Raw genomic sequence first — 57,671 nt, 5'->3', positions numbered from 1 at the left:
GCCGGCAATGGCAATGATTTTGTCTACGGCGGCACTGGAAATGACACTATTTTTGGCGGCTCTGGTAACGACACGATCTATGGAGGCGCAGGGAACGATTCGATCAGCGGCGGCGACGGAAACGACGTGCTCTATGGCCGTATGGGCAATGACAACATTGATGCCGGTGCGGGCAACGACACTGTCTACGGCGGCTCTGGCACCGACACGATTGCCTTGGGTGAAGGCAACAACATAGGCTACGGCGGCGCGGGCGGCGATACGATCACGGCCGGCAGCGGAGCGGACACCATCTATGGCGGTTCAGGGCGTGACAGCATCAGCGCTGGCGCTGGCAACGACAGGATATATGGTGGCGACAGTAACGACACGATCGACGGCGGCGCGGGTGACGACACCATCTACGGCGAGGCAGGCAACGACAGCATTTTAGGTGGCGACGGCAACGATGCAATCTATGGCGACGATGTCGCCACGGCGACCGCCACGACAGAAACGCTGAGCTGGATTGGCCAAGGCGCGGCCGGCACCAATGTGCTGAACGGCTTTACGCAGGACACCGGCAATATTCACGTCTCTGTCTCGTTTCAGAACGACGGCGGTAATACCGCGATCGAGACATCAAGCACGACAACTTATGCAGGCACGACCGGCCTTGCCACCAACTCTTCGCTGTATCTGACGGGCGACGCTGGTCCCAACGTGACGGCCACAATCGACTTTTCCGCAGACCCCGCCAGTGGTGTGTCCGACTCTGTGTCGAACGTGCAGTTTGTGATCAACGACATCGACACAGGCGGCTGGCAAGACGTTGTAACCGTGCTGGCCTTTGACGCCAACGGCAACGCTGTCCCGGTCACATTTACCCCCTACGGCAACGATACGGTGTCTGGCAGCACGATCACCGCAGGGTCCACCAGCGACAGCGCAAATACAGCGGATGGCGCAGTTGGCGTCACGATTGCAGGCCCCGTTGCCAGCATTCAGATCGTCTATTCCAACGCCGGCACTGTTGGGCAAGCGCTGTGGATCAGCGACATGCGCTACACCTCGATCGTGCCGACGGCGGGCGACGATACCATCGACGGCGGCACCGGCGACGACCTGATCTTTGGCGGCGGCGGCAATGACAGCATCTCTGGCGGCTTGGGCGTCGACACGCTTTATGGCGACGATGGCAACGACATCCTGAACGGCGCTGACGGCAACGATTTTCTGTATGGCGGCAACGGCAACGACACCCTGAACGGCGGTGAAGGCAACGACGCGCTTGATGGCGGCGCTGGCAACGACACACTGAACGGTGGCAACGGCGCGGACACACTGACGGGCGGTCTTGGCAATGATGTGCTGAACGGCGATGCGGGCAACGACACGCTTTATGGCGGTGACGGCACCGACAGCCTGTATGGCGGCGACGCAGAGGACATCTTGTTCGGCGGCCTTGGCAATGATTACCTAGACGGCGGCCTTGGCGAAGACAGCCTCAGCGGCGACGCAGGCGACGACACGTTGTTTGGCGGCGCTGGCAATGACACCCTGTCCGGCGGCCTTGGTAACGATGTGCTGAACGGCGATCCGGGCAACGATACGCTGTTCGGCGATGATGGCACAGACCGCCTGTTTGGCGGCGACGGCAATGACACGCTTTATGGCGGCGAAGGTAACGATTACCTCGACGGCGGTGCGGGCAACGATATCCTGAACGGCGACGCAGGCGACGACTCCCTGCTGGGCGGCGCGGGCAACGATACCCTGTCCGGCGGCATCGGCAACGACGTGATGAACGGCGACGACGGCAACGACACGCTCTACGGCGGTGAAGGCAACGACAGCCTGTATGGCGGCGTTGGCACCGATACGTTGTTCGGCGGCGCGGGCAATGATTACATCGAAGGCGGCGTTGAAAGCGACGTCCTGTTCGGCGACGCGGGCAACGACACGCTGCTGGGCGGCGCTGGCGATGACACGCTGTCCGGGGGCGCAGGCTCTGACACACTGGACGGCGGCACCGGCAGCGACGTGTTTAACGTGGCCGACGATCACAACCAGAACATCGTCATCGGCGGCGAAGACGTCGGCAACGGCGATATCGACACGCTGAACCTGACCAACGCAACCGCTACCAGTGGCGTCAATGTCACCTACACCGGGGCAGAGGCTGGCACCGCCACCTTTGGCACCACGGGCGCCACCGCGACCTTTTCCCAGATCGAGCGTGTGGTGACGACCGCCAACGCCGACACAGTGAACGCCAGCGCGGCCACCACCGGCATCAACGTCGACACCGGCGCGGGCAACGACAGCATCATCGGCGGCAGCGGCAACGACACGATCACCGCGGGCACCGGCGCTGACCGGGTCGAGGGCGGCGCAGGCAATGACACGATCAGCCTTGGCAACGACGGCGCAGCCGACGTGCTGGTGCTGCGCGACGGCTCTGGCCGCGACACCATCACTGCGATGGATACCGTCGTCGCCAATCCAGACGGCACCTACACGTCGATCGACAAGCTGGACGTCACCAACCTGCACGACGCCATCGGCGATCCGGTCAACACCCGCGACGTTATCGTCAGCGATGACGGCAACGGCAACGCGGTCCTGACCTTCCCCAATGGCGAAGCAGTCGTGCTGCAAGGCGTGTCCCCAACGGTTGCCGCGAACGAGCAGTTCTTGACCGCTATCGGTATCCCCATGTCCGACGGCACTGTCAGCGGCACCGCTGGCGATGACGTCATCGCCCCCGGCTACACAGACCGCGACGGCGACCGCGTGGATGGCAACGATGCGATCCTTGCAGGCGATGCAGCCAACGACGACCTGATCGAGGCTGGCGCAGGCAACGACTCGGTGCTGGCTGGCGAAGGGAATGACCGCGTCTATGGCGGCACCGGGAACGACACCCTGTCGGGCGGCGCGGGCAACGATACAATTTACGGCGAGGCCGGCAATGACACCCTGAACGGCGGCAGCGGCAATGACGTGCTGTATGGCGGCGCGGGCGACGACAGCTTTGTCATCAGCACGGGCGATGACGAAGTCACCGGCGGCGAAACCGGCGAGTCCGCAGGCGATCTGCTGGATGGATCGGGCCTGACCGCGAATACCACCGTGACCTTCACCGGGACCGAGGCAGGCGTTCTGAACAACGCCGATGGCACCACGAAATTCACCCAGATCGAACGTATTGCGACCGGCAGCGGCGATGACACCATCACCGCAGGCGCGGGCGATCAAACCATCGCCAGCGGCGCAGGCGCAGACGTCATCAACGCAGGCGCTGGCAACGACACCATCGACGTGGGCGCTGGCGACAACGCCGTCGATACGCTGATCCTGCAGGACGGCTTTGGCGACGACCTTGTGTCCGGCTTCGAAGCGCCGACCTCTGACGGGTTTGGCGGCTTTGTCGGCCACGACCAACTCGACGTCACCGCCCTGTTTGATGCAGGCGGCGATCCGGTCAACACGCGCGACGTCATCATCAGCGACGACGGCGCAGGGAATGCGGTCCTTAGCTTTCCAAACGGCGAAAGCCTGACCCTGCAAGGCATCAGCCCCGCAGATGCAAGTAACGAATTCTTTTTGAACGCGATGGGGATCCCGATGCCAGATGGTACAGTAAGCGGCACCGCTGGCGACGATATTATCGGCGCAGGCTATACAGATGGCGACGGCGATACAGTCGATAACAACGACGCGATTCTGCCAGATACCGCAGGCAATGACGACCTGATCGTCGCAGGCGCGGGCAATGACACTGTCTATGCAGGCGACGGCAACGACACCGTATCCGGCGACGCAGGCACCGACACGATCTATGGCGGCGCGGGCGACGACTTCATCGGGGGCGGCTCTGTCCTGGATAACGAGGTCTACACCGAAGGCGACGAGCTGTATGGCGGCGACGGCGACGACACCATCGAAACCGCCAATGGATCGACCACCGGCAGCACCGTTTATGGCGGCGACGGCTACGATAAGATTTACGATCTTGGCGGCGCAGGTTCGAACGACACCTTTGTCGGCGGCGGCGGCTGGGATGACATCTTTGGCGGATCGGGCGATGACACCTTTGTCGTGGCCGACGGGTGGAGCGATGACTTCATCTACGGCGGCGAAGACGGCGAAGTCACCGGCGACGTGCTGGACGCCAGCGCTGTCACGGCTGATCTGGTCCTTGACCTGTCCGGACCAGAGCGGGGCACGCTGACCGATACCGCCAGCTTTGCGGATGCCGATCCCGACAACAATAACATCGTCACCTTCGATCAGATCGAGAACTTCTTCCTCGGCTCTGGCAACGACACGGTCTTTGGCGGCGAAGGCGACGACGTTGTCGACCTTGGCGCGGGCGACGACGTGTTCAAACTGTTCGGCGGTTTCGGCAACGACACCGTCACCGGCGGCGAAGCGGGCGAGACGTCAGGCGACGTGCTGGATGCCAGCGCGCTGACCGAAAACCTGACCGTCACCCTGTCCGGCCCAGAGGCTGGCACCCTGACCGACGGCGTAAACTCCGCGACCTTTAGCGAAATTGAAACCGTCATCACCGGCAGCGGTGCGGACACCATCACCGGCAGCACCGGCGACGACACGATCCTAAGCGGCGCTGGCGCGGACCGTATTAACGCGGGCGCAGGCAACGACACGCTTGATCTGGGCCTTGATGATGGCGCGATCGACACCGTCGTCCTGCAAGACGGCAGCGGCAACGATATCGTCTCGGCGTTCGAAGCACCGATCACCAACCCTGACGGCAGTTTCACAGGCCGCGACCAGTTGGATGTCAGCGACCTGCACGACGCAGGCGGTGATCCGGTCAATGTCAACGACGTCGTCGTCAGCGATGACGGCAATGGCAATGCGCTGCTAAGCTTTCCGAACGGCGAAACCGTCCTGCTGTCAGGCGTGTCCCCCACTGACGCCGCCAACCCGTTCTACCTGAACGCTATTGGCATCCCGATGTCCGACGGCACCGTCACCGGCACCGCTGGCGACGACCTGATCGACAACACCTATATCGGCGACACCGACGGTGACCGCGTTGACGCCAACGACGCCATCCTGTCCGGCGACACCGGCAACGACGACCTGATCATCGCAGGCGACGGCAATGACACTGTCATCGCAGGCAATGGCGACGACGAAGTCTATGGCGGCAACGGCAATGACACGCTGGACGGCGGCGCTGGCAATGACACGCTGTATGGCGAGGTTGGTCACGACGTGCTGGCTGGCGGCGCGGGCGACGATACGCTGTATGGCGGCGACGATGATGACATCATCGACGGCGGCTCGGGTGCTGACACCATCTATGGCGGCGCTGGCAATGACACGGTCACCTTTGGCCGCGGCGACGTCGCTTACGGTGACGAACCCGCTGCCAGCACGGGGGGCGACGACACCTTTGTCCTGACCACCGATCCCGACGGCGATCCGGCTAACATCTATATCGACGGCGGCGCGAACGGCACCGTGGGCGATACGTTGCAGCTGGGTACGGGCGCGGATCTGTCCACGCTGATCTATTCGAACGAGGCGAAAACATCTGGCACAGTGCAGCTTGACGACGGCAGCCTGCTGACCTTCGACAATATCGAAAACATCATCTGCTTCACCCCCGGCACGCTGATCGCCACCCCAATGGGCGCGCGCGATATCGCGACCCTGCAGGTTGGTGATCTGGTGATGACCCGCGACCACGGGCTTCAGCCGATCCGCTGGATCCAGTCGCGCACCGTGTCTGCGCAGGGCCGCTTTGCCCCCGTGCGCATCCGCCCCGGTGTCATCATCGGGCAAGAGCGTGACTTGATCGTGTCGCCTCAACACCGGATGCTGTTCCAAGGCTACCGCGCAGAGCTGCTGTTTGGCGAAACCGAAGTCTTGGTCCCCGCCAAGCATCTGGTGGACAACTTGGCCGTCACCCGCGACGAGGGCCACGAGGTCACCTATATTCACATGATGTTTGACCAGCACGAAATCGTCTTTGCAGAGGGTGCGGCCACCGAAAGCTTCCACCCTGGATCGCTGGGCATGGACGCCATCCATGACGCCGCCCGTGAAGAGCTGTTTGCAATTTTCCCGCAATTACGCTCTGACGTGACACAGTATGGCGATACTGCCCGGCGCTGCCTGAAACGGCACGAGGCAGAGCTGCTGCGGGTGTAACGCCCGCAGGCAAATGTGCGCCCCGTCAGTCTGCTTGATGACGGTGCGGCGCGTATCCCGCCCGGTGTGCCTGCCAGCACACCGGGCGTTTGGATTCTGTAGCCAAGTAAGCGTTTGGAATCAGGCGGATTTGCGCATTGGCGCGCGCTTGCCAGCGGCATGCGCGGCAGCGGCTTGGCCGAACGCCTCGAACAGGGGACGCGACACCATATCAAGGCCAGCCTGATATTCGGGATGCCACTGCACGCCCAGCGCAAAGCCGGGCGCGTCGGCAATATGGATCGCCTCTGGTGTCGAATCAGGGGCGGTGCCATCGATCACGACACGGGGTCCCGCGACCTTGATCCCCTGCCCGTGCAGCGAATTTGTCATCACCTCGCGCTTGCCCATCAGGCGGTGAAACACGCCGCCATCGGTAAAGGTGATGGTGTGACGCATGGCAAACTTTTCCTCGATCGTTCCGTCAGGCGGCATGCGGTGATTATCCCGCCCCGGCAGATCGCGAATTTCGGGATACAAAGAACCGCCAAAGGCGACGTTGATTTCCTGAAAGCCCCGGCAGATGCCAAGGATCGGCACAGCCGCCGCGACGCAAGCGCGGATCAGCGGCAGGGCTACGCGGTCGCGGCCTCTGTCGAAATCACCATGGGCTGGGGTTGCGTCTTCGCCGTACTCTTCGGGATGCACATTGGGCCGCCCGCCCGGAAAGATGAAACCATCGCAGGCACATAGCAGATCGTTAATATCAACCATGTCGGGGTCAGCAGGCACAATCAGCGGCAGCGCATCGCAAACCTCGCGCACGGCTTGCATGTTCATATCACCTGCCGCCTGGACCAAATAGCTGTCGTTGATCAGGTGAGAGTTGCCAATGATACCAATAACGGGACGGGACAAGATGTAGGCTCCTGTAAGGAATACACGGCTTACCTAGCCGCTTGCCCCCAGATTGCATAGGTCAGTGTCTGCACAGCAACCCCTGCGTCAGGGCACCGGCAGCAAAAACGCTGCCGATACCGATTTTATGCGCCCAAAGCGTAAGCGCCTGCTTAATTCAGCAGCAGTTTACGCCTCACCGGTCAGGCCAGCGGCCTCTAGCCCAGCCAAAGCGGCCACGACGTCGTTGTCAGAGGTGTCGCCGGTCACGCCAACAGCGCCGATCACAACGCCGTCTGCCTTGACCAACACGCCGCCTGGCACTGGCACGACCTGCCCGCCATACACGCCGTTCACTGCGGCCATGAAATACGGCTGCGCCTCGGCGCGGGCCATCTGTGCGCTGCCGGGCATGCCCAGCATGACTGCGCCGTAGGCTTTGCCATGCGCGATACCATAGCGGCCTGGTGCAGCGCCATCGGCACGCTCGAACGCTTTGACGTGGCCGCCAGCGTCCAGAATGACGACGGACAACGGCTTAAATCCTTTGTCTGCGCCGGTTTTCATCGCGACTTCGATAATCGTGCGGGCCTGTGCGGCGGTGATCTGTGTCATAGTCAATTCCTTTTATGCGTTAGCTTTGGCGACAAGACGCCAGTCGTGAAGCATGGGTTCGGTATAGCCAGATGGCTGCGTGCGGCCTTCAAACACCAGATCGCAAGCGGCCTTGAATGCGGGGCCAGAAAACGCGGGTGCCATTGGCGTATACGCGGCGTCGCCCTTGTTCTGATCGTCCACGACAGCGGCCATTTTCTTCATGACCTCCATCATGCGGCCCTCGGTCATCACACCGTGCAGCAGCCAGTTCGCCAGCGCCTGCGCGGAAATCCGGCAGGTGGCGCGGTCTTCCATCAGCTGGACGTTGTGGATGTCTGGCACCTTGGAACAGCCAACGCCCTGATCGACCCAGCGCACAACATAGCCCAGAATACCCTGCGCGTTGTTTTCCAGTTCTGCGGTGATCTGGTCCTCGGACCAGTTCTGACCATTGGCAACGGGGATCGTCAGCAAGTCTTCCAGCGTGCCGCGGGGCCCGCCTGCTTTCAGCTCTTCTTGGCGCGCGAGCACGTCAATCTGGTGATAGTGGCTGGCATGCAGCGTGGCCGCGGTCGGCGATGGCACCCAAGCACAGTTCGCGCCGGCGTTCGGGTGGTTGGTCTTTTCGACCAGCATCCGTTCCATCAGGTCCGGCATGGCCCACATGCCTTTGCCGATCTGCGCGCGGCCCTGCAATCCGCAGGCCAGACCGATATCGACGTTGCGATCCTCGTAGGACTTGATCCAAGGCGCGTTCTTCATCTCGCCTTTGGGGATCATCGGGCCCGCTTCGATGCTGGTGTGAATCTCGTCGCCGGTCCGGTCAAGGAAGCCTGTGTTGATAAAGGCCACGCGGTGCTTGGCCGCGCGGATACATTCTTTCAGGTTCACCGATGTGCGGCGTTCCTCGTCCATGATGCCCAGCTTGACGGTGTTTTCCGGCAGGTTCAGCACCCGTTCGACAGCGGTAAAGATGTCGTCGGCAAAGGCGACTTCTTCGGGGCCGTGCATCTTGGGCTTCACCACATAGACCGACCCGGCCACGGAATTGCGGATGCCAGAGGTCTTCTGCAAATCGTGCATCGCGATCATCACGGTGAACATCGCATCCATCAAGCCTTCGCCGACCTCACGCCCGTCGCTGTCCAGAACGGCGGGGTTCGTCATCAAGTGACCCACGTTGCGAATCAACATCAGCGACCGGCCCTTGACCGTCAGGTCATGGCCTTCGGACGTGGTAAAGGTACGGTCGCCGTGCAGGGCGCGGGTAAATGTCTTGTCACCCTTGCTGACCTCTTCGGTCAGGTCGCCGCGCATCAGGCCGAGCCAGTTGGCATAGGCCAGCACCTTATCGTCCGCGTCGACGGCGGCGACGGAATCTTCGCAATCCATGATCGCGGACAGCGCGGATTCAAAGCGGATATCGCTGATCCCGGCCTTGTCCTGCGCACCGATTTGCGACTTCGGATCTACTTCAATTTCGATCAGCAAACCATTGACGCGCAACAAAACTGTCAGCGCATCGCCGTGCCCGATCGAGCCTGCGAACTGGCCCTGATCCTCTAGCTGCGGCGACAACATGCCGTCGGTCACGTTCAGGCTGTCGATATCGGCCCAAGAGCCATCGGCCAGCGGCGCGACCTTATCCAGATGCGCACGGCCCCAAGCAATCGCGCGGGCACCGCGCTCTGCATTGTAACCCTTGCCCTGTGGCAGATCGCCCAGCGCATCGGTGCCATACAGCGCGTCATACAGGCTGCCCCAGCGGGCGTTCGCCGCGTTCAGCGCAAAACGGGCGTTCATGATCGGCACAACCAACTGCGGGCCGGGCAGATCGGCGATCTCGGGATCGACCGACGTTGTCTCAATCGCGAAATCGGGGCCTTCGGGCACCAGATAGCCGATGTCTGACAGGAAGGCGCGGTAAGCTGCGGCATCAAACGTCTGGCCGCGGTGTTCAACATGCCAGGCATCAATCTTGGCCTGAAGCTCTTCACGCTGGGCCAGCAGATCGCGGCCGCGCGGGCCCATCGTGTTCACCAAATCGGCAAACCCAGTCCAAAACGCATCGGCGTCCACACCCGTACCGGGCAGCGCTTGCGTTTCGATGAAATCCACCAGTACCGGCGCGACTTGCAGCCCAGCTTTATTGATCCGTCCAGTCATCACACGATCCTCCGTTCGATTTGCATATTTGCTAGAGGATTGCGGACGCTCTGTCCAGATGTGGTAAAAAATCCTGACCAATTTAGCATGTCGCTACGCTAAGCGGTCGAGGATTTCCCCCGCGCCGCCCGGCATTTGTCAGAGCAATAGCGCACCTCGTCCCAGACCTTGGCCCAAGATTTGCGCCAAGTGAAGGGTCTGCCGCAGACCGCGCAGGTCTTAACCGGCAGATCTGCCTTTTTGCGCATCCGCGCCATGATTGCCGTCCTTGCCGTTTAGTTGCTTGCCGGCGCGGTTTCGACCTGCGGCTCGGCTGGCACTTCTGCGCCCGTGCGGCCGTCGATCTGCGTGTCCGCGCCTTCGGGCGACGTGCCGTTGCTGATCGTCCAGATCATCAAGCCCACCAGCAGCAGCAATGCAAAGACGACGACGCCCGCCATGCCGCGCATCGGGCCGCGATGTTTCTTTTCCTGCTTATCCAGATCAGTATTCGGTGCCGACATCGTAATCTCCATTCGTTAACGCAAGGCCAGTGGTTGCAGCCGCTTTGCCAACTTCATAACGTCCCGCCAAAGCGGACAGTTCCGCCTCCGAAAAGGTCACCATTATGAACACCGCAGCGCCGCAAACGATTTTTCTATCCAATTACATGGCGCCCGGTTGGCATGTGGAAAGTGTGAATCTGACATTTAAGCTCGCGCCAGAGGCCACGCGCGTGATCTCGCGCATCGCGTTTACGCCGAACCCGGATGCGCCTGCCCAACCCTTTATGCTGCATGGCGAAGAGCTGACATTGATCAGCGCCGCCATCGACGGCGTGGCCGTGTCCCCCGATCTGACCGCCGCAGGTCTGACCTGCGACGTGCCAGACGGTGCGTTCATATGGGAGGCAGAGGTCGAGATCGCGCCGGTGAAAAACACAGCCCTCGAAGGGCTCTATATGTCGAACGGCATGTATTGCACCCAATGCGAGGCCGAAGGCTTTCGCAAGATCACCTACTACCCCGACCGCCCCGACGTGATGGGCGTCTTTACCGTGCGCATCGAAAGCGACCTGCCGGTGCTGCTGTCCAACGGAAACGCCACCGCCTCTGGCGCAGGCTGGGCGGAATGGCACGATCCGTGGCCGAAACCGGCCTATTTGTTCGCGCTGGTGGCGGGCGATCTGGTCGCACACAACGACAGCTTTACCACGATGGAAGGCCGCGACGTTGAATTGAACATCTGGGTCCGCGCCGCCGATCTGGACAAATGCGCCTTTGGTATGGGCGCGCTCAAGCGGTCGATGGTCTGGGATGAACAGGTCTATGGCCGCGCTTATGACTTGGACATTTTCAACATTGTGGCCGTCGACGACTTCAATATGGGCGCGATGGAGAACAAAGGGTTGAACATTTTCAACTCTAGCGCGGTGTTGGCAAAGCAAAGCACATCAACCGACGCCGACTTTCAGCGGGTCGAGGCGATCATCGCCCACGAGTATTTTCACAACTGGACCGGCAACCGGATCACCTGCCGCGACTGGTTCCAGCTGTGTCTGAAAGAGGGGCTGACCGTGTTCCGCGATCAGTCCTTTACCGGCGACTTGCACGGCCACGCCGTGAAGCGGATCGAGGATGCGCTGGTCATGCGCAACCGCCAGTTCCAAGAGGACGCAGGCCCATTGGCGCATCCCGTGCGTCCCGAAAGTTTTGTCGAGATCAACAACTTCTACACCGTCACCGTCTATGAAAAGGGCGCAGAGCTGGTGGGGATGCTGAAACGCCTTGTGGGCGACGATGGCTACCGCGCCGCGCTGGATTTGTACTTCACCCGCCACGATGGCCAGGCCGCCACGATAGAGGATTGGTTGGCCGCGTTCACAGATGCCACGGGCCGCGACCTGACGCAGTTCAAACGTTGGTATGCGCAGGCAGGCACACCGCGCCTGACGGTAACAGATGACTTTAAGAACGGCACATACAGCCTTCATATCGCACAACAAACCCCTGACACGCCCGGCCAGACGAACAAGCTGCCGCTGCACATTCCCGTCGCTGTCGGCCTGCTGGACGACACCGGCGCAGAGGTGGTGGCGACCACCTTGCTAGAGCTGACCGAGGCGCAGCAGACCTTTACCTTTGACGGGCTGGCCAGCAAACCTGTGCCATCGATCCTGCGCGACTTCTCGGCCCCCGTGATCATTGAACGGCACGTCACGCAGGCAGAGCAAGCCTTTCTGCTGACCCACGACACCGACCCGTTCAACCGCTGGGACGCGGGCCGATCTTTAGCGCGGGCAGTTCTGCTCGATATGATCGCAAACGGCGGTGATCTTGATGCGGGCTATATCAACGGCTTGCGGGCTGCCCTGACGGATAGCACCCTTGATCCAGCGATGCGCGCCCTGCTGCTGGCGATGCCGTCAGAGGCGGATTTGGCCATTGCCTTGGCGGGCCAAGGCCAAACACCCGACCCAGATGCAATCCACCAGACCCGCCGCAAGGCGCAGCGCCAACTGGCCGAAGCGCTGGCCACCGACATCCCCGCCGTCCTCTCCTCCGTGCGCATCGACGCGCCCTTTGCCCCTGACGCGGATCAAGGCGGGCGGCGCGCGCTGTCGAACAGCCTGCTGTCGCTGCTGACATGGGCTGACAAAGGCACCTCCGCGCAGGCGCAGTTCGACAGTGCCGACAATATGACCCAGCAGTTGTCTGCCCTGTCGATCCTGCTGGCGCATGGCGCTGGCGACGCCGCCGCGCAGGCGTTTTATGATCAGTGGCATCATGACCGCTTGGTCCTGAATAAATGGTTTGCCGTGCAGGTCAGCGCTGCGCAACCGCAGGACGCAGTCGCTGTGGCCACCCGCCTGACGCAGCATCCTGACTTCGAGTGGAAAAACCCGAACCGCTTCCGCTCTGTCATTGGGGCGCTCACGGGGAATCAGGCGGGCTTTCACCGGGCGGACGGCGCGGGATACGACTTTGTTGCCGACTGGCTGATCAAGCTAGATCCGGTCAATCCGCAAACGACAGCGCGGATGGTCGCGGGCTTTGACAGCATGCGCCGCTGGGATGACGCGCGCCGTGCAAAAATGCGCAGCGCATTGACACGGATCAAGGACACGCCGGGCCTGTCGCGCGACACGTCAGAGATGGTAACACGCCTTTTGTCATAGGCGACTTGGCGAAACGGTGAAAAAACCGTAAATGTCATGGAACCGTTACCGCTGCCGGGGCATTTAGTGCGTATGAAGGACCGTATTGATCCATTGATCGTCGAACGTGCGCCGTGGATGTACAAATCCTGGCCCGGGATGCGCTATGTGCGCGGGCTGATGCATTTGGCCCTCGCTTACGACAAAACCGTCGATATTGCGCAGGGTCTGCGTGATGCCCCGTCCAACCAGATCATGGGGCACATGGGCGAATTGCTGGCCAAGCATGTTGAAGTGTCGGGCCTGTCGAACCTGCCGCTGCACGGGCCGGCGATTGTCGTGGCGAACCATCCCACTGGGATCGCCGACGGCATCATCTTGCACCACCTGATCGCCCGCACGCGGCCCGACGTCTACTTTTTCGCAAACTCCGACATCCTGCGCGTCATGCCACAGATGGAGGATATGATCTGCCCGGTCGAGTGGCGCATGGACAAACGGACGCGGGAAAAGACCCGCAACACGCTGGATTATGTGCGGACTGCAACCGAAGCAGGCCGCCTTGGCGTGATCTTCCCCTCTGGCCGGTTGGCCAAGCGGCGCGGGTTCAAGCTGCACGAGCGGCCTTGGATGGCGTCCGCTGCGATGCTGGCGCGCAAGTTTGATCTGCCGGTGATCCCGATCAACGTGCAGGCGCGTAATTCGGCGTTGTTTTACATGTTCGACATGATCCACCCGACCCTGCGCGACGTGACCCTGTTTCACGAAACGCTGAACAAGGATCGCCAGCCGTACCGCGTGACGGTGGGCGAGCCTATTCAGGCCTCTGCCCTGCCAAAATCGTCGGAAGAGGGAATCGAGATGCTGAAAAAGGCAACGCTGGCGCTTGGCGGGATTGATGCGCCGACGGTAAACCTTATTCGGATGACCCGTCGCCCATTGTTGAAACTGTAGCGCTCTCGCGTCCTGCGATTAAGGTGGCAGGGCGCAGGACCGGGCGCTGGCGTTCGCGAACGACACAATAGTCTTGTTTGCGCGTCCATGCCGACATTTCTGCCACTTTTGCACGATTGCTCATCGGGCCCCAGTCGGCTGCGACGCCGCGCCAGCGGCCATCGTGCAGAGCGACGGCGCGGTCGCGTTTGACCGTGCGGCCCATGATGCGGGCGGCGCAGGACAGGTTGTCGATCGGGTTTTGCAGCCCTGCCCCTGTGGTCGCCCGGCAGCCATAGCCGCGGGCCGTCGCGGGCAAAATCTGCAGCAACCCATACCAAAGCCCACCGCCGCCGACGGCCTGCGGATTATAAGTGCTTTCGTGCTTGGAGAGCGCCGACATCATGCCGACCCAGAACGCGCGGCGCAGGGTCGGGCTGTTTTCGGCATAGGCGGGGCACCATGTTTCGATATCGCGGGGCACGACCGAATCGAGTCCCTGCGCCGCAACCGCCGACATCGTGGCCCGCGCCCAAGCGTTTGCTTGCGCACCTTTGCCCCATCTGGTGCGCGGCACAAAGTTGGGCCGCGCCTGCGGACGCACGGAGGGTGCACCCTGAATGACAGTCACCGGATACCGGATCATGTGGGCTGGCCTGGCTATAGGGCGAAATGATGTGCGCCGCACTATTTCAGCCTCGGCGCGCGCGGCAGCGGCATCTAGGCGAGATTGGGGACGGATCGGCAGTTCGGCAGCCACAGATGTGGCGCTCAGAACTGCAATCACTCCCCCCAGAATGATGGCTTTCAGGCGCATGGCGGCGAACTTGCCCTGCGCGGGGGATCAGGGGCAAGGGTTTTTTAACCCGCGCCTTCCCATGCAGCAAAGGGGCGCCGACACCAGCGCCCCTTTGCCTATGTCCGATCAGGCGGCTTTGCGCTTGTGATCGCCTTCTTTCACTTCCTCGATGATCTTGGCGACAAAGGCGTCCAGATCGTCCGGGTTGCGGCTGGTGATGATGCCGTTGGAAATCGCAACCTCTTTGTCCACGACGGTCGCGCCAGCGTTTTTCAGGTCGGTGCGGATGGATTTAAAGGACGTCATCTCGCGCCCTTCGACCACGCCTGCCTCGATCAGCAGCCACGGGGCGTGGCAGATGGCAGCGACGATTTTACCGTGGCTCACGAAGCCCTTGATGACGTTGATCGCATCGTCTTCGACGCGCAGCAGGTCAGGGTTAATCTGGCCGCCCGGCAGGACGATCGCATCGTAGTCTTCGACTTTTACATCAGCGATTTTCAGATCGCCGGGCACGTCGATGGACCAGTGGTCTTGGTCCCAACCTTTGATCTTGTCGCCGTCCAGCGTGGCGACATGGACGGTGGCACCGGCCTCGCGCAGCTTTTCCAGCGGGGTGGTCAATTCGACCTCTTCAAAGCCGTCGGTGGCCATGATCAGGATCTTGGATTCGGTAATCGCAGTCATTGTTGCTCTCCTTTAAGGGGTTCGCTTCGTTCTGCGGGCATAACGGGTGTCCCCCGCCTCTTGTTCCGCCCTTTTGGCTGGCCTAGAAGGACGCAACAACAGATGAGGACCGCCATGCTCGATCTTGAATACGCCGCCCCTGCCCCCAAAGTCATTGCCGGGGCAAAGCACGACTGGGAACTGGTGATCGGTCTGGAAGTCCACGCGCAGGTCGCCACGAAGGCCAAGCTGTTTTCCGGCGCATCGACCCTGTTCGGGGCCGAGCCAAACAGCAACGTCGCCTTTGTGGATGCCGGCATGCCCGGCATGCTGCCCGTGATTAACGAGGCTTGCGTCGCGCAAGCTGTGCGCACCGGTTTGGGCCTGAAGGCCGAGATCAACCTGTTCTCTGCCTTTGATCGCAAGAACTACTTTTATCCTGACCTGCCGCAGGGCTATCAGATCAGCCAGCTGTACCACCCCATCGTGGGCGAAGGCGAAGTGCTGGTTGAACTGGGCGATGGCACCGCGCGTCTGGTGCGGATTGAACGCATTCACCTAGAGCAGGATGCCGGCAAGTCGATCCACGACATGGACCCGACGATGTCCTTTGTGGACCTGAACCGCACCGGCGTCGCGCTGATGGAAATCGTGTCGCGCCCTGACATTCGCGGACCAGAAGAGGCGGCTGCTTTTGTCGCCAAGCTGCGCCAGATCATGCGTTATCTGGGCACCTGCGATGGTAACATGCAGAACGGCAACCTGCGCGCCGACGTGAACGTCAGCATCTGCCGTCCCGGCGATTACGAGAAATATCAGGCCACGCAAGACTTTAGCCATCTGGGCACGCGCTGCGAAATCAAGAACATGAACTCTATGCGGTTCATCCAAGCCGCGATCGAGGTCGAGGCCCGCCGCCAGATCGCCATCATCGAGGATGGCGGCGCAGTCGTGCAAGAAACGCGTTTGTACGATCCAGACAAGAACGAAACGCGGTCCATGCGGTCCAAGGAAGAAGCGCACGATTACCGCTACTTCCCCGATCCTGACCTGCTGCCGCTGGAAATCGAACAGGCGTGGGTCGATGACATTGCCGCCAACCTGCCCGAACTGCCGGACGCCAAAAAGGCCCGCTTTATCGCCAGCTTTGGCCTTTCGGATTATGACGCATCGGTGCTGACGGCTGACGTTGCTAACGCTGCCTATTTCGAGGACGTCGCCAAAGGCGGCGGCGACGGCAAGCTGGCGGCCAACTGGGTCATCAACGAATTGTTCGGCCGCCTGAAAAAGGACGGCGACAAAGGCATCACCGAAAGCCCGATCCCCGCCGCGCGGCTGGCGCAGATCGTCGCCTTGATCAAGGCCGAGACGATCAGCGGCAAGATCGCCAAGGACGTCTTTGACATCGCCTATACCCAAGACCGCGACCCCGAAGAGATCGTGAAAACCGACGGGCTAGAGCAGGTCACAGACACCGGCGCGATCGAGGCGGCTGTAGACGAGATTATCGCCGCGAACCCGGCGCAGGTCGAAAAGGCCAAGGCGAACCCAAAATTGGCGGGCTGGTTCGTCGGCCAAGTCATGAAATCCACCGGCGGCAAGGCCAATCCGGCTGCCGTCAACGCGCTGGTCGCTGCAAAGCTGGGGCTTTAATCCCGATGGTACATTACGAGTATAAGGTTGTCCCCGCCCCTAAGCGCGGCGAAAAGGCGAAGGGCTTGCGCGCAGCAGAGGATCGCTATGCGCTGGCCCTGACGAACTCCCTGAACGCGCAGGCAGCACTGGGCTGGGAATACCAGCGCACTGAAACCCTGCCCGCCGAAGAGCGTGAAGGCTTGCTCGGTAAAGCGACGGTCTATCAAAACATGATGGTGTTTCGCCGGGCCAAGGCCGAGGCGAAAGCGGCCCCTGCCCCTGCGCCCATGATCGAGGATAAGCGGGCTGAGGCAGCAACCGCCCCTGTGGTCGCAGCGCCAGCCGTCACCGCGCCTGCGGCGATGCCGGTTGCAGGCTCTGCAACAACCGCAGCAGAGCCCAAGTCGGATAAGACGCCGGGTGTTGGCGCAGCTGATCCAGCCCATAAGGGCTGATCAGCCACCCATCAGCGAATTGTGATCGCCAGCGCGTGCAATCGGCCCATGATATCCTTACCTAAGGCATCGTGAATGGCGCGGTGCTTGGCGATCCGGGACTTACCATCCAGCGCAGATGCGCCTATCACCAACTGCCAATGGCTTTCACCAGAGCCGTCGTCGCCGCTGTGACCAGCGTGAAGATGGCTCTCATTTATCACCTCAAGGTGTTCCGGCGACAATTCGCGCACCAGCGCGGCCTGAATTTCGTCGTCAAGTGCCATTATTTTTGTCCTGCCTCTTCTATCTGCCAACCACAGGTTTAGAGTGCATACTCCGAGTCGGAAAGGGACGATCCCCATGAATAAAAAAGACCCCTTCGGTTTTGACATGTCAGTGTCGAACAGCAAGAAGAAGAACCCGCGCGGGCGGCGGGGTATGTCGGGTGCGTCTGAAACGTCGACCCGCATCTGCGATCATGAAGGGTGCGACGAGGCCGGGCAGTACCGTGCGCCGAAATCACCGGACTCCGTGGATGAATACTGGTGGTTCTGCAAAGACCACGTGCGCGAATATAACCTGAAGTGGAATTTCTTTGACGGCACGTCAGAGGCAGAGCTGATGGCGCAGATGGAAAAGGACCGCGCGACGTGGGAACGCCCCACCAAGCCGATCAAAAGGTCCGTCGAAGAACGCGCTTGGGCCCGTCTGGGTGTGACCGACCCGCATGAAGTGCTGGGCGAGAACGCGACCCGCAACCCCGGCAAGAACGGCGGCGGCACGCGCAAGCTGCCCCCCACCGAACGCCGCGCGGTCGAGATTCTGGACGCCAAGGATCACATGGCCAAGACCGAGATCCGCAAGTGCTATAAGGCGCTGATCAAGGTGCTGCACCCAGACATGAACGGCGGCGATCGCAGCCAAGAAGAACAGCTAGCCGAAGTCGTCTGGGCTTGGGAACAGATCAAGGCCAGCCGCAACTTCCGCGAAAAGGACTAAGCGCGCCGCTTTTCGCGGTCCCGCTTGGGATTAAGCCAATTCTGCCGTGCGCCTGCCTGTGGCTGGCGCGCGGTTACCACAGTGACAGAGCGGTTTAGCGGCGCAAAGATGCTGTCCCGCTCGCGCCGCCAGTCGGTCATCAGCAGATGTGCGACGACAAGGGCGTTCACCCAAATCAGCGCTAGCACCGGATGCGCCGCCACCGTGAAACAGAACATCATCGGGCCGAACATTGTGCCATAAAATGGCAGCGCCAATGTGCCGCCGATGATGGTGCCCATAAAGGTGATCGCAAGGATACCTGCCACCAGCTTTAGCACGCCAAGCGCGCCGCCATGGCCCAGCCAGTCCCGGCCCGCAAACAGCGCGCACAGGCTGCCCAGCACGCCAGCAATCACGAACCAATAATCCGCGCCGCTTAGTCTGCGCAGCATCGCCTGATCATGACCCATCTGCGAGACAATCGTAAAGCTGACCACGCCGCCAGCCAAGCTGACGGCAAAGGCCGCAGCGTAAAGCCGCTTTTCGCCCGCTGTTGGGCTAAAGTTTGAAAACAGGCTGCTCAACATGGTTTTGTCCGTCAGGGAAGTCACCCTGTGATGCTACCATTTAACGCAGGTGGCGTTAAGAGTGCGATAACCAACACACCGTTTCCAAATTCAACCTTAGGCGGCGCGAAACACAAGGCTAACGCCGTTCAGACAGTGACGCTGACCCGTAGGTTTCGGCCCATCGCCAAAGATATGGCCCAGATGGCTGCCACAGCGGCGGCAATGCAATTCGTTGCGCGTCTGGAACGACCTGTTGTCCACCTTGGTCGCTATGGCATTGGGAAGAGGCGAATAAAAGCTTGGCCAGCCGGTGCCGCTTTCGTATTTCGACCATGACGGATACAGCGGTAAATCGCAGCCGCGGCAGTGATAGGTGCCTTCGGCTTTGTTGGCGTTCAATGGGCTGGACCGGGGCGGCTCTGTGCTTTCGCGGCGCATGACATTGTATTGTGTCTGCGTCAGCATGGCCCGCCATTCGGCGTCCGTGCGCGTCACTTCAAAGGCTTCAGCCCGCAGCGCCATCGGGGCTGCACTCGCGGCAAGGGCGGACAAAAGGAAATGGCGGCGTTTCATGGGCGGTCCTCCTAAAGATCTGACAGCATCGTTTCGAAGGAGTTTGCATCACGCTAGCCTTTCTCTGCGCTCCCCACGCGGATGTGATCGGTTGTGATATGCAAAAAGGGCCGCATCACGATGGATGCGGCCCCTTTTGTTTGCAGTCACATCGCGTCTTAGGCGTCGACAATTTGGCCCACAGCCAGGACGTCGCCCGTCGGCCCTGCCTCTGGCGATCCGCCCAGCGGCTCGTCCGAAATCGCAAGCGTGCCGCCCGCAAGGGACAGCGCCAGATCAGGCGACACAGGCACGCGGCCGCTGCGGTCGGCAGGCAGGACACCCAGCGATATCGGCGGGTTGTCCCCGGCGATCAGCCACAATTCCAGCGCACGGCCGGGGCGCGGATCGCCCACGGCCCGGTTCACCACCAGATTGCCGTTCGCCGAGTCGTAGCTTGCATCCACCACAAGGCTTTCGTCTGCCGAGGCGATTTGCGCGATATATGTTGCACCGCTGACCGGGCCACTGCTGGGCGGTATAATCGCCGTGACGATCCACAGCACAGCCAGCGCGGCCAGCAAGCCGCCGCCGATCGCGGGCAGCAGGCCAAGACGCTGCAGCCAAGACTGCACCCCAGCGCCGCTGCGGACGGGTGCCCCCTCGTGGAACAGCGTTTCCTTGATACGCTTCAGCACATGCGGCGGCGGCGTGACGGGCGCGATATCGTCGGTCAGCGCGACAATGCGGTCGGTCTGAAAGGCGTATTCCGCACGCAAATCCGGATCGACGCTGAGTACGTCCTCATAGGCTTGCGCCTCTGCTGGCGACAGCAAACCCAGAATATATTCTGCGGTCAGGGCGGATTCGTCTTCTTTTTCAATCTCATCCGTCATGGGACAGACACTCTCTCAACTTCAGCAGGCTGCGGCGCAGCCATGTGCGAACGGTGTTCAGCGGCACATCGTAATGATCCGCCAACTCTTGATAGGTTTCCCCTTCCAGATAGGCGCGGCGCACGGCACCAGCCTTGTCAGGGTCGAGCTGCGCCATGCAATCCACGATCCGCCCCCGGTCCGAGGCCGCGATGGCAAGCGCTTCTGGTCCCGGCGCGGCGTCGGCCACATCTGCGGCCTCGTCCATCCCGGCATTCATCTTGGACTTACGCGCCCGCACCCGGTCAACGGAATGGTTCCGCGTCACGGTAATCAGCCACGTCATCGGGCTAAGGCCATTGACCCGGTAGCGATCCGCATTGCGCCAAATCTTGACGAAAGCTTCTTGCAGCGCATCTTCGGCTTCGGCCCGATTACCCAACACACGCAGGCAAACGCCGAATAGTTTCGCCGAGGTCGCGGCATAAAGCCCGTCGAATGCAGCGCGGTCACCAATCGCCATGCGCGCAATCATATCCTCGATGTCTGTCAGACTAGTCATCTGGAACTCGCTCTTCGTTCTGTTGGCACTACTGTGGCGCATCTGGCGCAAAAGGCAACGTTGGCGCGGCGCACTGCGCAATATCAGCGCAAAGGGTGTGGCACCCCTTCCCCTTGGCATTCACCGCGATATGTTGCATCCCGCTAATGACGTTTATTTCACGCGATCCGCGACAACAAAGGCAGCTTCTTATGGCCGACGGCATGACCGACATCAACGCAACGCCGACCGAGGACATTTCAGTCCGCGATGTATTTGGCATCGACAGCGACATGAAGATTAAGGGCTTTGCTGAACGCACTGACCGCGTGCCAGAGATCGACAGCACTTATAAGTTCGACCCGGACACCACGCTCGCGATTTTGGCAGGCTTTGGCTACAACCGCCGCGTCATGATCCAAGGCTATCACGGCACGGGCAAATCGACGCATATCGAACAGGTCGCAGCGCGCCTGAACTGGCCCGCCGTGCGTGTGAACCTTGACAGCCACATCAGCCGGATCGACTTGATCGGTAAGGATGCGATCAAGCTGAAAGACGGCGTGCAGGTCACCGAATTCCACGAAGGCATTCTGCCTTGGGCGCTGCGCAACCCTGTCGCCATCGTGTTCGACGAATACGATGCCGGCCGCGCCGACGTGATGTTCGTGATCCAGCGCGTGCTGGAAGCCGACGGCAAGCTGACGCTGATGGATCAGAACGTGATCCTGACGCCGCATAAATACTTCCGCCTGTTTGCAACGGCCAACACGGTCGGCCTTGGCGACACGACGGGCCTGTATCACGGCACGCAGCAGATCAACCAAGCGCAGATGGACCGTTGGTCGTTGGTCGCCACGTTGAACTATCTGTCCCACGACGCCGAAGCGGCCATCGTGCTGTCCAAGTCGCCGCATTACAACAACGACAAGGGTCGCAAGATCATATCCCAGATGGTCACCGTCGCCGACCTGACGCGCACCGCCTTTATGAACGGCGATCTGTCGACCGTCATGTCGCCGCGCACCGTGCTGGCTTGGGCCGAAAATGCACGCATTTTCAACGATGTCGGCTACGCCTTCCGCCTGTCGTTCCTGAACAAATGTGACGAGCTGGAACGCCAGACCGTCGCAGAGTTCTATCAGCGCTGCTTTGACGAAGAGCTACCGGAAAGCGCTGCAAGCCTGAGCCTGGGCTAACAATGCCAAAGTTTCGCGAAAATGCGGGAACACCAAAATTTTCGCGAAAATTTTGCCTGCTGGTCGCGGCTGTATCGGCGGGGGTGATGTTTGGCTGCGCACCCCCGCCTGTCCCGCCGACAGCGTTGACCTATCAGGTCACCGTGCCTGAAAGCCGCAAGATAGCCATGGTCGCCCCAAGCGCACCGCTGGCCACGATTGCTGATATTGAAAAAGCCGCCCGCATTGAAACCGGATGCCGCGCTACGGCCATTGACCGTGTCTATCAGGCGGCGGGGTCTGATCGCGATGTAATTGTGCCAAGCGCGGTGTATCGCGGCTTTGGCGGACGTATTCCCGTCACTCTTGCATGTCGGTGATACAGATTTAAAAGGCCGGTCCGTCGCGGACCGGCCTTTTTGATTGGCATTAAGCCTTGGCTGCTTTGGCGGCATTCGCCCACCAAACGATATCGTTCAGCAGTTCTTTGGCACCGCCCAGCAGGTGGTCTTCGATATCTTCGATCGGACCATTTGCGCCCAGCGGATGCACCGCCATGAAATCGCCGCCAGCGATATGAACCGCGCCGCGCACGGGGACCATTTCAAGCTCTACCGCGATGTTGCGCAGATGCTCTACCGCACGTGCAGCCCCAAGGCCGCCGTAACCAATCGCGCCCATCGGCTTGCGATTCCATTCGACATAGGCCTGATCAAGCGCGTTCTTCAGCGCACCTGTGACCGAGTGGTTGTATTCGGCGGTGACGAAAATGTAGCCGTCGAATTCCGCAATTTTCGCCTGCCACGCCAGTGCTGCGGGGTTTTGGGTCGGGACGAATTTATTGCCGCCCATCTCGTTGAACAGGGGCAGATCGAAATCGCGCAGATCGACCAGCTCTACGGTCATGTCGCCGCGCGCTTGGGCTTGTTTCAGCATCCATGCGGCTGGTTTGTCAGCGAAACGGCTGTCGCGGGTCGAACCGATGATAATCGCGATATTGGGAAGTTGTGCCATGAAAGGTATCCTTGCGTTGGGTTGCCTCTTAATTGACCCCGCCCACGCGTGGCTCAATTGCCGCCACGGCACAGAACATGTGCGCAAACCAACGCAAGACGACAGCGCTGGACAGATCACAGTCGCGCACCACCTTGCCCCTATCCGCACAGAGTGATTTACCGATGCCATGAACAAGCCATCAGACAACCCCGCCGATCCGTTCAAAAAAGCCTTGGCCGAGGCGACCAAAGTCTTGGCCAATGATGCAGAGCTGACGATTAGCTATTCCGTCGATCCGGCGGGCCAGACCGCGGACAGCATCCGGCTGCCGCAGGTCAGTCGCCGCATGTCCTGGCAAGAGGTCCTGCTGGCGCGCGGCACCGCCGACGCCTTTGCGCTGCGGCACAAGTTTCACGACGCGGCAACCGCCGCCCGCTATGCCCCGCCGGGGCAAATGGCGCGCGATATTTATGACGCGATGGAAACCGCCCGGATCGAGGCTGTTGGCGCGCAATATATGCCCGGCACCGCTGGCAATATCGACGCCAAGATCGGCAACGAGGCGCTGCGCAAAGGCTACGACCAGATCACTAGTAGCGCCGATGCGCCGTTGGCGACGGCTGCGGGCTATCTGATCCGGCATCTGGCCACAGGCCGCGATTTGCCGCCCGGCGCAGATAACGTGATGAACCTGTGGCGCGGCTTTATCGAGGATCAGGCCGGTGGCACGCTGGAAAGTCTGAAAGACACGCTGAGCGATCAAAAAGCCTTTGCCCGCTTTGCCCGGCAGATCATCGCAGATCTGGGGTATGGCGATCAGCTTGGCGAAGACCCCGATGCGCCCGACGACGATCAGGATGACGAGGCCGAAAGCGGCGACGAGGACGAAGAGCAGCCTGATAGCACGGGCGATGACGCCGAGGGCGAAGAGGCCGAAGCCAGCCCCGAGCAGGCGCAAGAGGACCAGCAGGACGCGTCGCAAGCGCAGGTCAGCATGGACGACAGCGCCGATTCCGACATGGGCGAAGAGACCGAGATGCCCGAAGGCGAGGCCCCGATGGACCCGCCGCAGCCCGCGCCCGCCTCGGACGCTGACCCGGACTATAAGGTATTCACGACGGAATTTGACGAGGAAATCAGCGCCGCTGATCTGGCAGAGCCCGCCGAATTAGAACGCCTGCGCGCCTATCTGGATCAGCAGCTAGAGCCGCTCAAGGGCGCTGTGTCGCGCCTTGCCAACAAGTTGCAACGCCGCCTGCAAGCCAAGCAAAACCGCAGTTGGGAGTTCGACCGCGAGGAAGGCATTCTGGACGCGGGCCGCCTTGCGCGGGTTGTGGCAAGCCCGACGACTCCGCTGTCGTTCAAGGTCGAAAAAGATACCGAGTTCCGCGATACCGTTGTGACGCTGCTGCTGGATAACTCGGGCTCCATGCGGGGCCGCCCGATTTCCATCGCAGCGATCTGCGCCGACGTCATGGCCCGCACGCTGGAACGCTGCGACGTGAAGGTCGAGATTTTGGGCTTTACCACGAAAGCGTGGAAAGGCGGCCAATCCCGCGAGGCTTGGCTGAAAGACGGCCGCGCCGCGACGCCGGGCCGCCTGAACGATCTGCGCCACATCGTCTATAAATCCGCAGACGCACCATGGCGCCGGACCCGGCCCAATCTGGGCCTGATGATGAAAGAAGGCCTGCTGAAGGAAAATATCGACGGCGAGGCGCTGGAATGGGCCTACCGCCGGATGATGGCCCGCGGCGAGCAGCGCAAGGTGCTTATGGTGATTTCAGACGGTGCGCCGGTGGACGACAGCACCTTGTCGGTGAACCCTGCGAATTATCTGGAAAAGCATTTGCGCGACGTGATTGCGATGATCGAAAAGCGCAAAGGCGTAGAGCTGGCGGCGATTGGCATCGGCCATGACGTGACCCGCTATTACAGCCGCGCCGTGACGATCACAGACGTCGAGCAGCTTGCCGGCGCGATGACCGAGCAATTGGCCAGTCTGTTTGACAGCGATCCGCGCAAACGCGCGCGTGTCTTGGGCCTGCGCAAGGTCCGCTGAGGCGGAGGTTGGCGTGTTGGCGCGCCTCTGGCGGGAGTATTTTTGGCAAGATGATGACGGGGCCGATGTCGTCCGGCGGGCGTGTGCGGGCAAGATAAATGAAGGACGGGCGTAATGTTTCAAAGCTTTGATGCGACGAGTGATCCGGCGCAGGGGCCGGGGCGGCTTGCAGCTTTGCGCGATGTTATGGCTGCTGCTGGCGTGGACGGTTTTCTGGTGCCGCGGGCGGATCGCTATCAAGGCGAATATGTCGCAGCCTGCGATGAGCGGCTGGCGTGGCTGACCGGATTTACCGGATCGGCGGGTTTTGCAGCGGTGTTGGCGGATGTGGCGGGGGTGTTCATTGACGGGCGCTACCGGGTGCAAGTTCGCGATCAGGTGGCGGATGTATTCACGCCGGTGCACTGGCCGCAAACGTCGCTGGCCGATTGGCTGATCAAACAGCTGCCGCAGGGCGGCGTTGTTGCCTATGACCCATGGCTGCATGCGGTGGACGAGGTAGCAGCGCTGACAAAGGATGTGGCGGCGGCGGGGATTAGCCTGCGCGCGGTGCAAAATATGATTGATCAGATTTGGTCTGACCGCCCTGCCCGGCCAAGCGCGCCATTCTTTGCCCAGCCGCTAGAGTTGACGGGCGAGGCGCATGCAGACAAGCGGGCGCGATTGACGAAAGACGTGTCGGACGGTGCTTTTGTCATTACGCTGCCCGACAGCATCGCCTGGCTGCTGAATATCCGCGGCGCTGATATCGCGCGTAATCCGGTCCCGCAAGCCTTTGCCATTTTGGCGGCGGATGGGCGTGTTGATCTGTTTGCACCGGCGGCCAAGGTTGCGGATTTGGGCGATCATTTGGGGCCGGATGTGACGGTGCGCGACGACTTTGACGCCGCAGTCGCAGCGCTGGCAGGGCCTGTGCGGATTGATCCTAAGTCGTGCCCGCAAGCCGTGCGCGATCTGATCACAGCAGAGGGGACAGAGGCGCAGGACCCCTGCATTTTGCCCAAAGCGCGCAAGACCGAGGTCGAGATCGCCGGCAGCCGTGCCGCGCACCTGCGCGATGGTGCGGCCATGGTGCGGTTTTTGGCCTGGCTGGATGCCGAGGCACCCAAGGGCCAGTTGACCGAAATTGCGGTTACCCAAGCGCTGGAAGGTTTCCGCCGCGAGACGAATGCGCTGCGCGACATCAGCTTTGAGACGATCTGCGGCGCGGGCGCGCATGGGGCGATTGTGCATTACCGCGTCACGCGCGGCACCGATGCCCCCGTGAAAAGTGGCGAGTTGTTGCTGGTCGATAGCGGCGGGCAGTATGTGGATGGCACCACGGATATCACACGCACGGTGATTGTTGGCACGCCGTCGGGCGAGCACTGCGATCGCTATACCCGCGTTTTGCAAGGCATGATTGCGATCAGCCGGGCGCAGTTTACGCGCGGGCTTGCGGGGCAGCATCTGGATGCGCTGGCGCGCTATCCGCTCTGGACGGCGGGGCTCGATTTCGATCACGGCACGGGTCACGGCGTCGGCAGCTATCTGTCGGTGCATGAGGGGCCGCAGGGGATTTCCCATCGCAATACGACCCCGTTGGAGCCGGGGATGATCCTGTCGAACGAGCCGGGATATTACCGCGAAGGGGCATATGGTATCCGGATCGAGAACCTGATCGTGACCGTTCAGGCCCCAGAGGGGCCGGATAAGCGCGATATGCTCGCCTTTGAGACGCTGACCCATGTGCCGCTGGACCGCCGTTTGATAGACACGGGCCTGCTGTCGCGCACCGAAAGGGACTGGATCGACGCCTACCATGCCGCTACAGTGCGCCTTATCGCGCCGCTGGTGGAGGGGGCCGCGCGAGACTGGCTGCTTGCGGCCTGTGCGCCGCTTGAGGCGGCGACACCTTTCCCTTGAAATTGACGAAGGACTATCTGCCCATGGCCGATCATATCACTATTCGCCCTGCCACTGGCACCTGGGTTGTTCGCGCTGGCGGCGCTGTCTTGGGTGAAAGCACGCAGGCGCTCGAGCTGATTGAAGGCAGTTCTGCGCCCGTCATCTATTTCCCGCGCGGCGATATCGCGATGACGTTTCTGGATGCCAGTGATCGCAAGACCACCTGCCCGCATAAGGGCGAGGCGAGCTATTATTCCATCGTGACGAAAAGCAACACACTGACGGATTCTGTGTGGTCCTATGAGGACCCCAAGGCTGACGTCGCCCAGATCAAAGGCTATCTGGCGTTCCATACCGACCGCGTCGCCGTGGAGCAGGTCTAACCGTTTAGGAATGTTCCTCTTCGGCGCGGTCTGCCAAGGCGCGGTTTAGCACACGCAGGGCATCGACCTGAAAGAGGGCGCCGCGCAGATCTGGCGCTGCGCCCTTTTCGTTCATTTGGACCACCGGAATAAAGGCGTGACCGCCTTTTTCAAAGATCGGCATGGCTTGTTCCAGCGTGGCATTCACGTCGATCCATGTGCCGCCCTCAATCATGTCCCAGCAGGCTTTTTCCGCAGCGGCCCGCGGGTCGGCAGCAAAGCGCATCACAGTGCCGACGCGGAAGGTGCCCAGCAGATAGGCTTGCGGGCCAGCCGCCAGATGCACGCCGCGCCGTTCCAGTTGCGTCAGGAAAAATGAACGGTCCACAAGGCGCGAGGCCAGCGCAGTGGACATCGACACGGCGACCATCACCGCAAGGCCGGTTTGCCAGTCCCCCGTCAGTTCAAACACAATCAAGGTCGTGGAAATCGGCGCGCCAAGCACGGCGGCCGCGACGGCCCCCATACCTGCCAAAGCGTATAACGTGCCAGAGCCCGAGACGGCCGGGAACAGCCCCGTGGCGACGATACCAAAGGCCAGACCTGTCAGTGCACCGATCATCAGCGCCGGCGAAAACACCCCGCCCCCCATGCGCCCGCCCATGGTGATGGCAACGGCGGCGACTTTGAGGATCACAAAGATGATCGCTTGGGACAGGACCAGTTGTCCGGTCAGCGCGGCGCTTGTCGTCTCGTATCCCACGCCGATGATATGCGGGAAAAAGATTGCGATCAGGCCAAGCAGCGCGCCTGCCCCGGCAGGGCGCAGGCTGGCCGGGATGTTCAGGCTGAATTGCAGGCGGCTGCCCATACTATCGGCCCAAAAGATCGACCGCATCAGCACGACCGCCACGAGGCCGCAGATCAAACCAAGGATCAGAAAGGCGGGTAGTTCGACGTAAAAGCCAAGCACCGTGTCGCGAGGTAGGATGAATTCGGTGATGTCGCCGAACCACAGGCGGTTGACGACGGTGCCCGCGACGCTGGCGATCACAATCGGGGCAAAGGCGTGGACGGCAAAGTGGCGCAGCACGACTTCGAGCGCGAAGAGCGCGCCAGCAATGGGGGCGTTAAAACTGGCCGAGACGGCGGCAGCGACAGCGCAGCCGAGCAGGTCCCGCCCGGTGATACCGTCCGCGCGGATCACCCGGCAGATCGCGGTAGAGATGACGGCAGCAAGGTGTACGACCGGACCTTCACGGCCGCTAGAGCCCCCGGTAGACAGGGTCAGCAGGCTGGCAAAGGCAGAGGCGAGACCTTTGCGCACCTCCACCCGGCCTTCGTAAAGCGCTGCGCCCTCGATCACGTCTGCAACAGAGCGGACGCGGCCATCGCCGGTGATGCGGTTCAAGATCAGACCGACGATGAGTCCGCCGATGATGGGGATGATCAGGATCTGCGACCAATGCAGGCCCGCGACAAAGCTGTGCAGATGCGTCGGATCATCCGTGCCGTAGACCGTGCGTTGAATAAGGTCGATGCCAAGTTTGAACGCCACCGCCGCTGCGCCAGAGGCGACGCCAAGAAACAGCGCGATGAACCAGAACTGTACTTGGCTGGGGCCACGCAGTTTCAGCACCAGCCATGCACGGCGCAGATCGCCCTGCCCCCGGCTGACCGAGGCCGCGATCCATCCCGGCGGCGTGCTGCTCATGTCGCGTCCTCGCATAGGGCCGGGCTGGCGTGGGTTATATATGAGGTATGTCTAGGGGATGCGCTGCGCGGGTCCAAGGCTGAACTGGGATTTTGCTGCCGGCATTGAGGACGCGCCTGCGTGCGTCTTGCGTTGTCGAGGCGTCGTTGGGAATGATCCAGGGTTTGCGATGGAGGACAGCTTTGATGCCTCCGGCGGGAGTATTGCTGGCAAGGTGATCGGGATTAGCTTGGCATCAGGGCGCGGGCGGCGGCGCGGGCGGCGTCGGTGACTTGATCGCCGGAGAGCATGCGTGCGATTTCGTCGATGCGGGCCGCTGCGTCGAGGGGGATGACGGTGGATGTCGTCGAATCCTCGGTCTGGCGCTTTTCCACACGCCAGTGGTGCGCGCCAAGGGCGGCGACCTGAGGTGAGTGGGTGACGACGAGGACTTGGCCGCCGCTGGCCAGGGCGGCAAGGCGGCGGCCAACAGCGTCGGCCGTCGCGCCGCCGACACCCCGGTCGATTTCGTCGAAAATCATCGTAACGCCGCCTTGGCCTGCTTGCGACAGACAGACCTTAAGCGCGAGCAGGAAGCGCGACAGCTCACCGCCAGAGGCGATTTTATTGAGCGGCCCGGGGGGTGCGCCGGGGTTGGTGGCGACGGTGAAGGACACATCGTCCCGGCCATCGGGGCCAGCAGGGCCGTTGCTGACGACGGTTGCGAAGACGGCGCGTTCCATTTTCAGCGGGGCCAGTTCAGCGGCCATGGCGGCGTCCAACGAGGTTGCGGCGGCGCTGCGGGCATCGGTCAGGGCGACGGCGGCGGCGTCATAGGCAGCCAGCGCGGCCTCTTCCGCTTTTTGCAGATCGGCCAAGCCGCGTTCGGAATTATCCAGCAGCGCAAGCCGTTCGCGCAGATCGTCGGCGAAGGCGGCAAGGTCATCCGCCAGAACGTTGTGTTTACGGGCAAGACCGCGGATCGCGAAAAGGCGTTCTTCGGTTTGTTCGAGTTCGGCGGGGTTGAAGGACAGGGCGTCTAGCGCGTCCTCGACCCCGCGCTGGGCTGCGTCCAGTTCGAACATCGCCCGTTCAATCGCAGCCAGCGGCTCATCAAGGCGGCCATCTGCGCGGTCTGCAGCGCCGCCAAGCCAGCGGTTTGCGTCAGAAAGCTGCCCCTCTGCCCCCTGCATGCCTAAGGCTTCGCCAGCGCGGGCGACGTCTTTCTTAATTTTTTCAGCGGCTTGCATCATGCGGCGCGCGGCATCAAGGGTGGCCTCTTCGCCCGGCTCTGGCATGATGGCGTCAAGTTCACCGACGGCGTGGCGCAGGTATTCTTCTTCTTGGCGGACTTCGGCGACGCGGGCTTCGGCGGCGTAAAGCGCCTTGCGGGCGCGGCCAAGGGCGGTCCAAGCGGTGTGCGCTGTCGCGATTTGGGGACCGAGGTTCGCGTAGGTATCCAACATGTCTCGGTGGCCGCGCGGGTTCAGTAGGCCCCGATCATCGTGTTGGCCGTGCAGTTCGATCAGCGTATCGGACAGGGCGCGCAGCACTTCGGCGCTGACGCGGCGGTCGTTGACCCATGCGGTTTTACGCCCGTCGCGGGCGTTGACACGGCGCAGGATCAGCGTGTCGCTGACGGGTAAACCCGCCTCTTCCAGCACGGCGCGCGCGGCATGGCCGGTGGGCAGGTCGAATTCAGCGGTGACTTCACCCTGATCCGCGCCCTGGCGCACCAGTTCAGCGCGTCCGCGCCAGCCCAGCACAAAGCCCAGCGAATCAAGCAAGATCGACTTGCCTGCGCCGGTTTCGCCGGTCAGCACATTCAGGCCGGGCTGAAAGTTCAGGGCCAGCCGATCAATGATCAGCATGTCGTGGATATCGAGTGCGCGCAGCATCAAAAAGTCCGCCCGGTCATTGCCCGTTGGGTGATTAGAGCCATTCGCCGCGCACAACCTGACGATAGATCGACGACAGCCAATTGTCGCCTGCCGCTTCGGCCTTGAGCCCCTTGCCGGTCAGCAGGGCGTAGCTGTCCTGATACCACAAGGTCGACGGGTAGTTCGCGCCCAGAATAGCAGCGGCGGTCTGCGCCTCGTCGGTCAGGCCAAGGGCCAGATAGGATTCGACCAAGCGGTGCAGCGCCTCTGGCGTCTGCTCTGTGGTCTGGAACTCTTCGACCACGACGCGGAAACGGCTGACGGCCGAGGCGTAGTTCTTACGCTTCAGGTAGTACCGTCCGACTTCCATTTCTTTGGCGGCCAGATGATCAAAGGCCAGATCGAATTTCAGGATCGACGCGCGGGCATATTCGCTCTCGGGGTAGACCTCGATCACGGTGCGCAAGGACTGCAGCGCCTGAAAGGTCAGACCCTGATCCCGGCCGATGTCATCGATCTGGTCATAATAGGACAGCGCCAGCAGATACTGGGCGTAGGCTGCGTCGTCTTCGCCCGGATAGAAATCCAAGTAGCGCTGCGCAGCGGCGCGGCTGTTGGGATAATCCCGGTCGCGGTGATACGAATAGGCCTGCATGATCAACGCCCGCTGCGCCCATTCGGAATAGGGGTACAGACGTTCAATCTCGCCAAAGTAAAAGGCCGCGTCGCCAGCGTCACCGGTTTCGACTTCAACCTCGCCTTTGGCGTAGATCTGGTCGGCGGTAAACGCCTCCATCGAGGCGGGCACGCGCGATGCACCGCTACATCCGGCCAGCAATAGGGCTGCTACAGCAACACCCAAGCGTGCTTTTGCACCTGTGCTCATCAAGCTGCCTGACATGCTAAGTCCCCGCAAATTCTACCCATTGAGGCAGTGCGCCCCCGGTTATTCGTGGGTCTAACAGAAAACAAACGGGGGCAAAATGCCTTTTGACCGTCCTATAACAGTTGTGAAGCATTCAGCCCCGCGCCTGATATCACGCAACAGCGCACAAATCGGCGACAGACACGCCCACACCGGGCAAGCGCGCCGCGATTTGGTGATCACAGGTCACCAAACGCCAAGCGGCAGGATTGGCGAAAAGTGCGTGCAGCAAGGCGTTTGTCAGGTTGTGACCGGCTTTATGGCCCGTGTAGCGACCCAGGATCGGGCGGCCTGCGGTGTACAAATCACCCAGCGCGTCCAGCATCTTGTGGCGCACAGCCTCGTCCGCGTGACGCAGACCGCCGGGCGTCAAAACATCGGCACCGTCCACGACGACCGCGTTTTCCAGCGTGCCACCCAGCGCAAGGCCGTGGGCGCGCATATATTCCACGTCGGCGTTGCGGCAAAAGGTGCGGCTGTCGCACAATTCGCGCACAAAACTGCCGTTCGCCATGTTCAGCGTCATTTGCTGATGGCCGATGGCCGCGTCAGCGAAATCAATTTCGAAATCAATCTGCAGGCTGGTCGCGGGGCGCAGGGTCGCCCATGCGTCGCCGTGGCTGGCGCGGACTTCGTCCAAAATCTCGATCGCGAGCAACGGCGCGGACAGGCGCGTTAGCCCGGTGGACACGATGCCGCGCACAAAGGCCGCGCTGCTGCCGTCCATAATCGGCACTTCTGGGCCGTCGATTTCCACGATCGCGTTATGCACACCGCAGCCGGACAGGGCTGCCATCAGGTGTTCAATCGTCGAGACGCTAACATCGCCTTCGGTAAGGCGGGTATTCAGCGGCGACACCTCGACGTGATTCCACAGCGCGGGCAAACGGCGGCCCTGCCCTGCGGCATCCGTGCGGACAAAAACAATACCGGTATTCGCCCGCGCAGGGCGCAGCGTCAAACGCGCAGGACGGCCAGAGTGCAGGCCAATGCCGTCGAAGCTGAGATCAGATTGTAATGTCGTTTGCATGGGACGGGTCCGCCTTGGCGTAACTGAAGTTTATTCTTGCTATGTTAACGCATCAGATAGGCGGCAAGTGCCACAGGGACAATTCACACATTGCAACGTTCTGAAACATGGCCTGTAACAAAGGCTAAGACGTTGCCCCACAAACAAAAAAGCCGCCCACGATGGGGCGGCTTCTTACTTTAGTGTAATGGTTTTTAGTTGGCCTGACGACGCAAGAAGGCGGGAATCTCGATCCGCTCTTGATCAGGATCGATCGCAGGCTCTGCACGCGGCTGGTCGCGCAGGGCGCTGACCTGCGGCTGCTGGCGCGACGGCTGGGCGCTAGGCGCTTCGCCCTGCCCGGTCATCCGGTTGATCAAAGAGTTAATGCCAAAGCGCGGCTTTTCACCTTCGGCCGCGCGGGCCGGTTCAGCATTGCGCTGCGCAGCAGGCGCTGCGGCTGTCTTGGGCTGACGGTTCACGGCAGCTTGCAGACGGGCCATTGCTTCTGGTGTTGGCTGGCCGGGCTGAGCGGAACGCGGCGCGACGAAGCTTTCGGAGGCTTCGATTTCCGGCTCTGGCTGCGGACGGTACGCGGGCGGCGGCAGATCGTCAGACGTCGCCGCTGGCATTTCAGCGTAATCGTCATCCATCGGCTCGTACTGCTGATCGTCCATGCTCTCAAACAAGGAACGCTCTTCAACCGCAGGGGCCTGACGTGCGACAGGGGCCTGACGCTGCGCCGGTGCTTCAGCGCGGGGCGCTGGCTGCTGGCGCGCGGCGGGCTGCTCGCGCATTTCGGTCTGCTGCGGTGCACGGGCAGCAGGTGCTGCGGCGCGCGGTGCGGGCTCTGGATTGCGGATCGGCTGGTTCATCGACATCGAACGGCGCGGGACAGGCACGTCGTCAGCGCGGACGCGGGCGTCGATGCCTGTTGCCACGACGGAAACGCGCATGCGGCCTTCCATGCTGGTGTCCAGCGTGGAACCCACGATGATGTTCGCCTCTTGGTCGACCTTTTCGCGGATCTCGTTCGCGGCCTCGTCCAATTCGAACAGGGTCAGGTCGTAACCGCCGGTGATGTTGATCAGCACGCCGCGCGCACCGTTCAAGCTGATTTCGTCCAGCAGCGGGTTGGCGATGGCTTTCTGCGCAGCTTCTTTGGCGCGGTTCTCGCCTTCGGCTTCGCCTGTGCCCATCATGGCTTTGCCCATCTCGTCCATCACGGCGCGCACGTCCGCAAAGTCGAGGTTGATCAGGCCGGGACGGACCATCAGGTCGGTCACACCTTTAACGCCCTGATACAGAACGTCGTCTGCCAGCGCGAAGGCTTCGGTGAAGGTGGTGTTTTCAGTCGCCAGACGGAACAGGTTCTGGTTCGGAATGATGATCAGCGTATCAACGACCTTCTGCAGGGCTTCGACGCCCTCTTCGGCCTGCTTCATCCGCTTATTGCCCTCGAACTGGAAGGGCTTCGTCACGACGCCAACGGTCAGAACGCCAAGCTCGCGGGCGGCCTGTGCGATGATCGGGGCTGCACCAGTACCGGTGCCGCCGCCCATGCCAGCGGTGATAAAGCACATGTGTGCGCCCGCCAGCTGGTCAACGATCTGTTCGATGCTTTCTTCAGCGGCGGCAGCACCGACAGTCGCGCGCGCGCCAGCGCCCAGACCTTCAGTGACTTTGACGCCCATCTGGATCTTGGCTTCGGACTTGGACTGCTGCAGCGCTTGCGCGTCAGTGTTCGCAACGACGAACTCGACCCCGTCCAATTCCTTCTCGATCATGTTGTTAACAGCGTTGCCACCGGCACCGCCGACACCAAACACCGTGATGCGAGGCTTAAGGTCGTCGTGACCCGGGAGGGATAGGTTCAATGTCATGCTCAGTCCGCCTGTCTATGTGAGGGGCCCGTCCCACCGGGCAAAATTCGCGTATTTGGGCAGATATTAACTGGTTGTTGTGGTTTCGTCACTCAAAAAGCACGGTTAACCCACAAAATATGGCGTGTTTCCGCGCATTTTTCGCCGCATATGGTCGATTCGGCGAAATCTAGCGTGTCACCAGTTGTCTTTGAACCACTTCACGGCACGTTTCAGCGACCGCGCGGGATAGGTTTCGGCCGGGATATCGAAATCCCACCATTCGTCCTGCGGGTTCGCGGCGAACAATGCGCAGCCCACAGCACCGGAAAAGGCCGGACCCGTGGCGGCCTGCGGCAGACCCTGCACGCGCAGCGGACGACCAAGGCGGACTTGCTGGCCCAAAATCTTGGCGGCCAATCCGTCAAGACCGGGGATCTGGCTGCCGCCACCTGTCAGAACGATCTGCTGGCTGGGCAGATATTCAAAGCCAGCGGCGTCCAGACGCGCGCGGACCTCTTCCAAAATCTCTTCGATGCGTGGGCGCATGATGCCGATCAGCTCTGCCCGGCTGACGGTCCGGCGGTCGCGTTCCCAATCGCCGGTATCACCGCCGATTTCAATCATCTCGCGGTCGTCCATCCCCGTGGCGACAACGCCGCCGTAGAATGTCTTGATCCGCTCTGCCACCTGCATCGGGACTTGCAGTCCCATGCTGATGTCGCTGGTCACATGTTCGCCGCCCATGCGCACCGCATCGGAATAGATCATGTGCTTTTTCATAAAGACGGAAATGCCCGTCGTGCCGCCGCCCAGATCGATGCAAGCCGCGCCAAGTTCTTGCTCGTCCTCGACCAGCGACGACACGCCAGCGACATAGGCAGAGGACGCAAGGCCCGCCAATTCCAGATCGCAACGCTTGATGCAGAAAAAGATATTGCGGATCGCGGTCGCGTCCACGGTCATCAGGTGCAGGTCGGTCGCCAGACGCTGGCCGCCCTGCCCGCGCGGATCGGCCATGCCGCTGCGGTGATCCAATGCAAAGTTCACGGGCTGCGCGTGCAGAACGTCGCGGTCGTGGCCAAAATCAGGGGTTTCGCAGGACGCCAGCACGCGGCCGATATCGGCCTCTGTCACGATGCCGGTTTCAACATCGACAGCGCCGTCCAGACCATAGGACCGGGGACGCGCACCGCTAAAGCAAGCGATGACGTGATCGACGCGGACTTCGGCCATCTTTTGCGCCGCCTGAACGGCGGTACGGATCGCGCGCTCGGTTTCCTGCATCGCGTCAATTTCGCCAAAGCGCACACCGCGGGACCGGGTTGTGGCGGCACCAATCACGCGAAACTGGGACTGTCCTGCCAGCGCGCCGACGCCGTCAGTCTGCGCCGCACGGCCAGGTCCATCAAAACGCAACACAAGGCAGGCAATCTTGGACGTGCCGATGTCCAGAATGGCAATCACACCGCGCTGCATGGCCGCTTTGCGCACGTTCCGCATGGCCCGCTGTGTTTCGTAAAGATCCCGCATTAGTTGCTTGCCCCTGTCGTGACTGCGTTGCGTGTCGCCGCAACTGCATCTTGTTGTAGTCTTACCGTTGGCCGGTTTTCATTACGCATATCTACTAAGATAACATCGCGCGCCAGCAGATCTTGTGTGTCTTCCAGCGCGATAACGCGGGCCAATGCGGCCTCTGCGCCTTCACCCGGCAGTTGAATGCGTTGGCCGCGATCCAGCACCATATCCCAGCGCCGATTTCCGATCCGCACCAGTCCCCGTACACGCGTGGCGATGGGGGCGGCGGTGCGAAACAAGGCCAGCGCCTCGGTCATATGTTCCTTTGCGCCGTCGCCAGCGATCAGCGGCAGATCACGCCGTTCAGCGCGCCCCGCCACGTCGCCGGAAAAGACGCCGTTATCGTCCAGCATGCGCAAGCCTTCAGCCGTGCGCCACAAGGCGACGGGCTGACGCGGTGTGATCCCGATTTCCAGCGCGCCCGCATCGCCGACGCGGACATAAACATCGCTGACAGCATCCAGTGCGGCGACCTTGGCGCGCATCGCTTCCAGTTCCAGATCGAAAGACGAGACGGGAAATTCAACCGACACAAGCTCTGCGACTTGGCTGGCCAGCTCTTCGTCCGCGCCGGTGATGGCAAGGCCGGTGACCATAAATTCAGGGCGGTGCTGGATGGCGGCCTTGATCTGGTCATAGCGGTCCGTGACCACGGCAAGGTTGGCGTCGTTGGAAAACCACGCCGTGCCGATCAGGCCAATCACCAGCGTTGGCACGCCAAGGCGAAGCCCCGTGCGCACGCCCGGTGTCAGCATCCAGCGCTGCCAGCGATAGCCCCACTTGGACGGCGCAGGATCGCGGACCGGACGGGTGCGCGGGGTGGCGGCGTAGCCGCGCGGTTCCTTCATCGTGCGCATGATGCATCCTCGACCAGCCAGCGGCACAGGGTGCCAAAGGGGATGCCAACTTTTTCCGCCTGCTCTGGCGACAGTGACGTCGGCGTCATGCCGGGCTGGGTGTTGGTTTCCAGCAAGATCAACCCGTCTAGGCCGCGGGATTCATCCCAGCGGAAATCCGTGCGGCTGATGCCCCGGCAGCCCAAGGCGCGGTGGGCGCGCAGGGCGTAATCCATGCAGGCGTCAAAAATCTCGGCCGGGATATCGGCAGGCACCACGTGGCGCGAGCCGCCGGGCTTGTATTTGGCATCATAGTCATACCAGCCGTCGGTCAGGATGTCGGTCACCGTCAAGGCGCGGTCGCCCATCACGGTGGTCGTCATCTCTCTGCCCGGGGCGAAAGCCTCGACCATCACGGTGTCCGGCATATCGTCAGACAGTTGCGGCGGCCCATTGCCTGCGTCATGCACCAGATAGATGCCAACGCTGGACCCTTCGTTATTGGGCTTCACGACATAAGGCGGCGGCATCACATGTCCGGCGCGCACATCAGCCGCATTAGCGATGACGCTTTTCACGACAGGCAAACCAGCTGCAACAAAGGCGTCTTTGGTGCGCTGCTTGTCCAGCGCAAGGGCCGAAGCCAGCACGCCAGAGTGAGTGTAAGGAATACGCAGCCATTCAAGCAGACCCTGCACGCAGCCGTCTTCGCCCCAGCGGCCATGCAAAGCGTTAAAGACGACAGCAGGCATTTCGGCAGCCAAACGCGCAGGCAAATCAGCCCCAGCGTCAAGTTCCACAACCGTGAATCCTTCATCCCGCAAGGCCTTTGCACATTCACGGCCCGTCGAGAGTGAAACTTCACGCTCTGCGGACGGCCCGCCCATCAATACAACTACCTTGGGATCCGTCCTGCTCGACATACCCAACCGCCAATCCTGCAGACCTTTGCGGCCTGTCTTTCGTTATTTGCCACCTGTCCGTGGCACCCCATACAGGGTTAATTCGTGGTATCTTTCGGGGTTCGTTCGCCAACCCTCATGATTTCCCACTCTAATGTGATTTGCGCGGAATCGTAAACCGTTTTCCGCACCAGCTCGCCCAAATCTTCTAATTCTGCGGCAGTTGCACCGCCCGCATTGGTTAAAAAGTTGGCATGCATCGGGTTCATCACAGCACCGCCTAGGGTTGCACCGCGCATCCCGGCGTCCTCGATCACCTTCCAGGCCTTCAGATCATGGGTGTCGTCGCTGCGGCCCGTGCTGGAATGACCGACAGGATTGCGAAAGGTGCTGCCGGCGGTGCGGTCCTTGGTCGGTTGGGTTTGATCGCGCTTGGCAATCTGGTCGTCCATGCGCTGCGCCAGCGCATCCGGATCACCCGCCTGCCCGTTCAGCACGGCGCTAACCAGCACCGCCCCATCCGGCAAAGTGCTAGAGCGATAGGCAAAGGCCAGATCATCCACGCCAAGTGTCACCAGCGTGCCATCGCGCAAAACCGCCTGCGCCAATTGAAACACATCCGCGACATAGGCGCCGTAGCAGCCCGCGTTCATCCGGAGGGCTCCGCCGATGCTGCCGGGAATGGTGCGCAGGAAGGTCAGATCAACGCCCGCCTCGGCGCTGCGCCGCGCGACATGAGCGTCCAGCGCGGCAGCCCCTGCTGTCACGGTCAGACCGTCGATGGCGATGCTGTTAAAGCCCCGCCCCAGCCGGATCACCACACCGCGCACACCGCCATCGCGCACGATCAGATTGCTGCCGACGCCCATCGGGAACACCGGAACGGCGGGATCAAGCGCCGCCAGAAACGCGCGCAGATCGTCCAAATCCGCAGGCTGGAACAGCACATCCGCAGGCCCGCCCACGCGCAGCCACGTCAGATCGGCTAGGGGGCGGTCAACCGTCAGCGTGCCGCGTACGTCAGGCAGGTTCATGATGACTTTGGTCCCTTTGCCCCGCGCAGCCAGCGCATCAAATAGATCAGCGGCCAGCGCAGCACGCTTGCCCCGGCGGCCAGAAACAGCAGGCCAACGATTGGCCCCTGCTGCCACGTCAGCCAACCCAGCAGCGGAATGCCAATCGCAATCATGACGTAAGCAAAGCGCCAGTGATGGTCCCGGCTAGGAAACATTGCGGCGACATTCGCAGCAATCAGCCAGATCAGCGCCATCAGGATCGGCGCGCTCATTTCATCAACTCGGACGGCAGCGCCGGGTTTTGGCCCCGCGCCCGCGCCCAGAAATAGCGCAGCGGATTACGGAACATGGACCCAAAGGCCAAAAGTGCGGCCACACCGACAAGCCAACCGAAATCAAACCCCAGCCAGACGATTAAGACCGGGGCGGCGACAAGCAAGGCAATCCCCGGCACCATCTGTAAGCGCATTGGCAAGAAGGCGGTGATCGTCGCCGCCAGCACCCAAAGCGCGCCTATTAGGACAGACCAGATCACGCGCCCAGCCTGTCTTTCAACCCGTAGGCCCAAGCACTGATCGTGCCGGCCCCCAAGCAAACGACCATATCGCCGGGCCGGGCCTGTTCGCGCACAAGGCGTTCCAGATCGTCCTCGGATGCAACAGCGCGAGCGTGGCGGTGGCCGTGGCGGATCAAACCCGCCACCAGCGCATCGCGGTCAGCGCCGGGAATGGGGTCCTCGCCAGCGCCGTAAACTTCGGTAATGCCGACCACATCCGCGTCGTTAAAGCAGGCGCAGAAATCGTCAAAATGGTGGTGCAAGCGGCTGTATCGATGCGGCTGGTGCACGGCAATGACGCGGCCTTCGGTGGCCTGACGCGCGGCCTTGAGCACCGCAAGGATTTCCGTCGGGTGGTGGCCGTAGTCGTCGATGATGGTGATACCATTCACTTCGCCGACGCGGGTAAAGCGGCGATTAACCCCGCCAAACCCTGCCAGTGCGGCGCGGATCTCGTCTTTTTTCATGCCCAAATGGCGGGCCACAGCGACGGCCGACAGCGCGTTCGATACGTTGTGATCGCCGGGCATCGGCAAAACGCAGCCTTCGATCACGTCGTCTTCGGACTGCAAGGCCACGTCAAAATGCGCCGCGCCTTTGACGTACTTCAGATTAATCGCCCGCACATCTGCCTGCGCGTTGAAACCATAGGTTACGACACGGCGGTCTGTCACGCGGCCCACCAACGCCTGCACTTCGGCATTGTCGGTGCAGCACACGGCCAGCCCGTAAAACGGAATGTTCGACACGAAATCAAGGAAACCCTGACGCAGGTTTTCGATCGTGCCCCAGTGGTCCATATGCTCTGGGTCGATATTGGTGACGACTGCAATCGTGGCGGGCAAACGGTTAAAGGTGCCGTCGCTCTCGTCCGCCTCGACGACCATCCACTCGCCCTGGCCCATGCGCGCGTTGGACCCATAGGCGTGAATAATGCCGCCATTGATAACCGTCGGGTCAAGGCCGCCTTCGTCCAGCAAGGCGGCAACCATGGTGGTCGTCGTGGTCTTGCCGTGCGTGCCTGCGATGGCCACGTTGGATTTCAGGCGCATCAGCTCGGCCAGCATCTCGGCCCGGCGCACGACAGGCAGTTTTTGCGCCCGCGCGGCGTCCAGCTCCGGATTGCCCGCCTTGATGGCAGAGGAAATGACGATGACCTCGGCACCCTCTAGGTTTTCAGCGCGCTGCCCGACGAAAATCTTCGCCCCAAGGCTTTCAAGCCGCGCGGTAATCGCGCTGGCCTTTGAATCAGAGCCCTGCACCCGGTAGCCGTGATTGATCAGCACCTCGGCAATGCCGGACATGCCAATGCCGCCAATGCCCACAAAGTGGATTGCGCCTACGTCCAGCGGCAGTTTTGTCGGTGCCATCATCGTCTTATTCCGTTCATCAGTGTCTTGCGTCCGCCAACTGCTGCACCAGTTGGACCAGCCGCGCTGTAGCGTCAGGCGTCCCGCAGGACAAGGCAGCACGGGACATTTGCAGCGCGCCGGACGGATGCGTCAGCACCGTTTCCATGTGCTCGGCCAGGTTTTCGGCGTTAAATTTACTTTCCGGCATCAAGATTGCAGCGCCCGCATCCACCATCTGCCGCGCATTGGCGCTTTGGTGGTCCTGCGCTGCAGCAGCATAAGGGATCAGCACCGCGGGGCGGCCAATCACGGTCAGGTCGGCAATTGTGCTTGCGCCAGACCGGGCGATCACCAATTGCGCCTCGGCCAACCGGGTCGGCATATCGTCAAAGAAGGTGCGAATATCTGCGTTGATCCCGCGGGCCGCATAAAACGCATTCACCCGGTCGACATCCTCGGCCCGGGCTTGCTGAAATACGCGAATATTGCGGCGCAGCGCCTCTGGCAGCAGCGCGATCCCAGCCGGCACCACATCCGACAAGATCCGCGCGCCTTGGCTTCCGCCAACGACAAGCACGGACATCGGATAATCGCCAGGCGGAATATACCCAGCCCCCGCGCGGTCCAAAATGGACTGCCGTACCGGATTTCCGACATGCTCGCCGGTCACGCCGTCCGGCAGCGCCGTTGGCCAAGTCCCGCACGCCACCATATCGACGCGCTTGGCAAAGACCTGATTGACCCGGCCCAGCACCCCGTTCTGTTCGTGGATCATGCGCGGAATGCGCAACAACGTCGCCGCTGTCATCGCCGGAATGGCCGGATAGCCGCCAAAGCCAACAACCACATCGGGACGATCCCGCCGCATCGCCATGACCGCGCTCAGCGATCCACCCGCAATCCGCAAAGGCACCGCGACCTTCGCCAGTGCGCCGCCGCGGGCAAAGGTGCCGCTATCGACTTGCACAACCTCGACCGCGTCAGGAAAGCCGCCAACGTAACGCGCGCCGCGCGGATCCGTGCTCAACTTCACCCGCCAACCCAGATCCAGCATCGCCTCGGCCAAGGCCTGCGCCGGGAACATATGCCCGCCGGTACCGCCCGCCGCCATCATCAAGAGTGGCATAACGCCCTCCATTCACCTTGCCAGATAAACTCCGGGGGGAGTCCGCAGGACGGGGGGCTGGCCCCCCATCTTTGCGCCTGCATGATTTTTCTACGAAAAACGTTCACCGCCCGACGCGCCGCATCAGGATATCGCCAATCTCGCCTTGTGGGCGCGAGCGTGTCAGCGCCAGCAACATGCCGACGGCGATGCCGCCCGCGATCAAGGACGATCCGCCATAGCTGACGAACGGCAGGGTCATCCCCTTGGCTGGCAGCAAGCGCACGGCCACGCCCATGTTGATCATCGCTTGCACGCCAAAGGCGCAGGCCAGACCAGTGCCCGCCAGCCGTACAAACGGATCGCGCTCTTTCATCAGCCGCATCAGGCTGCGCACCACGATCACGCCGTACAGGGTGATGATCGCCATCACACAGATCAGGCCGTATTCCTCTGCCGCGACAGCAATGATAAAGTCAGTATGCGCGTCCGGCAGCGACCATTTCACTTGCCCCTCGCCCACGCCGACACCGAAAAATCCGCCTTCGCGGATCGCATTCGTCGCATAGCCAAGCTGGGTGCGCGGATCGACATCGGGGCTAAGGAAACCATCGATGCGGCGGGCAAAGTGTTCGGACATGTTATACGAAAATACACCCACGCCCCCGACAACACCGCCAAGGGCGATCAGCAAGGTCATCGGTGCACCGGCGACGAAATACATCACGCCCCATGAAAACAGCACCAGACAGGCCTGACCAAAGTCAGGCTGCAGCGCCAAAAACGCCACAATTACAATCGTCAGGATAAACGAATACATCCGCCCCGGAGGACCGCCCACACTCAGTCCCGCCGCCATCAACCACGCAGCGACAACGACAAAGCCGGGCTTCAGGAACTCGCTCGGCTGCACAGAGGCAAAGCCGAAGGAATACCAGCGCACGGCGCCCTTGCCAAAATCCGTGCCAAAAATCGGCAGCAACGCCAGCGCGACAAAGGCGCAGGCAAAGCCGATGACCGCAAGCCGGCGCACCATCACGGGGGTCATCATCGACACGCCAAACATGGCGATCAAGGCCATGCCGCCAAAGAAGCCTTGGCGGGTCACATAATAAAAGGGGCTAAGACCGTTTTTAGCCGCAAGCGGCGGCGAAGACGCCAGCCCCAGAAGCAGCCCAATGCCGAAAAGCGCCAAAATGCAGCACATGCTCCATTTGTCGATCGTCCGCCACCAGCGCGGCAGAACAGGATCACCTGCCACAACGCGCGGCGCGCCATACACCATTTCGGTCATCGTATTACCGCCTTGACTGCCTCATGTCCGCGTTTTCCGCGGATCTATTCTGCCAGCTTAACCCGGCCCGCGCGTCATTTCCACTTCAAATCGCGCGGCAGGCGAAAATCACACCCCTGCCCCCTTGCTTTGATGCGTTTTCCGCGCCAGTTCCGGTGGATGCATGTCCACACCCTGATCCTTGGCGCTGGCGCCGCCGGCCTTATGGCCGCCGCCCACGCTGGCCCCGATACGCTGGTCGTTGACCATGCCCGAGCGCCGGGCGAGAAAATCCGCATCTCTGGCGGGGGGCGCTGCAATTTCACGAATATGCACACCAGCCCGGACCGCTTTATCAGCCAGAACCCGCATTTCGCGAAATCGGCGCTGTCGCGCTATACGCAATGGGATTTCATCGCGCTGGTCGATGCGCATGGGATCGCGCACCACGAAAAGACGCTGGGCCAGTTGTTCTGCGACGGCTCTGCCAAGCAGATCGTGCAGATGCTGCTGACCGAGGCAGAGCATGCTGGCGCGAAAATCTGGCTGGACACCGCGATTGGCGCGGTCCGCCACGACGGCATGTTCCACGTCACGCTAACACGGGGTGGACGCGACATTGACGTGACCGCCGATAACCTGATCCTTGCAACGGGGGGCAAATCCATCCCCAAGATGGGCGCGACCGATCTGGCCTACCGCGTGGCGGCGCAGTTTGATCTGCCTGTGGTGACGCCGCGCCCCGGGCTGGTGCCCTTCACCTTTACGGACGAGCGTTTCAAACCGCTGGCAGGCACCGCCCTGCCCGCGCGGGTGACGGCGCAAGGCCCCGGCTTTACCGAGGCGCTGCTCTTCACGCATCGCGGCCTGTCCGGCCCGGCCATCTTGCAAGCCTCGTCCTATTGGCCCGAGGGTGATGCGATCACGGTCGATTTGTCCCCTGCCGCGCCGCTGGGCGATATCCTGATTGCCGCAAAACAGACCGAAGGGCGCAAAGGCCTGACCAGCGTGCTGTCGCGCCACCTGCCCGCGCGATTGGTGCAATACCTTGCGCCGGACTGGCCAACGGCAAACCTTGCAGACCTGCCGGACGCCGCGCTGCGTGATCTGGGCACGGCCCTGCATCAGTGGCAGCTGACCCCGACCGGCACCGAAGGTTATCGCACCGCAGAGGTCACGCTGGGCGGTATCGACACCGCCGCGCTGAATTCCCGCACGATGGAGGCCAAGACCGTGCCGGGCCTGTTTGCTATTGGCGAGGCCGTCGATGTCACCGGCTGGCTGGGCGGATATAACTTTCAGTGGGCTTGGTCGTCGGGCTGGGCCGCAGGCACCGCCATCGCTGGGCGATAACGGTGCAATAGTTTTCGCCCCTAAGCGATGCCAGCCAACACCTGCGCGGTGAAATCATCGCCCCGCGCGGCAAAGCTGTCGTATTGGTCAAAAGACGCACAGGCCGGGGCCAACAGCACCACTTCGCCAGCCACCGCATCAGCGCGGGCGCGGGCCACAGCGACGTCCATTGTGCCGCAAATCTCAGCCTCGACCCCCGGCAATTGACGGGCAAAGCTTTCGGCCTCACGCCCGATGACATAGGCCTTTTTGACCGCGCCAAGATGCGGCAATAGCCCATCAAGCCCGCCTTCTTTTTGCAGACCGCCGCAAATCCAGCGGATCGCGGGAAAGGCCTGCAACGCCTTCGCTGCGGCGTCGACGTTGGTGGCTTTGCTGTCGTTGATGAACTGCACGCCGGCCGCTTCGGCCACCAACTGACTGCGATGCGGCAGACCGGGATAGCTGTGCAAAGCCGCCTCGATCCCCTTGGGGCCGATCCCCAGCGTGCGCACGGCCGCATAGGCAGCGCAGGCGTTTTGATGGTTATGCGCGCCCGGCAATCCCTTGATGCCGCGCAGATCAATAGACGCCATTTGCTTGCCCCGGCGATATTCGCTTAGGAAGCCTTTGCGCGCAAAGACCGTCCAGCCGTCGGTCAGCTTGCGATTGACCGACACCCGGATCAGGCGGTCGTCGCCAAAGTTTTCGACCAGTTGGTTCGCCAGTGACCGGCCTTCGTTTTCATCGACTCCAATAACGCAGCGGTCCGGGCCGCCTTCGGCGAACAGACGGCGCTTGGCGGCAAAATAGCCGCCCAGTCCGGCGTGGCGGTCCAGATGGTCGGGGCTGATGTTGGTCAAAACCGCAACGTCCGGCGTCAGGTTCCGGGCCAGATCGGTCTGATAGCTCGACAGTTCCAGCACCACGACTTCGCCGTCATGCGCGGGGTCGATGTCGAGCACGCCGCGGCCGATGTTGCCAGCCAATTGCGCCGGGCGGCCGTTTTCCACAAGGATGTGGTGGATCAAGGCCGAGGTCGTAGATTTGCCGTTCGATCCGGTGATCGCGATCACGCGGGGTGCGGCATCGAAACCATCCCAATCGTCGGTGGCATAGGACCGAAAGAACAGGCCAATATCATTATCCACGGGCACGCCCGCATCCCATGCCGCCGCGATGACGGGGTTTGGCAAGGGGTACAGGTGCGGAATGCCGGGGGATACGATCAGCGCGGCGATGCCGTCAAAGGCACCGGGCGCGGTCAGATCGCGCACGATCCAGCCTTCAGCCTCTGCCGTGTCGCGGCCCCGCGGGCTGTCGTCCCATACGATCGGCGTTGCGCCGCCAGCGGCCAATGCGCGGGCCGTCGCCAGTCCCGACCGGCCAAGCCCCAGCACAGCAACCTGCCGTCCGTCATATCCTTGAACCGGTATCATCGCGCACCCCATGGCTGTTTGGGCGGACATTGCCCTGTGCGGGGTCCGGGATGCAAGAGCGTCAGCGCACGGGGGGCGCGCCGAATTGCATTCCGGGTCCGGTTCCTGCGTTCAACGTCCAGACGGCAGCGATGAACTGGTGCATGGGGCGGGCAAAACCCTGATCATCCTCAATCACCGGGCTGCGCCATGCGCCATTTACCTGAAGTGGAATGCTGGGCCCGTCATAGGCAAGGTACAGGTCTGGGTTGCTGTCTGGCAGATCATCATCCGCCGGATCAGCAAGCGGGACGCCGCGGGCCATGCGTGTCATCGCGTCCAGCATTAAAAAGGTCTGTCTGGCCCTGCGCCCGGCAAAGAAGATAGGCGCGCGGTATTTGCCATCGATCATGGCGTCAAAAATATAGTCAGCCCGCGCATTGCGCCGCACACCGGGCAAAAGCGACAGGTTCAAGCTGCACAGATCGTACTTAAACAGACCCGCGTCTTCGTAACTGGGGGTGACCAACGCGGGGTCGAGACGGTTATCGGGCATCATCCATACTTTCGCCAGCCACTGCCGCACCATGTTTAGGCCGCAGGTCTGAATGAAAGGTGAATGCTTATGCTGAAGCGAAGGTCATCACGGGGGACCGGCGGGCCCCCCGCAGATGCGTGCTGGATTACCGTACTTTCAGCGTCGCAAGGCCGATCATCGCGAGGATCAGCGAGATGATCCAAAAGCGGATGACGATCTGCGGCTCGGCCCAGCCCTTTTTCTCGTAATGGTGGTGGATCGGGGCCATCAGGAACACGCGTTTTCCCGTGCGCTTGAAATACAGCACTTGGATGATGACGCTCAACGCCTCGACCACGAACAGACCGCCGACGATGGCCAAGACGATCTCGTGCTTGGTTGCGACGGCGATTGCACCCAGCGCGCCGCCAAGGGCAAGCGATCCGGTGTCGCCCATGAACACGGCGGCGGGCGGCGCGTTATACCACAGGAACCCAAGACCGCCGCCGATCAGGCCAGCGCAGAACACCAAAATCTCGCCTGAATCCGGCACATAGTGCAGGCCAAGGCTTAGGGAAAAGTCAACACGGCCAACGAAGTAGGCGATGATGCCAAAGGTGCCCGCTGCGATCATCACGGGCATAATGGCAAGGCCGTCCAGACCGTCGGTCAGGTTCACCGCATTGGCCGCGCCCACAATCACGATGATCGAAAAGGGCACGAACAAGAAACCCATGTTGATCAACACGTCCTTAAAGATCGGCACGGCCAGCTGGTTCGTCAGCTCTGCCGGATGGTATTGCGCCGCCCAATAGCCCGCAATCGCGGCGATCAGCAGGCCCAGCACAATGCGGACCCGGCCCGACACGCCGTTGGTATTCTGCTTGCTGACCTTCGCGTAATCGTCGGCAAAGCCGATGGCGGCAAAGGCCAGCGTCACAAACAGCACCATCCAGACGTAAGGGTTATCCAGCCGCGCCCAAAGCAGGGTCGAGGTCGTCAGCGCGCCCACGATCAGCAGCCCGCCCATGGTTGGCGTGCCAGCCTTGGCAAAGTGCCCCTCTGGCCCATCAGTGCGGATTGGTTGACCCTTGCCTTGCTTGCGGCGCAGCACGTTGATCAGTGGCAGACCAAAAATAAAGCCGAACACCAGCGCGGTCAGAAACGCCCCGCCCGCGCGGAATGTGATATAGCGGAACAGATTGAAAAAATCGCCGCCGTCCGACAGCTCTGTCAGCCAATACAACATCTGGTTATTTCCTTGCTTTTATCGTCAAGAGCGATGCCCGAGTTTGCGGATCGCGTCAACAACGCGGGACACTTTGCTGCCCTTTGATCCCTTGACCAGCACAACATCGCCTGCATCCACAAGGCGCGCGACCTGGCCGGCCAGATCGTCCGCCTCAGGTGCCCATTGGCCGCGCAGATCGGCAGGCAGGGCGTCAAACAGCGCCCGCATGCGCGGCCCTGCGCAATGCACGATATGCGCTTTGGCAAGATGAGGATCGTCCGCAAGCGCGGTGTGCATCCCAATTTCGTCCGGCCCGAGTTCCAACATATCGCCCAAGATTGCGACGCGGCGCCCTTTGACGATGCGGCCCACGCCGTCGCGCGGGGTGCTGGCCGACAGGACCTCTAGCGCGGCGGTCATGGATGTCGGGTTGGCGTTAAAGGCGTCGTCGATCAGGTCGAGGGTTTCTTCGGCAATGCCGTAATCCAGCACAACGATTTCGCGCGTGCCGCGCCCCATAGGCGGCTGCCACTGGCCGATATCCTGCGCCGCCTGCACCGGGTCCGCGCCAAGCGCATCGCAAGCAGCCAGCACGGCCACAGCGTTCATCGCGAAATGGCGGCCGGGGACAGAGAGTTTGAACAGATAATCGGTGCCGTTGTGGCTGGCGTTAATCACGGTCGCGCTGTCGGTGATGCGCACATCACCAAGCGCCCAGTCCGCGCCTTTGCCAAAGGTTGCGATCTTGTGCTGCCCTGCCGCCGCATGGTCCAGCAAGATGTGCGATGTCTCAAGATCGGCGTTCAATACGGCGATGCCGCCTGCCTCTAGCCCGTCCATGATCGAGGCTTTCTCGGCAGCGATGCCGGACAGCGCGCCAAAGGCCTCTAGATGCGCGGCAGCGACGGTGGTGACCATGGCAACATGGGGGCGCGCCAATTTAGCCAGCGGCGCGATCTCTCCGGGGTTGCTCATGCCGATTTCGATGATCGCGAACTCGGTATCCGCAGGCATCCGCGCAAGGGTCAGGGGCACGCCCCAGTGGTTGTTATAAGACGCCTCTGCCGCGTGGGTGCGTCCCTGCGGCGTCAGCGCGGCGCGCAGCATTTCCTTGGTCGATGTTTTGCCGACAGAGCCGGTCACGGCCACAACGCGGGCCTGCGTGCGGGCGCGGGCTGCGGCACCCAGCGCCTCTAGCGCGCGCAGCACATCAGCCACAATCAGCAGCGGCGCATCATCCGCCACGCCGTCCGGGCGGTGGGTGACCAATGCGGCTGCGGCCCCATTTGCCAGCGCCTGCGCCACAAATTCGTGCCCGTCGCGTGCGGCAGCAAGGGCGACGAACAGATCGCCCGGCTGCAAGGTGCGCGTGTCGATCGAGACACCGTTCGCGTGCCAGTCACCTGTGGCCGTCCCGCCCGTGGCAAGGGCGGCGTCAGCGGCGGTCCAAAGCGGGATCATATCTTGCCTTCCAATGCGGCGACAGCAACGCTGGCTTGTTCCGCGTCGTCAAAGGGCAGCACCGTATCGCCGATGGTTTGCCCGGTTTCATGGCCTTTGCCTGCGATCAGCAGCGCATCGCCCGGCCCCAGCGCGTCGATGCCGCGCAGGATTGCCTCGGCGCGGTCGCCGACCTCGATCACCTCGGCGGTGCCTTTTGCGCCGGCCAACACGGCAGCGCGAATGTCTTCGGGCCGTTCCGAGCGGGGATTGTCGTCCGTCACGATCACCAGATCCGCGTTTTCCGCCGCCGCCTGCCCCATCAAGGGCCGCTTGCTGGCGTCGCGATCACCGCCCGCGCCGACGATAACGATCAGGCGGCCCATGACATGCGGTTTGAGCGCCTTGAGCGCGGTTTGCACGGCGTCCGGCGTATGGGCGTAATCGACAAAAACCGTGGCCCCGTTATCGCGGCGCGCGACCAGTTGCATGCGCCCGCGCACGGTCGTCAGTTGATCCATGACATCAAAGACTTCGCCCGGAATAGCCCCCGCCGCGATGGCCAAGCCGCAGGCCAGCGCAACGTTATCCGCCTGAAAGCCGCCGATCAGGTTCAGCCGCGCGGTATGTGGACGGTCCTGCCAAGAAAAGCGCAGGTCTTGGCCCGTGTCGTCAAACCGCTGGCTGAGGATGCGCAGCCGCGCGTCCGGGTGGCGACCGACGCCGATCACTTCGATGCCGCGGGTGGTGCACAGGCTGGCAACCTCGTGGCCGCGTGGATCGTCAAAGTTCACGACGGCGACGCCATCTTCGGACAGCACGCGGGTAAACAGGCCCATTTTGGCGTCAAAATACGCCTCGAAGGTGTGGTGATAGTCCAGATGGTCCTGCGTGAAGTTCGTAAAGCCCGCCGCATGCAGCACGACGCCGTCAAGGCGGCGCTGGTCTAGGCCGTGGCTTGATGCCTCCATCGCGGCATGGGTGATGCCAGCGGCTTCGGCTTGCGCCAGTACGCGGTGCAGGGTCACAGGATCGGGGGTGGTGTGATGCAGGGGCGCGGACCATGCGCCTTCGACCCCGGTGGTGCCAATGTTGATGCCGGGATAGCCAAGCGCCTCCCAGATCTGGCGGGTAAAGGTGGACACGCTGGTTTTGCCGTTGGTGCCGGTCACGGCGACCATGACGTCCGGGTGCGGTCCAAACCACAGCGATGCGGTCTGCGCCAAGGCTGCGCGGGGGTCTTCGGCGATGATCAGCGCGGCGTCCGATCCGGCCAGCGCCTCTGATGCCAATTGCGCGCCTTCCGCGTCGGTCAGGATCGCGCTTGCGCCCTTTTCCAACGCCATGGCAATAAAGGCAGCGCCATGCACTTTGCTGCCCGGCATCGCGGCGAACATATGGCCCGGCCGCACGGCGCGGCTGTCGGTTGTCAGGCCTGCAATCTGGGGTCTGCGGCCGCCTTGCGCCGTTAATCCTAGTTCCGCCAGCGTTTTCGTCTGCGCCATGTCTTGGCCCTCGCCCGTTCAGTTCGAGGTGAGTGTTACACTGGCAACGTCAGAGACTTCAATCTGTGGTCGCAGTCCAAGCAGCGGTGCGACGCGGCGGATCATTTCAGCAGCGACCGGCACGGCGGTCCAGCCAGCAGTGCGGCGCGGCTTGTCACCGGAATTCTCGCTCGGCTCGTCCAGCGTGACGATCAGCACATATTTGGGATCGTCGGCGGGAAAGACGCTGGCAAAGGTCGCGATGACCTTGTCGTCATAATAGCCGCCGCCGTTTTCCTTGGGCTTGTCGGCTGTGCCTGTCTTGCCGCCGACGCGGTAACCTTCGACATCGCCCATCGATGCGGTGCCGCGGGTCACGACCTGCCGCAGCATGGACCGGGCGCGCGCGCTGACCTCTGGGCGCACGACGCGGGCACCTTGCTGGACCGTATCCGATTTCAGCAAGGTCGGCAGCACGCGGGTGCCGCCGTTCAGCAGGGACGAATAGGCGGCAGCCAGATGCAGCGGCGAGTCGGAAATACCGTGACCGAAGCTGATCGTCATGGTGCTGATTTCTGACCAGTTTTTCGGCAATAGCGGCGCACCAGAAGGTGCCTCTGACAGCTCGACCGGGGTCGCCTCTGCGAGGCCCAGCGAGGTCAGGAATGCGCGCTGGCGTTCGCCGCCGATCTGCATGGCGATGCGGCCCGTGCCAACGTTCGAGGATTCGACGATGATATCGGTGGCGGACATGCTGGGCGGCAAATAGTGGCTGTCGCGGATGCGGAACCGGCCCCAAGTCAGCGGGCCTTTGGTGTCGATCATCGTGTCGGGGTTCAGCAACCCCAGTTCCATCGCCTGCGCGACGGCAAAGATTTTGAAGGTCGAGCCAAGCTCGTAAACGCCCTGCACCGCGCGGTTAAACAGCGGGCTGTCGGACTGATCGCCGGTCAGTAAAACCTGCGGGCGGTTGTTGGGATCAAAGTCGGGCAAGGACGCCATGGCGATGATTTCGCCGGTGTGGATGTCCATCAAGACCGATGCCGCGCCTTTGGCGTTCAGCAACTTCATGCCGCCATCAAGCACTTCTTCGGTCGCGGCCTGCACGCTAAGGTCCAGCGACAGTTGCAGCGGTTTGCCTTCGTTCGCGGGATCGCGCAGCAAGCTGTCGAAGTTACGCTCGATCCCGGCGACACCGATGACTTCGGCGCTGGCGACGTCTTCGCGGCCATAGCTGGCCCCGCCAAGGACGTGGGACGCGATGGGGCCGTTGGGATAAAGCCGCATTTCGCGCGGTCCGAACAGTAGCGCGGGGCTGCCGATGTCGTGGACTTGCTGCATCTGTTCCGGCGATAACTGTCTGCGAATCCAAACAAATTTACGCTTGCCGGTGAAATCCTTGATCAGCCGCTCTTCGTCGAGTTCCGGGAAAATTGCCTTCAGCTCGCTTGCGGCGCGCAGCGGGTCGATCATGTGCTGCGGCTGGGCGTACAGCGAGTGTGTCTCGAGGTTGGTGGCAAGGATGCGGCCGTTGCGGTCTACGATATCAGCGCGCTGGCCGATGATCGGGTTGCCGGTTGCAGCGGTGCGCGGCTCTTCTGGGGCAGAGTTCGCGATGGTGCCCATCCGCAGGCCGATGGTCAGGAAAGCGACGGCAAAGAAGGCCCCCAGCACCAAAAGGCGCCCTTCGGCGCGGGCGCGGGATTTGTCGGCAATCGCTTCGTGGCGCAGGCGCAGGTTTTCGGCGGCAATCGCGCCGGGATCTTCGCCGCGTTCACGGGCTTTAAGAATGCGGGCCAGCGGGCGAAGCGGTGTGCGGATCATAGCGGGTCCTCGCCGCCACCCGGGGTGACGGATCTAATGTCGATGGGATCGGTAATGGGCAGAATATCGGGCAGCGGATAGACGATGGATTCAATGTTGCCGAAGGCCTCTGGCCCCAGTGGCAGCAGGCCAAGGCGGTCAAAGTTAATCTCGGCCAGATCAATCAGGCGGTCCGGACGGTTCAGATAGGCCCATTCGGCCCGCAGCATCCCCAGCCGTTCATGCGCATCACCAATCTGCGCGTGCAGACGGCGCACGTCCTTGATGGCTTGCTGCGTGGCGTAGTTTTCCTGGTAGGCCCAGAACGCCAGCCCCATGACGGACAGCGCCGCCATCAGATACATCACGGCTCGCATCATTGCGCGTCACCCTTCATCATCGGCATCCCCATGTCCTTGCGATCCATCGGCTGCGCAGGCGCATCGGTGCGGATCGCGACCCGCAGCTTGGCCGAGCGCGACCGCGGGTTCATCGCGACTTCATCTTTGTCCGCCACTATGGCTTTGCGTGTTTTTTGCGTAAAGGCGGGCACGACGGTGTCCAGCACTGGCGCATAGCGGTTCGCATTGGGCGTTGTCGCGCTGCGGGTCTGAATGAAACGTTTCGCCATCCGGTCCTCGACCGAATGGAATGTCACGACGGCCAGTTGCCCGCCGGGGGCCAGCGCACGTTCGGCCGCTTCCATGCCGGTGGCAAGTTCGCCGTATTCGTCGTTCACCGCGATACGCAGCGCCTGAAAGGTGCGCGTGGCGGGGTGGGATTGGTTCGGCTTGGGGCGCGGCAGACAGGATTCCACGATCCGGGCCAGCTGCGCTGTCGTCGTCACGGGACGGGCTGCAACGATGGCTTTTGCGATGCGGCGGCTGGCACGCTCTTCACCGTAAAGATAAATAATATCAGCGATTTCCGCCTCGTCCTTCATGTTGACAAGGTCGGCGGCAGAAAAGCCGGATTGCGACATCCGCATATCAAGCGGCCCGTCGCGCATGAAGGAAAAGCCGCGCTCTGCCAGATCAAGCTGCATAGAGCTGACACCAAGGTCCAGCACGACGCCGTCAAGGTTCTGCGCGTATTCGTCCAGCTTGGAAAAGGTGCCTGCGACAGGCACGATCCGGTCGCCGTAGTCGCCGATCCAGTCCTGCGCCATCTCGAACGCGAGCGGGTCGCGGTCGACGGCGATCACCCGTTCAGCGCCCGCATCCAGCAGACGGCGGGTATAGCCCCCTGCCCCAAATGTACCGTCCAGCCACGTGCCATGAATCGGCGCGCATGCGTCGAGGATCGCATTGATCAGGACGGGAATGTGGGGTGCATCTGACATGGTGGATCCTTACGGCACGAGGCTCATCGGGTCGAAATCTTCGCCCATTTCGTCCAACCACTCATCAAGCGGTTCGTCAACGTCGGCCTCGAAGCTTTCAAGCTTCCAGATCTGAAAATATTCGCCAAGACCCATGAAAGACAGCTCGCCCTCGACGACGCCCAGCTTTTCGCGCAGGCGCAGGGCCAGCACGACGCGGCCGTCTTTGTCGATGGTCAGGTCTTCTGAATAACCCATGTACAGCTTGCGCAGCTTGTTCTTGTTGGGGTCGCTGTCGGGCATCGCCATGATGCGGCCGATCTTGGCGTCATAGGCCTCGACCGTCAGCACTTGCAGGCTTTCGCCAAGGTGTTTGCCGTAAAGGATTTTGGCGGTCATGGGTTGGTCGGGGGTCCAGGCCGGGTCGCCCGCTTCGATCACGCGTCGAAATTTCGCCGGGATCGACATGCGACCCTTGGCGTCTACTTTCGACTGGTATGTGCTCGTAAACGAGAGGTTCAACCTGTAGCCTTCTGACTGCCCGTCCCCCGAAAATCTGTCTTAGATGTGAAAACGGCGGATTGAGAAGCTGCCACTACTCAACCCGCCATCTTCTGCCCTGAAAGGGCTGGACCGACTGCGCGCGCCACCTGGGGGGATGTCTGCTCGCTCGCGCGCCGGATCGCTTTATTGGGTAAAAACGAGGCCTGTATGAAACCTGACATTTTGCCGGTGGGGTTCTTGAGATGCCCCTTGTTTGTCTGCCCGTCGTTACCGTGACACTGTTTTGGCAGACGCTTCCGGCTGCGGCAATGACTAATTTGGGATTGCTGTGAACTTCACGGGAAACCGGGGGTTTTCACGGGTCTGTGATTCGGAAGTTATCCACAGACCCCCGCCGCCATCTTGCGTACCTGTGGATAAAAATCCCTACATCTTGTGGAAATATTAACCGTGGTGCGGGGTTCACAAAAACCCCAAAAAAGTTTCGAGACCCGTCCGAGTCGCGCAAAACCAGTGACCATCAAGACGCAGTCAATCCTAAAAAATAACTAAGTCTGCGGAAATTTGAGGCCCGGAAAGAAGAATCGGACCGCCCCTTGGGGCGATCCGATTCTAAGTTCACAGAGATTCCATGCCAGCCCGCGGGCCGGGGATTCGGACGGTTAGGCCATCCCGCCGTCAATGAACCGCTGGGCAAGCTCGGCATAGGCCTGCGCCACCGGGCCGTCGCCCAAAGCGATCGGCGTGCCTGCGTCCCCCGACAGCCGGGTATCCAGATCAATCGGCAACGCGCCCAGGAATGGTACGCCCAGACGCTCTGCTTCATGGCTGACACCGCCATGACCAAAGATCTGCGTCTCTTCCCCGCAATGCGGACAATAGAAGGTAGACATATTCTCGATCAGACCCAGCAGCGGCGTATTGAGTGTCTTAAACATATCGATGGCTTTGCGCGCATCCAGCAGGGCGACGTCTTGCGGTGTGCTGACGATGACGGCCCCGGTGACGCTGGTCTTTTGGCACAGGGTCAGCTGCACATCCCCCGTCCCCGGCGGCAGGTCTATAATAAGGACGTCAAGTTCGCCCCATTCGACCTGCGTCAACATCTGCTGCAATGCGCCCATTAACATAGGTCCGCGCCAGACGACGGCTTTGTCCGGGTCCACCATCAGACCAATCGACATCATGGTGACGCCGTGGGCATGCAGCGGAATGATCGTCTTGCCGTCCGGGCTGGCGGGCCGTTTGCTGACGCCCATCATGCGCGGCTGGCTAGGACCGTATATATCCGCATCAAGCAGACCGACGCGCCGCCCCTTCTTGGCCAGCGCCACCGCTAGGTTAGAAGACACAGTCGATTTACCAACCCCGCCCTTGCCCGATCCAATCGCCAAGATGCGGTCAACGCCGACCACCGGCGCAGGGCCAGCCTGCGGTGTGGGGTGACGGCCAATCTTTAGGCTGGGCGGCTCGGGCTTGGGCGCAGGCGCGCTATGCGCTGTCAACACAGCCGAGACAGTCTGACCGGGCGCAAGCGCCTGCACCGCGGCGACCGCAGCTTGGCGCACAGGCTCTAGCGTGGCGGCGGTGGCAGAATCAGGGGCTTCAATGACAAAACGGACCGTATCTGCGTCAATCTGAATGGCACGGACCATATCGCTGGCCCCCAAAGTGCCACCGTCCGGCAGCGAAATCCCTGCAACAGCGGCCAAAATATCGTCCCGGGACGTCGGCATTTTCATATTTCCTTCATAGTGCATGGCGTTTGCGGCACCCTGTGACGCGGGGCCCAAACCCGCAACCCCCTATTTCACAAGGGCGCGCGCAGGTTTTGCCCAATGATTGAGCGGCGTAAAAACTGTCCTAGGGTAACGTTGCATTTGCTGCATAGCGGCATTGCCAACACGTCCATTGTGCAGGTGCAGCATCTTCCTACATAACCATCACAAGCAGAACGACAGACACTGCACCGAAATTTAAGACGACGAAGGTAGAGATGAACATGGCATACGCAAACGCAACACAGACAGCAGCACCCGGCCTGATGGCACGCATGATCGCAGCAATGGCAGCACGTAAAGTGTACCGGACAACGATGACTGAACTGCAGTCGCTCGACAACCGCGATCTGGCCGATCTGGGCATCTCCCGCTCGATGATCCGCGCCATCGCTTATGAAGCCGCTTACGGCAAGTAATTCAGTTCGGAACCGGTCAACCTCCTCCCTGACCGTTTCTGACCCGCGCCGCCGCAACCTCCTCCCTGCGGTGGGCGCGCAAAACAAGACGGCGACCCGACCTCCTCCCCGGGTCGCCGTTTTGAAACCAGTTTAAGAAATATGGGAACCTGCACCTCCTCCCGCAGTTACCTATATGATCCGAAGGGCGCCAACCTCCTCCCTGGCAAACTTTGGAAAATACCGGACGGCCCGCAACCTCCTCCCTGCGGCGCGGTCCACCCAGATCGGTGGTGGTCACCTCCTCCCGGCCACCACCGACAGGACATTCAGATCGGAACGCTGCACCTCCTCCCGCGGCAGTTCTGACAGGCCCCCTGGCCACCAACCTCCTCCCTGGTTGGCCTTGGGGTTTACGACCCGGACGGCCCGCAACCTCCTCCCTGCGGCGCAGTCCAATACAGATCGGTGGCGGTCACCTCCTCCCGGCCGCCACCGATTTGACCCCATACGGGCGCTGCACCTCCTCCCGCAGCCACCCCGGATAGCCTGACGCCGCAACCTCCTCCCTGCGGCTAGGGCGAAAGATGCGGCTCTGACCTCCTCCCCAGAGCTCACATCCCAGATCAAGGCGATGCGCACCTCCTCCCGCGCATCGCCTTTTTGGTTTTTTGGGGGATGCACACCAGCGATTGTAATCAGCACAATATATCAGGTGTCGCCCTGCGGGTTTGACGTTAACCCGGGCGGATGGAACCTCTTGCCCTATACCTGCTGGTGCAATTCGCTTTTGCCAGTTCAATCACGCCCGGCCCCAATAACCTGATGCTGATGGCGTCAGGTGCGAATTATGGCCTGCGCCGGACCCTGCCGCATATGTTGGGCGTCAGTCTGGGCCACAGCTTTATGGTGGTCATGGTGGGGGTCGCGTTGCTGCGGCTGTTCCATACGTTCCCGGTCTTAAATACCGTGCTGACCGTTGGCGCAGTCCTTTATATGACCTGGCTTGCGTGGAAAATCGCGACGGCCCTGCCGC

The 57,671-nt window shown here is 61.8% G+C and carries 51 protein-coding genes (2 of these 51 cut by a window edge); 14 read left to right on the top strand and 37 right to left on the bottom strand.

Annotated features, from left to right (window positions below):
* Nucleotides 1–6,174: the 3' portion of a Hint domain-containing protein gene (locus KBW81_RS05235; RefSeq protein WP_254248576.1), read on the top strand. Its footprint begins 357 nt before the window's first position; 6,174 of the gene's 6,531 nt are visible here — the last part of the coding sequence; its start codon lies beyond the left edge, outside the window; the stop codon is at nt 6,172–6,174.
* A gap of 120 nt (nt 6,175–6,294) precedes the next feature.
* Here KBW81_RS05235 and KBW81_RS05230 read toward each other — a convergent pair whose 3' ends face one another.
* The 5 genes from KBW81_RS05230 to KBW81_RS05210 all read right to left on the bottom strand — a co-directional run bounded on the left by KBW81_RS05230 (nt 6,295) and on the right by KBW81_RS05210 (nt 10,316).
* Nucleotides 6,295–7,071, bottom strand: a complete 777-nt coding sequence (locus KBW81_RS05230; protein ID WP_090184326.1) for a gamma-glutamyl-gamma-aminobutyrate hydrolase family protein — start codon at nt 7,069–7,071, stop codon at nt 6,295–6,297.
* A gap of 168 nt (nt 7,072–7,239) precedes the next feature.
* On the bottom strand, nt 7,240–7,665 hold the full coding sequence (locus KBW81_RS05225) for a GlcG/HbpS family heme-binding protein (RefSeq protein ID WP_254248575.1): 426 nt from the start codon (nt 7,663–7,665) through the stop codon (nt 7,240–7,242).
* 12 nt (nt 7,666–7,677) lie between these two features.
* On the bottom strand, nt 7,678–9,813 hold the full coding sequence (locus tag KBW81_RS05220) for a malate synthase G (RefSeq protein WP_254248574.1): 2,136 nt from the start codon (nt 9,811–9,813) through the stop codon (nt 7,678–7,680).
* Between the two features lie 98 nt (nt 9,814–9,911).
* Nucleotides 9,912–10,070 (bottom strand): DUF2256 domain-containing protein, encoded by a 159-nt coding sequence (locus KBW81_RS05215; RefSeq protein WP_090184335.1) that lies wholly within the window; start codon nt 10,068–10,070, stop codon nt 9,912–9,914.
* A gap of 18 nt (nt 10,071–10,088) precedes the next feature.
* Nucleotides 10,089–10,316: a hypothetical protein gene (locus KBW81_RS05210; protein ID WP_254248573.1), complete on the bottom strand. Its 228-nt coding sequence runs from the start codon at nt 10,314–10,316 to the stop codon at nt 10,089–10,091.
* 104 nt (nt 10,317–10,420) lie between these two features.
* On the opposite strand from KBW81_RS05210, the gene pepN reads away from it, so the two are divergent.
* Entirely contained in the window at nt 10,421–12,970 is a 2,550-nt protein-coding gene (gene pepN, locus KBW81_RS05205; RefSeq protein WP_254248572.1) for an aminopeptidase N, read from the top strand.
* 36 nt (nt 12,971–13,006) lie between these two features.
* Entirely contained in the window at nt 13,007–13,903 is an 897-nt protein-coding gene (locus tag KBW81_RS05200; RefSeq protein WP_254248571.1) for a lysophospholipid acyltransferase family protein, read from the top strand.
* Here KBW81_RS05200 and KBW81_RS05195 read toward each other — a convergent pair.
* Both KBW81_RS05195 and KBW81_RS05190 read right to left on the bottom strand, forming a co-directional pair.
* Nucleotides 13,866–14,528, bottom strand: coding sequence for a transglycosylase SLT domain-containing protein (locus KBW81_RS05195; RefSeq protein WP_254248570.1), 663 nt, complete (start codon nt 14,526–14,528; stop codon nt 13,866–13,868). The two genes, KBW81_RS05200 and KBW81_RS05195, sit on opposite strands and share 38 nt — an antisense overlap.
* A 279-nt stretch (nt 14,529–14,807) precedes the next feature.
* Entirely contained in the window at nt 14,808–15,368 is a 561-nt protein-coding gene (locus KBW81_RS05190) for a type 1 glutamine amidotransferase domain-containing protein (RefSeq protein WP_254248569.1), read from the bottom strand.
* Between the two features lie 114 nt (nt 15,369–15,482).
* Here KBW81_RS05190 and gatB point away from each other — a divergent pair, with 114 nt between their 5' ends.
* Together gatB and KBW81_RS05180 are read left to right on the top strand one after the other, a co-directional pair.
* Nucleotides 15,483–17,000 carry an Asp-tRNA(Asn)/Glu-tRNA(Gln) amidotransferase subunit GatB gene (gatB, locus tag KBW81_RS05185; protein ID WP_090184351.1) on the top strand — a complete coding sequence of 506 codons (1,518 nt, stop codon included), beginning with the start codon at nt 15,483–15,485 and terminating at the stop codon, nt 16,998–17,000.
* A gap of 5 nt (nt 17,001–17,005) precedes the next feature.
* Complete coding sequence (locus tag KBW81_RS05180) at nt 17,006–17,437, top strand: DUF4177 domain-containing protein (RefSeq protein WP_254248568.1); 432 nt, start codon at nt 17,006–17,008, stop codon at nt 17,435–17,437.
* Between the two features lie 11 nt (nt 17,438–17,448).
* Here KBW81_RS05180 and KBW81_RS05175 read toward each other — a convergent pair whose 3' ends face one another.
* Nucleotides 17,449–17,703 carry a BolA family protein gene (locus tag KBW81_RS05175; protein ID WP_090184356.1) on the bottom strand — a complete coding sequence of 85 codons (255 nt, stop codon included), beginning with the start codon at nt 17,701–17,703 and terminating at the stop codon, nt 17,449–17,451.
* Nucleotides 17,704–17,779: 76 nt separating this feature from the next.
* On the opposite strand from KBW81_RS05175, the gene KBW81_RS05170 reads away from it, so the two are divergent.
* Nucleotides 17,780–18,418 carry a J domain-containing protein gene (locus tag KBW81_RS05170; protein WP_090184359.1) on the top strand — a complete coding sequence of 213 codons (639 nt, stop codon included), beginning with the start codon at nt 17,780–17,782 and terminating at the stop codon, nt 18,416–18,418.
* Here KBW81_RS05170 and KBW81_RS05165 read toward each other — a convergent pair.
* The 4 genes from KBW81_RS05165 to KBW81_RS05150 form a co-directional block, all read right to left on the bottom strand.
* Nucleotides 18,415–18,987: a hypothetical protein gene (locus KBW81_RS05165; RefSeq protein ID WP_254248567.1), complete on the bottom strand. Its 573-nt coding sequence runs from the start codon at nt 18,985–18,987 to the stop codon at nt 18,415–18,417. The genes KBW81_RS05170 and KBW81_RS05165 overlap by 4 nt on opposite strands.
* Before the next feature lie 96 nt (nt 18,988–19,083).
* Nucleotides 19,084–19,542 (bottom strand): peptide-methionine (R)-S-oxide reductase MsrB, encoded by a 459-nt coding sequence (gene msrB, locus KBW81_RS05160; protein ID WP_090184366.1) that lies wholly within the window; start codon nt 19,540–19,542, stop codon nt 19,084–19,086.
* Between the two features lie 158 nt (nt 19,543–19,700).
* Nucleotides 19,701–20,417, bottom strand: coding sequence for an anti-sigma factor (locus KBW81_RS05155; RefSeq protein ID WP_254248566.1), 717 nt, complete (start codon nt 20,415–20,417; stop codon nt 19,701–19,703).
* Nucleotides 20,407–20,958 (bottom strand): sigma-70 family RNA polymerase sigma factor, encoded by a 552-nt coding sequence (locus KBW81_RS05150; RefSeq protein ID WP_254248565.1) that lies wholly within the window; start codon nt 20,956–20,958, stop codon nt 20,407–20,409. The genes KBW81_RS05155 and KBW81_RS05150 overlap by 11 nt, the downstream gene beginning before the upstream one ends.
* Nucleotides 20,959–21,149: 191 nt before the next feature.
* Between KBW81_RS05150 and cobS the strand changes: the two genes are divergently transcribed.
* Nucleotides 21,150–22,136, top strand: coding sequence for a cobaltochelatase subunit CobS (gene cobS / locus KBW81_RS05145; RefSeq protein ID WP_090184375.1), 987 nt, complete (start codon nt 21,150–21,152; stop codon nt 22,134–22,136).
* A gap of 86 nt (nt 22,137–22,222) precedes the next feature.
* A complete protein-coding gene (locus tag KBW81_RS05140) occupies nt 22,223–22,495 on the top strand; it encodes a hypothetical protein (protein ID WP_254248564.1) in 273 nt (90 codons plus the stop codon).
* 49 nt (nt 22,496–22,544) lie between these two features.
* Here the strand turns inward: KBW81_RS05140 and KBW81_RS05135 are convergent, their stop codons facing one another.
* A complete protein-coding gene (locus KBW81_RS05135; protein ID WP_254248563.1) occupies nt 22,545–23,129 on the bottom strand; it encodes an NADPH-dependent FMN reductase in 585 nt (194 codons plus the stop codon).
* Nucleotides 23,130–23,298: 169 nt separating this feature from the next.
* Between KBW81_RS05135 and cobT the strand changes: the two genes are divergently transcribed.
* The 3 genes from cobT to KBW81_RS05120 all read left to right on the top strand — a co-directional run bounded on the left by cobT (nt 23,299) and on the right by KBW81_RS05120 (nt 27,443).
* Complete coding sequence (gene cobT / locus KBW81_RS05130) at nt 23,299–25,173, top strand: cobaltochelatase subunit CobT (RefSeq protein WP_254248562.1); 1,875 nt, start codon at nt 23,299–23,301, stop codon at nt 25,171–25,173.
* Nucleotides 25,174–25,287: 114 nt separating this feature from the next.
* The gene (locus KBW81_RS05125; protein ID WP_254248561.1) at nt 25,288–27,078 is read left to right on the top strand and encodes an aminopeptidase P family protein; all 1,791 of its coding nucleotides are present in this window, start codon (nt 25,288–25,290) and stop codon (nt 27,076–27,078) included.
* 23 nt (nt 27,079–27,101) lie between these two features.
* The gene (locus KBW81_RS05120) at nt 27,102–27,443 is read left to right on the top strand and encodes a DUF427 domain-containing protein (RefSeq protein ID WP_090184392.1); all 342 of its coding nucleotides are present in this window, start codon (nt 27,102–27,104) and stop codon (nt 27,441–27,443) included.
* Nucleotides 27,444–27,447: 4 nt separating this feature from the next.
* Here the strand turns inward: KBW81_RS05120 and KBW81_RS05115 are convergent, their stop codons facing one another.
* The 14 genes from KBW81_RS05115 to ftsW form a co-directional block, all read right to left on the bottom strand.
* Nucleotides 27,448–29,136, bottom strand: coding sequence for a chloride channel protein (locus KBW81_RS05115; RefSeq protein WP_090184394.1), 1,689 nt, complete (start codon nt 29,134–29,136; stop codon nt 27,448–27,450).
* A 224-nt stretch (nt 29,137–29,360) separates the two neighbouring features.
* Complete coding sequence (gene recN, locus KBW81_RS05110; RefSeq protein ID WP_254248560.1) at nt 29,361–31,013, bottom strand: DNA repair protein RecN; 1,653 nt, start codon at nt 31,011–31,013, stop codon at nt 29,361–29,363.
* Between the two features lie 34 nt (nt 31,014–31,047).
* Nucleotides 31,048–31,881, bottom strand: a complete 834-nt coding sequence (locus tag KBW81_RS05105) for an outer membrane protein assembly factor BamD (protein WP_090184399.1) — start codon at nt 31,879–31,881, stop codon at nt 31,048–31,050.
* 151 nt (nt 31,882–32,032) lie between these two features.
* Nucleotides 32,033–32,950 carry a UDP-3-O-acyl-N-acetylglucosamine deacetylase gene (gene lpxC, locus KBW81_RS05100; protein WP_254248559.1) on the bottom strand — a complete coding sequence of 306 codons (918 nt, stop codon included), beginning with the start codon at nt 32,948–32,950 and terminating at the stop codon, nt 32,033–32,035.
* A gap of 194 nt (nt 32,951–33,144) precedes the next feature.
* Entirely contained in the window at nt 33,145–34,812 is a 1,668-nt protein-coding gene (ftsZ, locus tag KBW81_RS05095) for a cell division protein FtsZ (RefSeq protein ID WP_090184405.1), read from the bottom strand.
* A 177-nt stretch (nt 34,813–34,989) separates the two neighbouring features.
* Nucleotides 34,990–36,324, bottom strand: a complete 1,335-nt coding sequence (gene ftsA, locus KBW81_RS05090) for a cell division protein FtsA (RefSeq protein WP_254248558.1) — start codon at nt 36,322–36,324, stop codon at nt 34,990–34,992.
* Entirely contained in the window at nt 36,324–37,226 is a 903-nt protein-coding gene (locus tag KBW81_RS05085; RefSeq protein ID WP_245754096.1) for a cell division protein FtsQ/DivIB, read from the bottom strand. Before KBW81_RS05085 ends, ftsA begins: the two co-directional genes overlap by 1 nt.
* Nucleotides 37,214–38,134, bottom strand: a complete 921-nt coding sequence (locus tag KBW81_RS05080) for a D-alanine--D-alanine ligase (protein WP_175499117.1) — start codon at nt 38,132–38,134, stop codon at nt 37,214–37,216. The genes KBW81_RS05085 and KBW81_RS05080 overlap by 13 nt, the downstream gene beginning before the upstream one ends.
* Nucleotides 38,135–38,205: 71 nt before the next feature.
* Nucleotides 38,206–39,141 (bottom strand): UDP-N-acetylmuramate dehydrogenase, encoded by a 936-nt coding sequence (murB, locus tag KBW81_RS05075; protein ID WP_254248557.1) that lies wholly within the window; start codon nt 39,139–39,141, stop codon nt 38,206–38,208.
* The gene (locus KBW81_RS05070) at nt 39,138–39,395 is read right to left on the bottom strand and encodes a DUF2484 family protein (protein ID WP_090184413.1); all 258 of its coding nucleotides are present in this window, start codon (nt 39,393–39,395) and stop codon (nt 39,138–39,140) included. Before KBW81_RS05070 ends, murB begins: the two co-directional genes overlap by 4 nt.
* Nucleotides 39,392–39,658 (bottom strand): DUF2484 family protein, encoded by a 267-nt coding sequence (locus KBW81_RS05065; RefSeq protein ID WP_254248556.1) that lies wholly within the window; start codon nt 39,656–39,658, stop codon nt 39,392–39,394. Before KBW81_RS05065 ends, KBW81_RS05070 begins: the two co-directional genes overlap by 4 nt.
* Nucleotides 39,655–41,052, bottom strand: coding sequence for a UDP-N-acetylmuramate--L-alanine ligase (gene murC, locus KBW81_RS05060; RefSeq protein ID WP_254248555.1), 1,398 nt, complete (start codon nt 41,050–41,052; stop codon nt 39,655–39,657). The genes KBW81_RS05065 and murC overlap by 4 nt, the downstream gene beginning before the upstream one ends.
* A 16-nt stretch (nt 41,053–41,068) precedes the next feature.
* Nucleotides 41,069–42,157, bottom strand: coding sequence for an undecaprenyldiphospho-muramoylpentapeptide beta-N-acetylglucosaminyltransferase (gene murG / locus KBW81_RS05055; RefSeq protein WP_254248554.1), 1,089 nt, complete (start codon nt 42,155–42,157; stop codon nt 41,069–41,071).
* 103 nt (nt 42,158–42,260) lie between these two features.
* On the bottom strand, nt 42,261–43,430 hold the full coding sequence (ftsW, locus tag KBW81_RS05050; RefSeq protein WP_090184428.1) for a putative lipid II flippase FtsW: 1,170 nt from the start codon (nt 43,428–43,430) through the stop codon (nt 42,261–42,263).
* Between the two features lie 159 nt (nt 43,431–43,589).
* On the opposite strand from ftsW, the gene KBW81_RS05045 reads away from it, so the two are divergent.
* Complete coding sequence (locus KBW81_RS05045) at nt 43,590–44,762, top strand: BaiN/RdsA family NAD(P)/FAD-dependent oxidoreductase (protein WP_254248553.1); 1,173 nt, start codon at nt 43,590–43,592, stop codon at nt 44,760–44,762.
* Between the two features lie 20 nt (nt 44,763–44,782).
* Here the strand turns inward: KBW81_RS05045 and murD are convergent, their stop codons facing one another.
* From murD to KBW81_RS04995, 10 genes are all read right to left on the bottom strand, one after another.
* Nucleotides 44,783–46,180, bottom strand: coding sequence for a UDP-N-acetylmuramoyl-L-alanine--D-glutamate ligase (gene murD, locus KBW81_RS05040; protein WP_254249004.1), 1,398 nt, complete (start codon nt 46,178–46,180; stop codon nt 44,783–44,785).
* Nucleotides 46,181–46,241: 61 nt separating this feature from the next.
* Entirely contained in the window at nt 46,242–46,718 is a 477-nt protein-coding gene (locus KBW81_RS05035) for a hypothetical protein (protein WP_254248552.1), read from the bottom strand.
* Between the two features lie 124 nt (nt 46,719–46,842).
* The gene (gene mraY, locus KBW81_RS05030) at nt 46,843–47,925 is read right to left on the bottom strand and encodes a phospho-N-acetylmuramoyl-pentapeptide-transferase (RefSeq protein ID WP_090184434.1); all 1,083 of its coding nucleotides are present in this window, start codon (nt 47,923–47,925) and stop codon (nt 46,843–46,845) included.
* A gap of 24 nt (nt 47,926–47,949) precedes the next feature.
* Nucleotides 47,950–49,368 carry a UDP-N-acetylmuramoyl-tripeptide--D-alanyl-D-alanine ligase gene (locus KBW81_RS05025; RefSeq protein WP_254248551.1) on the bottom strand — a complete coding sequence of 473 codons (1,419 nt, stop codon included), beginning with the start codon at nt 49,366–49,368 and terminating at the stop codon, nt 47,950–47,952.
* Nucleotides 49,365–50,852 carry a UDP-N-acetylmuramoyl-L-alanyl-D-glutamate--2,6-diaminopimelate ligase gene (locus KBW81_RS05020; protein WP_254248550.1) on the bottom strand — a complete coding sequence of 496 codons (1,488 nt, stop codon included), beginning with the start codon at nt 50,850–50,852 and terminating at the stop codon, nt 49,365–49,367. Before KBW81_RS05020 ends, KBW81_RS05025 begins: the two co-directional genes overlap by 4 nt.
* Before the next feature lie 18 nt (nt 50,853–50,870).
* Nucleotides 50,871–52,655 (bottom strand): peptidoglycan D,D-transpeptidase FtsI family protein, encoded by a 1,785-nt coding sequence (locus KBW81_RS05015; RefSeq protein WP_254248549.1) that lies wholly within the window; start codon nt 52,653–52,655, stop codon nt 50,871–50,873.
* Nucleotides 52,652–53,011, bottom strand: a complete 360-nt coding sequence (gene ftsL / locus KBW81_RS05010) for a cell division protein FtsL (RefSeq protein WP_090184632.1) — start codon at nt 53,009–53,011, stop codon at nt 52,652–52,654. The genes KBW81_RS05015 and ftsL overlap by 4 nt, the downstream gene beginning before the upstream one ends.
* Nucleotides 53,011–53,976, bottom strand: coding sequence for a 16S rRNA (cytosine(1402)-N(4))-methyltransferase RsmH (gene rsmH, locus KBW81_RS05005; protein WP_090184447.1), 966 nt, complete (start codon nt 53,974–53,976; stop codon nt 53,011–53,013). The genes ftsL and rsmH overlap by 1 nt, the downstream gene beginning before the upstream one ends.
* Nucleotides 53,977–53,985: 9 nt before the next feature.
* The gene (locus KBW81_RS05000) at nt 53,986–54,423 is read right to left on the bottom strand and encodes a division/cell wall cluster transcriptional repressor MraZ (protein ID WP_090184449.1); all 438 of its coding nucleotides are present in this window, start codon (nt 54,421–54,423) and stop codon (nt 53,986–53,988) included.
* A gap of 698 nt (nt 54,424–55,121) precedes the next feature.
* Complete coding sequence (locus KBW81_RS04995) at nt 55,122–56,195, bottom strand: Mrp/NBP35 family ATP-binding protein (protein WP_090184452.1); 1,074 nt, start codon at nt 56,193–56,195, stop codon at nt 55,122–55,124.
* Between the two features lie 308 nt (nt 56,196–56,503).
* On the opposite strand from KBW81_RS04995, the gene KBW81_RS04990 reads away from it, so the two are divergent.
* Together KBW81_RS04990 and KBW81_RS04985 are read left to right on the top strand one after the other, a co-directional pair.
* Nucleotides 56,504–56,656: a DUF1127 domain-containing protein gene (locus KBW81_RS04990; RefSeq protein ID WP_372803805.1), complete on the top strand. Its 153-nt coding sequence runs from the start codon at nt 56,504–56,506 to the stop codon at nt 56,654–56,656.
* Between the two features lie 729 nt (nt 56,657–57,385).
* A protein-coding gene (locus tag KBW81_RS04985; RefSeq protein ID WP_254248548.1) for a LysE family translocator crosses the window boundary here: on the top strand, nt 57,386–57,671 show its 5' end (the start). It continues 374 nt past the right edge of the window; only the first 286 of its 660 coding nucleotides appear in the window; it begins with the start codon at nt 57,386–57,388; its stop codon lies beyond the right edge, outside the window.

It is taken from the genome of Loktanella salsilacus (assembly GCF_024206795.1).
GTDB classification, from domain to species: Bacteria; Pseudomonadota; Alphaproteobacteria; order Rhodobacterales; family Rhodobacteraceae; genus Loktanella; species Loktanella salsilacus.
The sequence above is the reverse complement of the archived record's forward strand: the minus strand, read 5'-3'. Positions and strand labels throughout refer to the sequence as shown.

Coding starts and splice junctions, on each gene's coding strand:
- KBW81_RS05225 (WP_254248575.1), bottom strand. CDS start 7,665: ATGACACAGATCACCGCCGCACAGGCCCGCACGATTATCGAAGTCGCG.
- KBW81_RS05220 (WP_254248574.1), bottom strand. CDS start 9,813: ATGACTGGACGGATCAATAAAGCTGGGCTGCAAGTCGCGCCGGTACTG.
- KBW81_RS05215 (WP_090184335.1), bottom strand. CDS start 10,070: ATGGCGCGGATGCGCAAAAAGGCAGATCTGCCGGTTAAGACCTGCGCG.
- KBW81_RS05210 (WP_254248573.1), bottom strand. CDS start 10,316: ATGTCGGCACCGAATACTGATCTGGATAAGCAGGAAAAGAAACATCGC.
- pepN (WP_254248572.1), top strand. CDS start 10,421: ATGAACACCGCAGCGCCGCAAACGATTTTTCTATCCAATTACATGGCG.
- KBW81_RS05200 (WP_254248571.1), top strand. CDS start 13,007: ATGGAACCGTTACCGCTGCCGGGGCATTTAGTGCGTATGAAGGACCGT.
- KBW81_RS05195 (WP_254248570.1), bottom strand. CDS start 14,528: ATGATCCGGTATCCGGTGACTGTCATTCAGGGTGCACCCTCCGTGCGT.
- KBW81_RS05190 (WP_254248569.1), bottom strand. CDS start 15,368: ATGACTGCGATTACCGAATCCAAGATCCTGATCATGGCCACCGACGGC.
- gatB (WP_090184351.1), top strand. CDS start 15,483: ATGCTCGATCTTGAATACGCCGCCCCTGCCCCCAAAGTCATTGCCGGG.
- KBW81_RS05180 (WP_254248568.1), top strand. CDS start 17,006: ATGGTACATTACGAGTATAAGGTTGTCCCCGCCCCTAAGCGCGGCGAA.
- KBW81_RS05175 (WP_090184356.1), bottom strand. CDS start 17,703: ATGGCACTTGACGACGAAATTCAGGCCGCGCTGGTGCGCGAATTGTCG.
- KBW81_RS05170 (WP_090184359.1), top strand. CDS start 17,780: ATGAATAAAAAAGACCCCTTCGGTTTTGACATGTCAGTGTCGAACAGC.
- KBW81_RS05165 (WP_254248567.1), bottom strand. CDS start 18,987: ATGTTGAGCAGCCTGTTTTCAAACTTTAGCCCAACAGCGGGCGAAAAG.
- msrB (WP_090184366.1), bottom strand. CDS start 19,542: ATGAAACGCCGCCATTTCCTTTTGTCCGCCCTTGCCGCGAGTGCAGCC.
- KBW81_RS05155 (WP_254248566.1), bottom strand. CDS start 20,417: ATGACGGATGAGATTGAAAAAGAAGACGAATCCGCCCTGACCGCAGAA.
- KBW81_RS05150 (WP_254248565.1), bottom strand. CDS start 20,958: ATGACTAGTCTGACAGACATCGAGGATATGATTGCGCGCATGGCGATT.
- cobS (WP_090184375.1), top strand. CDS start 21,150: ATGGCCGACGGCATGACCGACATCAACGCAACGCCGACCGAGGACATT.
- KBW81_RS05140 (WP_254248564.1), top strand. CDS start 22,223: ATGTTTGGCTGCGCACCCCCGCCTGTCCCGCCGACAGCGTTGACCTAT.
- KBW81_RS05135 (WP_254248563.1), bottom strand. CDS start 23,129: ATGGCACAACTTCCCAATATCGCGATTATCATCGGTTCGACCCGCGAC.
- cobT (WP_254248562.1), top strand. CDS start 23,299: ATGAACAAGCCATCAGACAACCCCGCCGATCCGTTCAAAAAAGCCTTG.
- KBW81_RS05125 (WP_254248561.1), top strand. CDS start 25,288: ATGTTTCAAAGCTTTGATGCGACGAGTGATCCGGCGCAGGGGCCGGGG.
- KBW81_RS05120 (WP_090184392.1), top strand. CDS start 27,102: ATGGCCGATCATATCACTATTCGCCCTGCCACTGGCACCTGGGTTGTT.
- KBW81_RS05115 (WP_090184394.1), bottom strand. CDS start 29,136: ATGAGCAGCACGCCGCCGGGATGGATCGCGGCCTCGGTCAGCCGGGGG.
- recN (WP_254248560.1), bottom strand. CDS start 31,013: ATGCTGCGCGCACTCGATATCCACGACATGCTGATCATTGATCGGCTG.
- KBW81_RS05105 (WP_090184399.1), bottom strand. CDS start 31,881: ATGAGCACAGGTGCAAAAGCACGCTTGGGTGTTGCTGTAGCAGCCCTA.
- lpxC (WP_254248559.1), bottom strand. CDS start 32,950: ATGCAAACGACATTACAATCTGATCTCAGCTTCGACGGCATTGGCCTG.
- ftsZ (WP_090184405.1), bottom strand. CDS start 34,812: ATGACATTGAACCTATCCCTCCCGGGTCACGACGACCTTAAGCCTCGC.
- ftsA (WP_254248558.1), bottom strand. CDS start 36,324: ATGCGGGATCTTTACGAAACACAGCGGGCCATGCGGAACGTGCGCAAA.
- KBW81_RS05085 (WP_245754096.1), bottom strand. CDS start 37,226: ATGCGCACGATGAAGGAACCGCGCGGCTACGCCGCCACCCCGCGCACC.
- murB (WP_254248557.1), bottom strand. CDS start 39,141: ATGAACCTGCCTGACGTACGCGGCACGCTGACGGTTGACCGCCCCCTA.
- KBW81_RS05070 (WP_090184413.1), bottom strand. CDS start 39,395: ATGAGCGCGCCGATCCTGATGGCGCTGATCTGGCTGATTGCTGCGAAT.
- murC (WP_254248555.1), bottom strand. CDS start 41,052: ATGATGGCACCGACAAAACTGCCGCTGGACGTAGGCGCAATCCACTTT.
- murG (WP_254248554.1), bottom strand. CDS start 42,157: ATGCCACTCTTGATGATGGCGGCGGGCGGTACCGGCGGGCATATGTTC.
- ftsW (WP_090184428.1), bottom strand. CDS start 43,430: ATGACCGAAATGGTGTATGGCGCGCCGCGCGTTGTGGCAGGTGATCCT.
- KBW81_RS05045 (WP_254248553.1), top strand. CDS start 43,590: ATGCATGTCCACACCCTGATCCTTGGCGCTGGCGCCGCCGGCCTTATG.
- murD (WP_254249004.1), bottom strand. CDS start 46,180: ATGATACCGGTTCAAGGATATGACGGACGGCAGGTTGCTGTGCTGGGG.
- KBW81_RS05035 (WP_254248552.1), bottom strand. CDS start 46,718: ATGATGCCCGATAACCGTCTCGACCCCGCGTTGGTCACCCCCAGTTAC.
- mraY (WP_090184434.1), bottom strand. CDS start 47,925: ATGTTGTATTGGCTGACAGAGCTGTCGGACGGCGGCGATTTTTTCAAT.
- KBW81_RS05025 (WP_254248551.1), bottom strand. CDS start 49,368: ATGATCCCGCTTTGGACCGCCGCTGACGCCGCCCTTGCCACGGGCGGG.
- KBW81_RS05020 (WP_254248550.1), bottom strand. CDS start 50,852: ATGGCGCAGACGAAAACGCTGGCGGAACTAGGATTAACGGCGCAAGGC.
- KBW81_RS05015 (WP_254248549.1), bottom strand. CDS start 52,655: ATGATCCGCACACCGCTTCGCCCGCTGGCCCGCATTCTTAAAGCCCGT.
- ftsL (WP_090184632.1), bottom strand. CDS start 53,011: ATGCGAGCCGTGATGTATCTGATGGCGGCGCTGTCCGTCATGGGGCTG.
- rsmH (WP_090184447.1), bottom strand. CDS start 53,976: ATGTCAGATGCACCCCACATTCCCGTCCTGATCAATGCGATCCTCGAC.
- KBW81_RS05000 (WP_090184449.1), bottom strand. CDS start 54,423: ATGTCGATCCCGGCGAAATTTCGACGCGTGATCGAAGCGGGCGACCCG.
- KBW81_RS04995 (WP_090184452.1), bottom strand. CDS start 56,195: ATGCCGACGTCCCGGGACGATATTTTGGCCGCTGTTGCAGGGATTTCG.
- KBW81_RS04990 (WP_372803805.1), top strand. CDS start 56,504: ATGGCACGCATGATCGCAGCAATGGCAGCACGTAAAGTGTACCGGACA.